42 protein-coding genes and 1 pseudogene (1 of these 43 running past the window's edge) are annotated in these 57,671 nt (G+C 57.7%); 18 read left to right on the forward strand and 25 right to left on the reverse strand.

The window, feature by feature from the left end:
- Positions 1 to 270 precede the first annotated feature (270 nt).
- The 3 genes from MARLIPOL_RS10225 to MARLIPOL_RS10235 form a co-directional block, all read right to left on the reverse strand.
- The gene (locus MARLIPOL_RS10225; protein ID WP_012138007.1) at positions 271 to 732 is read right to left on the reverse strand and encodes a WapI family immunity protein; all 462 of its coding nucleotides are present in this window, start codon (positions 730 to 732) and stop codon (positions 271 to 273) included.
- Between the two features lie 19 nt (positions 733 to 751).
- Positions 752 to 12,544, reverse strand: coding sequence for a putative Ig domain-containing protein (locus MARLIPOL_RS18565; RefSeq protein WP_012138008.1), 11,793 nt, complete (start codon positions 12,542 to 12,544; stop codon positions 752 to 754).
- Positions 12,545 to 12,712: 168 nt separating this feature from the next.
- Positions 12,713 to 14,293 (reverse strand): flavin-containing monooxygenase, encoded by a 1,581-nt coding sequence (locus MARLIPOL_RS10235; protein ID WP_012138009.1) that lies wholly within the window; start codon positions 14,291 to 14,293, stop codon positions 12,713 to 12,715.
- A 321-nt stretch (positions 14,294 to 14,614) separates the two neighbouring features.
- On the opposite strand from MARLIPOL_RS10235, the gene MARLIPOL_RS10240 reads away from it, so the two are divergent.
- The 3 genes from MARLIPOL_RS10240 to pntB all read left to right on the forward strand — a co-directional run bounded on the left by MARLIPOL_RS10240 (position 14,615) and on the right by pntB (position 18,347).
- A complete protein-coding gene (locus tag MARLIPOL_RS10240) occupies positions 14,615 to 15,259 on the forward strand; it encodes a TetR family transcriptional regulator (RefSeq protein WP_012138010.1) in 645 nt (214 codons plus the stop codon).
- A 103-nt stretch (positions 15,260 to 15,362) separates the two neighbouring features.
- Positions 15,363 to 16,940, forward strand: coding sequence for a Re/Si-specific NAD(P)(+) transhydrogenase subunit alpha (locus MARLIPOL_RS10245; protein ID WP_012138011.1), 1,578 nt, complete (start codon positions 15,363 to 15,365; stop codon positions 16,938 to 16,940).
- A 12-nt stretch (positions 16,941 to 16,952) separates the two neighbouring features.
- Entirely contained in the window at positions 16,953 to 18,347 is a 1,395-nt protein-coding gene (gene pntB, locus MARLIPOL_RS10250; RefSeq protein ID WP_012138012.1) for a Re/Si-specific NAD(P)(+) transhydrogenase subunit beta, read from the forward strand.
- Between the two features lie 49 nt (positions 18,348 to 18,396).
- Here the strand turns inward: pntB and MARLIPOL_RS10255 are convergent, their stop codons facing one another.
- From MARLIPOL_RS10255 to MARLIPOL_RS10265, 3 genes are all read right to left on the reverse strand, one after another.
- Positions 18,397 to 18,990 (reverse strand): exopolysaccharide biosynthesis protein, encoded by a 594-nt coding sequence (locus MARLIPOL_RS10255; RefSeq protein ID WP_012138013.1) that lies wholly within the window; start codon positions 18,988 to 18,990, stop codon positions 18,397 to 18,399.
- Between the two features lie 27 nt (positions 18,991 to 19,017).
- The gene (gene bamE / locus MARLIPOL_RS10260; protein ID WP_012138014.1) at positions 19,018 to 19,329 is read right to left on the reverse strand and encodes an outer membrane protein assembly factor BamE domain-containing protein; all 312 of its coding nucleotides are present in this window, start codon (positions 19,327 to 19,329) and stop codon (positions 19,018 to 19,020) included.
- A gap of 129 nt (positions 19,330 to 19,458) precedes the next feature.
- Positions 19,459 to 20,571 (reverse strand): NADH:flavin oxidoreductase, encoded by a 1,113-nt coding sequence (locus MARLIPOL_RS10265; RefSeq protein ID WP_012138015.1) that lies wholly within the window; start codon positions 20,569 to 20,571, stop codon positions 19,459 to 19,461.
- A gap of 90 nt (positions 20,572 to 20,661) precedes the next feature.
- On the opposite strand from MARLIPOL_RS10265, the gene MARLIPOL_RS10270 reads away from it, so the two are divergent.
- A complete protein-coding gene (locus MARLIPOL_RS10270; protein WP_012138016.1) occupies positions 20,662 to 21,141 on the forward strand; it encodes a winged helix-turn-helix transcriptional regulator in 480 nt (159 codons plus the stop codon).
- Between the two features lie 157 nt (positions 21,142 to 21,298).
- Entirely contained in the window at positions 21,299 to 22,036 is a 738-nt protein-coding gene (locus MARLIPOL_RS10275) for an OmpW/AlkL family protein (RefSeq protein ID WP_012138017.1), read from the forward strand.
- A 100-nt stretch (positions 22,037 to 22,136) separates the two neighbouring features.
- Here MARLIPOL_RS10275 and MARLIPOL_RS10280 read toward each other — a convergent pair whose 3' ends face one another.
- Positions 22,137 to 23,462 (reverse strand): DEAD/DEAH box helicase, encoded by a 1,326-nt coding sequence (locus MARLIPOL_RS10280; protein ID WP_012138018.1) that lies wholly within the window; start codon positions 23,460 to 23,462, stop codon positions 22,137 to 22,139.
- A gap of 351 nt (positions 23,463 to 23,813) precedes the next feature.
- Between MARLIPOL_RS10280 and MARLIPOL_RS10285 the strand changes: the two genes are divergently transcribed.
- The gene (locus tag MARLIPOL_RS10285; protein ID WP_012138020.1) at positions 23,814 to 24,659 is read left to right on the forward strand and encodes a TlpA disulfide reductase family protein; all 846 of its coding nucleotides are present in this window, start codon (positions 23,814 to 23,816) and stop codon (positions 24,657 to 24,659) included.
- Here MARLIPOL_RS10285 and MARLIPOL_RS10290 read toward each other — a convergent pair.
- Complete coding sequence (locus MARLIPOL_RS10290; RefSeq protein WP_012138021.1) at positions 24,649 to 25,104, reverse strand: DUF302 domain-containing protein; 456 nt, start codon at positions 25,102 to 25,104, stop codon at positions 24,649 to 24,651. The genes MARLIPOL_RS10285 and MARLIPOL_RS10290 overlap by 11 nt on opposite strands.
- Before the next feature lie 141 nt (positions 25,105 to 25,245).
- Between MARLIPOL_RS10290 and mltF the strand changes: the two genes are divergently transcribed.
- Together mltF and MARLIPOL_RS10300 are read left to right on the forward strand one after the other, a co-directional pair.
- Entirely contained in the window at positions 25,246 to 26,616 is a 1,371-nt protein-coding gene (gene mltF / locus MARLIPOL_RS10295) for a membrane-bound lytic murein transglycosylase MltF (RefSeq protein WP_012138022.1), read from the forward strand.
- Entirely contained in the window at positions 26,613 to 27,707 is a 1,095-nt protein-coding gene (locus MARLIPOL_RS10300) for a transporter substrate-binding domain-containing protein (RefSeq protein WP_228677607.1), read from the forward strand. Before mltF ends, MARLIPOL_RS10300 begins: the two co-directional genes overlap by 4 nt.
- 5 nt (positions 27,708 to 27,712) lie before the next feature.
- Here the strand turns inward: MARLIPOL_RS10300 and MARLIPOL_RS10305 are convergent, their stop codons facing one another.
- The 6 genes and pseudogenes from MARLIPOL_RS10305 to MARLIPOL_RS10330 form a co-directional block, all read right to left on the reverse strand.
- Positions 27,713 to 28,633 carry a lysophospholipid acyltransferase family protein gene (locus tag MARLIPOL_RS10305; RefSeq protein ID WP_012138024.1) on the reverse strand — a complete coding sequence of 307 codons (921 nt, stop codon included), beginning with the start codon at positions 28,631 to 28,633 and terminating at the stop codon, positions 27,713 to 27,715.
- A gap of 105 nt (positions 28,634 to 28,738) precedes the next feature.
- On the reverse strand, positions 28,739 to 30,265 hold the full coding sequence (locus tag MARLIPOL_RS10310) for a flavin-containing monooxygenase (RefSeq protein WP_012138025.1): 1,527 nt from the start codon (positions 30,263 to 30,265) through the stop codon (positions 28,739 to 28,741).
- A gap of 156 nt (positions 30,266 to 30,421) precedes the next feature.
- Positions 30,422 to 30,775 carry a DUF1428 domain-containing protein gene (locus MARLIPOL_RS10315; RefSeq protein WP_012138027.1) on the reverse strand — a complete coding sequence of 118 codons (354 nt, stop codon included), beginning with the start codon at positions 30,773 to 30,775 and terminating at the stop codon, positions 30,422 to 30,424.
- A 36-nt stretch (positions 30,776 to 30,811) separates the two neighbouring features.
- Entirely contained in the window at positions 30,812 to 31,171 is a 360-nt protein-coding gene (locus MARLIPOL_RS10320; protein ID WP_012138028.1) for a YciI family protein, read from the reverse strand.
- Positions 31,172 to 31,238: 67 nt separating this feature from the next.
- The gene (locus MARLIPOL_RS10325; RefSeq protein WP_012138030.1) at positions 31,239 to 32,483 is read right to left on the reverse strand and encodes an RNA polymerase sigma factor; all 1,245 of its coding nucleotides are present in this window, start codon (positions 32,481 to 32,483) and stop codon (positions 31,239 to 31,241) included.
- Positions 32,484 to 32,612: 129 nt separating this feature from the next.
- A pseudogene (locus MARLIPOL_RS10330) lies at positions 32,613 to 33,650 on the reverse strand (NAD(P)H-dependent flavin oxidoreductase).
- A gap of 116 nt (positions 33,651 to 33,766) precedes the next feature.
- Here MARLIPOL_RS10330 and MARLIPOL_RS10335 point away from each other — a divergent pair.
- The gene (locus MARLIPOL_RS10335) at positions 33,767 to 34,798 is read left to right on the forward strand and encodes a histone deacetylase family protein (protein ID WP_012138033.1); all 1,032 of its coding nucleotides are present in this window, start codon (positions 33,767 to 33,769) and stop codon (positions 34,796 to 34,798) included.
- 97 nt (positions 34,799 to 34,895) lie between these two features.
- Complete coding sequence (locus tag MARLIPOL_RS10340) at positions 34,896 to 35,585, forward strand: transglutaminase-like domain-containing protein (RefSeq protein ID WP_012138034.1); 690 nt, start codon at positions 34,896 to 34,898, stop codon at positions 35,583 to 35,585.
- On the opposite strand, the gene MARLIPOL_RS10345 is transcribed toward MARLIPOL_RS10340, so the two are convergent.
- Positions 35,582 to 36,334: a substrate-binding periplasmic protein gene (locus tag MARLIPOL_RS10345; RefSeq protein WP_036191244.1), complete on the reverse strand. Its 753-nt coding sequence runs from the start codon at positions 36,332 to 36,334 to the stop codon at positions 35,582 to 35,584. The genes MARLIPOL_RS10340 and MARLIPOL_RS10345 overlap by 4 nt on opposite strands.
- A gap of 99 nt (positions 36,335 to 36,433) precedes the next feature.
- Positions 36,434 to 38,014, reverse strand: a complete 1,581-nt coding sequence (ahpF, locus tag MARLIPOL_RS10350) for an alkyl hydroperoxide reductase subunit F (protein WP_012138036.1) — start codon at positions 38,012 to 38,014, stop codon at positions 36,434 to 36,436.
- 332 nt (positions 38,015 to 38,346) lie between these two features.
- On the opposite strand from ahpF, the gene MARLIPOL_RS10355 reads away from it, so the two are divergent.
- Complete coding sequence (locus MARLIPOL_RS10355) at positions 38,347 to 39,258, forward strand: metal-dependent hydrolase (protein ID WP_012138037.1); 912 nt, start codon at positions 38,347 to 38,349, stop codon at positions 39,256 to 39,258.
- Positions 39,259 to 39,378: 120 nt separating this feature from the next.
- Positions 39,379 to 40,110 carry a DUF3581 domain-containing protein gene (locus tag MARLIPOL_RS10360; RefSeq protein WP_012138038.1) on the forward strand — a complete coding sequence of 244 codons (732 nt, stop codon included), beginning with the start codon at positions 39,379 to 39,381 and terminating at the stop codon, positions 40,108 to 40,110.
- A 40-nt stretch (positions 40,111 to 40,150) separates the two neighbouring features.
- On the opposite strand, the gene ahpC is transcribed toward MARLIPOL_RS10360, so the two are convergent.
- Positions 40,151 to 40,714, reverse strand: coding sequence for an alkyl hydroperoxide reductase subunit C (gene ahpC / locus MARLIPOL_RS10365; RefSeq protein WP_012138039.1), 564 nt, complete (start codon positions 40,712 to 40,714; stop codon positions 40,151 to 40,153).
- A 241-nt stretch (positions 40,715 to 40,955) separates the two neighbouring features.
- On the opposite strand from ahpC, the gene MARLIPOL_RS10370 reads away from it, so the two are divergent.
- Positions 40,956 to 43,073 (forward strand): PQQ-dependent sugar dehydrogenase, encoded by a 2,118-nt coding sequence (locus tag MARLIPOL_RS10370; RefSeq protein ID WP_012138040.1) that lies wholly within the window; start codon positions 40,956 to 40,958, stop codon positions 43,071 to 43,073.
- A gap of 24 nt (positions 43,074 to 43,097) precedes the next feature.
- Here the strand turns inward: MARLIPOL_RS10370 and MARLIPOL_RS10375 are convergent, their stop codons facing one another.
- From MARLIPOL_RS10375 to MARLIPOL_RS10400, 6 genes are all read right to left on the reverse strand, one after another.
- Positions 43,098 to 44,315, reverse strand: a complete 1,218-nt coding sequence (locus tag MARLIPOL_RS10375; RefSeq protein WP_012138041.1) for a transporter BCCT family protein — start codon at positions 44,313 to 44,315, stop codon at positions 43,098 to 43,100.
- A gap of 105 nt (positions 44,316 to 44,420) precedes the next feature.
- Complete coding sequence (betA, locus tag MARLIPOL_RS10380) at positions 44,421 to 46,106, reverse strand: choline dehydrogenase (protein ID WP_012138042.1); 1,686 nt, start codon at positions 46,104 to 46,106, stop codon at positions 44,421 to 44,423.
- Between the two features lie 27 nt (positions 46,107 to 46,133).
- Positions 46,134 to 47,609, reverse strand: a complete 1,476-nt coding sequence (gene betB / locus MARLIPOL_RS10385; protein WP_012138043.1) for a betaine-aldehyde dehydrogenase — start codon at positions 47,607 to 47,609, stop codon at positions 46,134 to 46,136.
- A gap of 62 nt (positions 47,610 to 47,671) precedes the next feature.
- Positions 47,672 to 48,265, reverse strand: a complete 594-nt coding sequence (betI, locus tag MARLIPOL_RS10390) for a transcriptional regulator BetI (RefSeq protein ID WP_012138044.1) — start codon at positions 48,263 to 48,265, stop codon at positions 47,672 to 47,674.
- Between the two features lie 235 nt (positions 48,266 to 48,500).
- Positions 48,501 to 48,713, reverse strand: coding sequence for a hypothetical protein (locus MARLIPOL_RS10395; protein WP_012138045.1), 213 nt, complete (start codon positions 48,711 to 48,713; stop codon positions 48,501 to 48,503).
- A 56-nt stretch (positions 48,714 to 48,769) separates the two neighbouring features.
- Entirely contained in the window at positions 48,770 to 49,651 is an 882-nt protein-coding gene (locus MARLIPOL_RS10400) for a DMT family transporter (RefSeq protein ID WP_012138046.1), read from the reverse strand.
- Between the two features lie 141 nt (positions 49,652 to 49,792).
- On the opposite strand from MARLIPOL_RS10400, the gene MARLIPOL_RS10405 reads away from it, so the two are divergent.
- Positions 49,793 to 50,677: a helix-turn-helix transcriptional regulator gene (locus tag MARLIPOL_RS10405; RefSeq protein ID WP_012138048.1), complete on the forward strand. Its 885-nt coding sequence runs from the start codon at positions 49,793 to 49,795 to the stop codon at positions 50,675 to 50,677.
- On the opposite strand, the gene MARLIPOL_RS10410 is transcribed toward MARLIPOL_RS10405, so the two are convergent.
- Positions 50,674 to 51,780 (reverse strand): histone deacetylase family protein, encoded by a 1,107-nt coding sequence (locus tag MARLIPOL_RS10410; RefSeq protein ID WP_012138049.1) that lies wholly within the window; start codon positions 51,778 to 51,780, stop codon positions 50,674 to 50,676. The genes MARLIPOL_RS10405 and MARLIPOL_RS10410 overlap by 4 nt on opposite strands.
- Before the next feature lie 315 nt (positions 51,781 to 52,095).
- Here MARLIPOL_RS10410 and MARLIPOL_RS10415 point away from each other — a divergent pair, with 315 nt between their 5' ends.
- Complete coding sequence (locus MARLIPOL_RS10415) at positions 52,096 to 53,034, forward strand: metal-dependent hydrolase (protein ID WP_012138050.1); 939 nt, start codon at positions 52,096 to 52,098, stop codon at positions 53,032 to 53,034.
- A gap of 52 nt (positions 53,035 to 53,086) precedes the next feature.
- Positions 53,087 to 54,652 carry a flavin-containing monooxygenase gene (locus tag MARLIPOL_RS10420; protein WP_012138051.1) on the forward strand — a complete coding sequence of 522 codons (1,566 nt, stop codon included), beginning with the start codon at positions 53,087 to 53,089 and terminating at the stop codon, positions 54,650 to 54,652.
- On the opposite strand, the gene yghU is transcribed toward MARLIPOL_RS10420, so the two are convergent.
- Complete coding sequence (gene yghU / locus MARLIPOL_RS10425; RefSeq protein ID WP_012138052.1) at positions 54,625 to 55,497, reverse strand: glutathione-dependent disulfide-bond oxidoreductase; 873 nt, start codon at positions 55,495 to 55,497, stop codon at positions 54,625 to 54,627. The two genes, MARLIPOL_RS10420 and yghU, sit on opposite strands and share 28 nt — an antisense overlap.
- 176 nt (positions 55,498 to 55,673) lie before the next feature.
- Here yghU and MARLIPOL_RS10430 point away from each other — a divergent pair, with 176 nt between their 5' ends.
- Positions 55,674 to 56,726 (forward strand): TAXI family TRAP transporter solute-binding subunit, encoded by a 1,053-nt coding sequence (locus tag MARLIPOL_RS10430; protein WP_228677608.1) that lies wholly within the window; start codon positions 55,674 to 55,676, stop codon positions 56,724 to 56,726.
- Between the two features lie 14 nt (positions 56,727 to 56,740).
- A protein-coding gene (locus tag MARLIPOL_RS10435) for a TRAP transporter permease (protein WP_012138054.1) crosses the window boundary here: on the forward strand, positions 56,741 to 57,671 show its start. The gene runs 1,235 nt beyond the window's last position; only the first 931 of its 2,166 coding nucleotides appear in the window; the start codon lies at positions 56,741 to 56,743; its stop codon lies beyond the right edge, outside the window.

The following is a 57,671-nucleotide window of genomic DNA, read 5'->3' on the forward strand; positions in this document are numbered from 1 at the left end:
GTTGACCGGATCGGTGATGGTTTCGCCGGTCAGGCGGTACAGCTCGTCGTAGCTGTAGCTGATGGTGCGGCCGTTATGCGCCTCCTGCACTTGGGTGCGGCGGCCGGTGGGGTCCAGGGTGTAGGCGTAGTCCGCCCGGATCTGGTCCGCCGCATCCGTGATGGTGAGGCGGGTTAGCCGGGTCAGGACGTCGTAATCGTACAGGGTAACGTTGCCGCTGGATGACGAGTCTCAGATTCTTGCTATGCAATAACAGGCTTCTAAGGATCCTTACCTCTTCTTGAACTGTTTTAACCGCTCAGGATAACTCTCCAAGAATCGATTAATGGACTCGTAAGCATGCAAATTTCCCTTCTCCATCGGAAAGGAGATTAAATATTTTTTGTCACCCTCATCCCCGTATTTATAGGAATCACCTTTTGGATGAAAATTGAAATTTAATTCAACAACCAGCTCATTATCATTGCTATTGAACCCAAAGGCCAGCTCTCCCTCCAAAAAAGATATATGAGGATCAACTTTCTTACCTTTAGAAATTTTCTCTAACCATTGCTTTAGCTCAATTAATTCGCATGTAAGGAGGCAGCTATCACTAGCTTCCCAAGACTGATCTTTATCAGAAGCCTGAATCTTAATATTCAGCCAGTTCGCATCATCATAATCGATTGCACTTGGGAACTCATAACCAAGAACCTCCATTTCAAAACTTTTGCCTTTGGCCCTTAGAATCATAGCTATCAAGTCCACCCTTTTATAACGGTCGAATTGTCCGTATCTTCATGGTTCCAGGAATGATTATCGCTTTCATCCCATTGTAAATAAAGGCAACATCTCCTCTATCTTCGATTTTTTCACCACGGTTAATAATTTTTGCAATATCGTTAAGAGTATTGAATCCCAAATCTCTTGTTCGAGGATGTTTGATCCTTCCGATAGCGTGACTAGAGATCTTATATCCAGTTTGAGCGAACGCATTAGCAATTTCGCTGCCAGTTAGATCATCAATATTTCTATTCCTAACCAGTCCTCTTATTTTTAGCTCTGGAAAAACTGCCGTTATATTAGGTGAACAGAATATATTAGTATTATGGACAAGGTATCCAGCTTCACCAACGTGAAAGGTATTCACCTCGTCAACTGTAATATTAAATACTTTCTGTTTCCTTAGCTCTTTTTCTACAGAAATGACTATTTCAAAATCATCCCCAGAAAGGCTAGATACTCCTACACCCTCTTCCAAATTTTTGGCATTTATCCACTCTCCATTTGAAAAGAACGGATGATCAGCAGTAGCGGTTATTTTTTCTCCAGAAGCAAATTCGATTAAGTAAAGTTCGTACTCTCTCTCACCTTGAATGAGATAAGTAACTGGCTTCAAAACAGCTTCACCAGTCTCTGGATCCGTTGCCCAAACCAAATCGCCTATAGCTACATCTTCGATAGACTTAATGCCTGACTCAGTATGAACAGGGGTTTCCGCAGTAAAACTATTTCTTGAGCATCCGGCGCGCTTAAAGTCGTCAGCGAACTTTTTACCAAACAAGCCAATAACTTTGCCAGCTGCCCCACCCAGCATATTAAACAAGATCCTGGATCCAACTTGCGTGGCAGTTAACTCCTCTTCGCCCGTTGCAATCTGGAAAATGCTGTAGGCGGAACTAGCAAAATTTGCCGTTGCCAGTACTCCTTGGATATTTATTCCTGCGCCAAGTGATCCCAACGAGAACTTACCAGTCGGGTCCCTGTAGGAGACTGGGTCAGCATTGGCGTACAAATATTTGTGCAAAGTTATCGGATCATGGTTGTTTCCTTGCCACGTATCCATCTGCGTAAACCGACCACTATTCTGGTCGTAATACCGCGCCCGCAGATAGTACTGGTCCAGACTCGGGTCCAACTGCTCCCCGGTATACCGATAGACGTTCTCGGTATCGCCAGTACTGTTCAGCAACACCCCAAACGCATCGTAGTCGTAGCTGTCTGTTAAAGAGCCGCTCGCACTCGCCAGTGCCCGGGTGGAGCCGTGGCCGTCATACAGGTAGTACGAGGCGCTGCCGGCACGGGTCTGTGAGACCACGTCATCGCCGTAAGTGTAGCTCACCTCGGCGGTCCCGCTGGTCACCTCCGCCAGCACCTGGGCGTAGTCCCGGTTGTTGTCCACCACGTAGTGGGTGGTGATGCCGTTCTCGGTCTTGCGGGTGCGGATACCGTCGGCATTGTAGCCGTAGCGGGCGGTCAGGCCCGGTTTTTCCACTTCGATGAGCTTGTCGCGGGCATCGTAGCGGTAGTGGGTTACCTGGCCGTCTTCGGTCTCGGTCAGGGTGTTGCCGTTTGCGTCGTAGCTGTAGCTGACGCCGCCCTGCTGGGTGAGTCGGTCGTTGTTGTCGTAGCTGTAGGCGGTATGCACCCCGTTAATGATGCTGTAGGTGCGGTTGCCCACCTTGTCGAACTGGTATTCGGCGCTGTGGTTGCCATTGACCGGGTCGGCGATGGTTTCGCCAGTCAGGCGGTACAGTTCGTCGTAGCTGTAGCTGGTGGTGCGGCCGCTGTGGGCCTCCTGCACCTGGGTGCGGCGGCCGGTGGCGTCCAGGGTGTAGGCATAGTCCATCAGGATCTGGTCCGCCGCATCCGTGGTGGTGAGGCGGGTCAGCCGGTTCAAGGCGTCGTAGTCGTACAGGGTGACGTTGCCGCTGGGGTAGCTGACGCTCTCGCGGTTGCCCACCGCATCGTAGGTGTAAAGGGTCTGACCCTGGCTGGCCGTCACCACTTCCAGCCGGTTCAGGGCATCGAAGTTGTAGCTGGTGGACGTGGTGCTGCCACCGGCGGAGACGTCCAGTTGGGTCCGGTTGCCAGCAGCGTCGTAGCCGTAGGACAGCACCGAGCCGTCGGGCTGGACCTCTTCAACCAGGCGGTTCTGGGCATCGTAGCTGTACCGCGTGGTGCCTTCCGGGGTGGTGGCGGTCAGGCGGTTGCCGACGGCGTCGTAGGTATAGCTTTCGGTGGTGCCGTCGCCATAGGTGACCTGGCTCAGCCGCTGGTTGAGGTCGTAGCTGTAGGTGGTGGTCTGGCCGTTGAAGTCGGTATGGCTCAGGCGATTGCCAGCCGCGTCGTAGGTGAAGCTTTCGGTCTGGCCCATGGGCAGGGTGCGGCTGAGCACGCGGCCCTGGCTGTCGTAGGTCCACCGTGTGGTGCGGCCTTCGGCATCGGTCTGGGTCAGCTTGTTACCGGCTTCGTCGTATGTGTAGGTGGTTACCCCGTCGAGGGCGTCGGTCACCTTGGTCAGGCGGCCGAGGGCGTCGTACTCGTAATGGGTGGTACGGCCATTCTGGTCGGTGCGAGAGGTGCGACGGCCCAGGGCATCGAAGCTCTCGGTCACCGTGGTGCCGTCGTGGTAGCGGGTCTGGGTCCGCTGGTCGAGGGCATTGTAGGTGTACTCGGTGGTGTGACCCTTGGCGTCGGTCTCGCTGACCAGGTTGCCGTCGGCGTCATAGGCGTAGCTGTGACGGTTACCCAGCGCATCCACCACGGCGGTGCGACGGCCCGCCGCGTCGTATTCGTAGGTGGTGGTGCTGCCGTTGGCGTCGGTTTCACCGGTGACGCGGCCTGCGGCATCGTAGGTGGTCAAGGTATGGCTGCCGTCCGGATAATCGGTACGGACAACCCGGTTCAACCCGTCGTAGGTGTAGCGGGTGGTCCGGCCCAGCGGATCGGTTTCGGTCAGCAGGTTGCCTTCGCCGTCGTAGGTCTTGTACTCGGCGGTGCCATCCGGGTGGTAGGTTTCCGTCAATCGGCCGTAGGCGTCGTAGCTGTATTCGGTGCGCCGCCCCAGGGCATCGACCGTGGCCACCTGGTTACCGGCCACGTCGTACTCCGTGGCGGTGGTGCTGCCGTCCGGATAGCGGGTTTCGATAACGCGGTTATTGGCGTCATAGACGTACCCGGTGGTTTCCTCCACCACGCTGCCGTTCACGGTGCGGGGCCGGGTTTCGGTCAGCACGTTGCCGTTGGCATCGTAGGTGTAGCGGGTGGTCTCGCCGAGGGGGTTGGTCTCGGTGAGCTTGTTGCCGTCCTCATCGTAGGTGTAGGTGGTGGCGTTGCCTGCCACATCCACGGTCTTGGACACCAGCCCCTGGGCGTTGATGTTGTTGCCCGCCACGTTGCCGTCCGGGTCGGTCACGGTCAACAGGTTACCCACGCTGTCGTAGCTGTTCCGGTAGACGTTGCCACGGGCGTCGGCAATGGTCAGTTCCTGGCCACGTCTGTCGTAGCTGAACGCTACCGTATTGCCGAGAGCGTCAGTCTGGGTGAGCTGGTTGTTGCGCTCGTCGAAGCTGGCGGTGGTGACGTTGCCAAGCGGATCCACCTGACCCAGCTGGTTGCCGCGTTCGTCGTAGGTGTAGTTCCAGCTATGGCCGGCCGCATCCACCTTGGTGGTAACGTTGCCCCGGTCATCGTAGTAGTACAGCGTGGTGTTGCCATTGCGGTCGGTGACCACGGACTGACGGCCCTCAATGTCGTGGTTGAAGTCCGTGCGGTTGCCGTCGCTGTCTTCCTGGACAATCAGCCGTCCACTCTCGTCGTAGATGTTGCGGACCAGGGTGCGGCCTAGCGGGTCGATGATGTCCAGCAAGCCGTGGTTACGGTTGTAGGTGTATTCGGTGGCGTTGCCCTGGGCGTCGGCACTGCTGACCAGGTTGTTGTCGCCGTCGTACAGGTAGCTCAATTGGTCACCGTTGGGCGTGGTGATGGCCTTGATGCGGCCGTTGCTGTCCCGCTGGAAGGTCACCGCCTTGCCACTGGAGTGGAAGATTCCGTCGTTGGTGTACCTCAGGGTGTGGCCGTTGGGGTCCACCACCTTCTCGATGCCGAAATCCTGGTTGAGGGTATAGGCGTAGCCGGCCTGGGTGGTCAGCAGGTAACGGGTCGGATCCACCGGGCCGGAGAAGGTGCCGGTTTCCAGCAGGGTGCCGCCCTCATACCTTGCCGAACTGTCGTCCAGGGCCTTCAGGGTGGACTGGGTATCTCCCACCGGCTTGAAGTCCAGAGTGACGTCCTTGATGACCTGGTAAGTGTTGCAGCTCGGCGAAGCGCCCACTTCGAAGCGTTCGACGTCGCCGGTCGGCAGGGTGACGGTTACCACCGGGGCACCGAGGGGCTCGACACAGAAGTCGGTGATCAGGTTCAGCGGCCCGCGCTTGTACTGGTTAACGGTCCAGTAACTGCCCAGCGTACGGGACTCTTCCACCTTGGCGTCCTGGTAGCCGATGCTCCAGCCTTGCCCGAAGTCCAGCGCCTCAAAACGCTGGCGGCTGTCGTAGGTTCGGGTGACCCGGATGGGGATGCCCGCCACCGGAATCGACAGGTCTTCCAGGGTGATGCTGAAATTGCCCACCTTGAGGTCGCCTTCCACCTGCAGGGACATCATGTCGGAACCGGACAGGCCGTTGACGTCCACCGCCAGGATGGCCAGATCGTACTGGCCGTTCATCAGCAGGCTGGGATCAAAGGTAGCCACCGGCGCGGATACCTGGCTGGTTGAGCCTTCCGCGATGGTCTGCCACTCGCTCTCACCCTTCGGGCTGATCAACACTTCATAGATTGCCAGGTTGTCGTCCTGGACGGTGGCGATGATGTCCGTTGGCGCAGTGACTATGGCTCCGCTTTCCGGGCCTTCCAGTGTAACCACTGGCGCCACGGTATCGCTGTCATCACGGATGGTGACGTAAGCCACCTCCGTCACCGTGGTCTCGGCATCGGATACCGTGGCGGTGACGGTATGACGGCCGGTGCCGCTGGCGGTCCAGGTAGCTCGGCCATAGGGGTTGAGGGTCAGGGGCTGGCCATCCACGTCCACGGACTGACTGATCTCCCCTCGACCACCGTCGGTAAAGATATCGATGGTGACCGTGTCGCCGGCGTTCACGCTGTCCGGCGTGACCAGCAGGGTGGCCGACAGCGGCAAGGGCTCTTCCTGAACCTTGATACTGGTGTTCTGCAGCGTCCGGCCCTTGCCATCATCGGCGAAGTAGGACACATCATGGATACCGATCTGGTCCAGGGTCGGTGTCCAGGTGACCAGCCCGGAGGCGTCCACCTCCATACCATCCGGCTGGACCATGGCGCCGTAGGTCAGCTCATCGCCGTCAGCGTCGGTTGCTACCAACTGGTACTGGTAGGTTTCACCGGCCACGGCCTGCGTGTTCGGCCGGCTGGTGATGTCCGGGTAACTGTTATCACTGGCTTCCACCGCATCCAGGGTGAAACTCTGGGTGGCGTAGGCCTTGCCATCGGAGACCCGGATGCGCACGGCATGGGCGGCCACCTGATCGCTTCCCGGGGTCCAGCGAACCTGGCCGGTCGAGTTGAGCGTCATGCCCGATGGGGCAGCTTCCAGTGTGTAGGTCAGCGCATCGCCGTCGGCATCCCGGGCGATCACATCGTACTGGTACTCTTCACCCACAAAGGCCGGGGATGTGGGAATACTGCTGATTTCCGGGGCCTCGTTGGACTCCGCCGGCGCGTTGACTGCAATACCAAAGCTCTGGGTGGATGCCGCTCCACGGGCGTCGGTGACCCGGACAACCACGTCATGAACGCTGCCGGCCTGGGTGTCCGCCGGCGTCCAGTTTACCTGGGAGCCGGTCAGGGTCATGCCGTTGGGCGACTGGTCGAGGCTGAAGGTAAAGGCATCGCCATCGCTGTCGGTGGCTGCGATGGAATAACCATAGGGAGAACCCGCCAATGCCTGGGTTTCCGGCGTGCTGGTGAACTGGGGCGGATGGTTTGCGCTTTCGTTGACCGGCAGTGTGAGCTTCTGCCGCGCTTCGCCGCCACGGCCATCACTGACCAGGATTTCAACGATGGCGGTGTCGCCGATCCATTCAGATCCTGGTAGCCAGGAGAACAGGCCATCGGCGGCGATGGTCATACCGGATTCAGACGTTGCGAGGGAGTAGGTCAGGGTATCCCCATCCGGGTCGTTGGCGGTCACCTGGTAATCGAACAGCTGGCCAGCATAGACGGCGCCACCAGGGGTGCTGGTGATGGTGGGTGGCTGGTTAGCATCATTGGGATTCAGTACTTCTATCAGGAAATACTGCTTTGTAGATGCGCCACGGGTATCCAGCGCCGTCACTTCGGCTGGGAACGTTCCTGACAGATCTATGGACGGCGTCCACGAAATCCGGCCGCTTACGCCATCAATTGTCATTCCAGGTTGGGAGCGACTGAGCAGGTATACGACTTCATCACCATCCGGATCTGTTGCCACAACATTGTACTGGTAGTTCTGGCCAGCGATGACTGAACCCGCTGGCTCAGAATCAATGATCGGTGCCGTATTATCTGGTGGTGTTACCGTGAGTACATAGGTTTGTTCAGCGAGGCTTCCGGACAAGTCTTCAGCTTGAACGGTAAAGGTATGAACGCCTTCGTCAGCGAGCTTTCCGGAAAGCTTCCCAGAGTATGGTGTTATCTCGACACCCGCCGGCGCACCAACAATGCTGTACCTGAAACTGTCACCTATGTCTGGATCGGAAACTTCGATCGGCAGTTCAAAGTCCAATCCTACAAAGGCCTGCCCACTTGCCGCCGACGAAATTTCCGGGTGGTCGTTCACATCCTTTATGGAGACCGCAAACTTTTGATCATCAAAGAGACCTGCCTCATCAAAGGCCTGAACCGTCAAGATAGCCGCCCGGGCACTATTGTTGTTGGAAACGCATTCAACAACTTCTCCAGGAACAGTAAGATCGACTCTCAAGCTGTCCACTATCTCCGCATCATCTACGGCAAGGGTCAGTACTACTTCTTCGCCGTGTCTTAGCGAGGGCACAGTTTGGGCACCTAACTCCGTGCCACCACTCCAGAAGTGCTCATGAGTGAATTTGACATCAAATGGCTGATTAACCGGGGCCAACCCTCTGTTTTTTACAACAACGGATACTTCCTTGCTGTCTTCAGCGTAAGTAATCCCATGAACAGCAAGGTCAGGCAATCCCAATGAGGGACGGTCGGGGAAGGAATTTAAACGGAAAGTGTTATGTGTCAGCCAACTCTTAACCGGGCTCGTTGGCACAGTTAAATCATCATTTATATTGTCGATGTGGTAGTTATATTGATTCCACAAATGCCGAGTCGGTGCCCAAGAATCGTTGGCATCCTCGATTGCCCTTAATCCGAGGGTGCTGCCATTATCCGAGCTGACCAATATTTCGGCGTGACCATCGGAATCGATATCCGCTACCACCGGATACTCGGCTGCCGTGGCAGAATAGTTGACGGTAGAAAACTTAACCGCACCGGTTTTCCCATCATATACACGCAGCTTTCGTTCATCGGCGTAGACAATTTCAGCGTTGCCATCGGCATCAAAGTCAAAGACCGTTGAACCCGTAGTTTTTGAACTGTAGTCGTGCGTGGTCTTCGCCCAGAGGACAGTGCCATCGGTATCGAAAACCAAATAGCTTGAGCGACCGGCAACACCGATCTCTGGCTTACCATCACCATCAACATCAGCGACAGTTGGCGACCCACCGCCTCCACCTGGGATCGCACTTTCCCAAATCAGCGTTCCATCGATTTTTGCTAAGGAAACCACACCGCCGGCCACACCAACAATTTCAGGAGAGTCATCCTCGTCAAAGTTGGCAAGGGCGGTTAGCGCGCTCCTCGATAACGGCTGGCCAAATAATTCCCCATCCTCCTTGAAAATGTACCCGCCAATTATGACTTCCTGGAGTCCATCCATATCCACATCTGCAGCATAGGAAGAGGCCCTATGCCAAGGCGTATCTGACGCGGACCAAAGTAATTGACCTTGCGCATTTAATACCCAGTCCCTGGCGAGAACCTCCGGCTGCCCATCACCATTAAGGTCCGCAACATTAATGGCACCGTAGTTGTACCTGCCTGAGACTCGGCGGTCTTTGTTGACCCAGAGTGTATTTCCCGAATTATCCGCCGCCCTTACATAACCATCAGATGTATAGTGGAGTATTTCCGGAGCGCTATCCCCTTGGATATTTGCAACCGCAATATTCGAGCTTGCTTTGACATTCCTTGAAGATGTCCAGATTACCGCCCCGGTTTTACCATCCAAAGCGACCAATCTGCCTGTAGCACTGTCCACAAAGCCAGAATATGCGTTAGCCACTACAATAGGATCGTCTAACTCGTTATATAAACCGTCTCCATTTGAATCGAAGAGAGGTGCAACTGAAGGCACGCTAAGGACATCCATGGTGTTGTAGTGCCATTTCACGCTTGGCGCTATAGCGCCCTCGCTACTTTCAATTGGATCCGCCATACAGAATAAATTGTCGTCAGCTTTACCCTCGACATATGGTTCCACTGACTCCCATTTCGCAACGCCGTCCTCGATGTCTATTAGCAACCCATCTGGGGCGATTTCATACCCGTAACGCAGGACATCACCCTCGTTGGGATCGGCAGCATCGACGTCATAGCGGTAGCCACTACTCTCATCCCCGACAAGTACCGGTGGCGTAACAATCTCCGGCGGAAGGTTTTCATGGATAACCAGGGTAAAGGTCTGCTCGCTCGTGGCGCCCCGCAAGTCGGTGACCAGGACCACAATCTCATACTCACCCGGCGCAATCCCGCCCGGTGCCGACGTGAAGCGACCCGTACGCTCATCCAGGTATAGGCCTTCCGGTCCGGATACGATTTCGAAGGTATGGGCATCGCCCACATCGGTGTCGGACACCTCAACCTGGTACTCAAAGGACTGGCCGCCCTGCAGTACCGTCTGTGGTTCGCTGTCGATCACCGGCGCTTCGTTCACATCCTCTACATTCAGGGTGTAGAGCTGGGTGTCAGTCAAACCGTCGGGGTCGGACACGTGGTGACGCACGAAGGCGGCACGGGTGACGTTGTTATTGATCTGGCACTCTTCGATGGCCGCGCCGGGGTTAAGCACCACGGAGATGTCGTCGGTCAGCGCATCGTCACTGACCAGGATTTTGGGAGTGGACCTGGTGTCACTGCTCAGGCTGGTTACCTGGGCAGAGCCAAGGAACTGACCATCCTCAGGCTGGCCAGCGTAGAAGGACACATCCAGCGGCATGCGAATATCTGCAAGCCCGAGGTTAGAGAGCTCAACACTCAACTCATGCACACCACTGTCGCCTTCGGCCAGGGAGACATGGCCAAGGCGGACGTCCGGATTGCCCAGGTGGTCCAGGGCAACGGGAAGGTAAGCCATGACCAGACTGGTGGTCGCCAGTTTGGTGCTGAACAGACCACTGGTCGTGTCCCAGGTACCACCGGCCTGTTGGCTTTCCAGCAGGTATTCGATATTCCCCAGAACCACCGGGTCGGTCAGCGCCGGGTCCTGATAGTCAAGGGCCAGCCCCACCCAGGCCGACGTCAGCGGATCACTCTGGCTGCCGGAGTGGTAGCGTGACCAGCCACCGTCTTCACGCTGACGTTCGCGGAGTTGCTGATCGAGCAGAACAATGGCAGCGGAGATTCGGGACCGTAGGTCGTCACCGTCAATAAAAGGTTCAATTTCAGCCAGGCCCACAAGGCGGAATACCCGTCGCAAGCTGTCGTTTTCACTCGAGTTCAAACCTGCCAGCAGGTGTTCCGCCAACGCCGGCATCAACATTCGGTAGGTATCGGCGACTTCAAGCTGACCCGATGATTGATTGTCCAATTCAGCGAGATCATTGATGAATCCCGCTGCCGCCTGACTGACCAGGGCGGTGATTCCAAGGGATTCCCTTAGCCACCCGCTGTTATGGTCTGTTGTCCAGTACGCCCTGTTACCACTGACCGTGACGCGATCAGCGAAAAAATCCAATCCTTTCTGGCGAACCAGGAAGGTCCGATCCCGCTCGGGTACCGCGTTAAGTGCCCACAGTGCAAACGCCGTCTGGTTCTTCGCATAATTGGGATGCGACCGGCGAATGGAGCCATCACTCAACTGACTGGAGAGAATTTCAGTCAGCAGATATTCCGCGGCCTCTTCATCCACATCGGCCTTGGCTTTCGAGGACTGCATTCCCAGCAGGCTTTGGGTCTGGATGTGGCAGCCCAGGCATCGGTTCCTTTTGTGCCAGGCCACCGACTGGGGCGCCACATAGCTGCCAGCATCCGCAACCGCGGTCTTCACACGGTGGAACAGTGGCGCGATATAACTCACCCCTGAGGCATCATCACCCTCTTCATAGACTTTCACGCTTCCGCTTGGCACCACATAGCACTGCTGGTTGAAGGTCGGTACCGATTGCGTGAATTCCGCCTGGGGCAGCCAATGAATCACCCCGGAAGCCGGGTCGATGGTCATTCCTTCCGGCCCACGATCCAGGGTATGGGTCAGTTCGTCTTCGTTAGGATCTTCCGCGGCTACGGGATAGCTGTAGTTCGCGTTCTCCGGCGTAGTGACCACCGGTGGGCTGGTGATTACCGGCGGCAGATTCGGCTGAATAACATTGATGGTGATGGTTGCCGTGGCCTGAAGCTCGCCGTCAGAAACCTCGTAAGTCAGTACTTCCAAACCCTCGAAGCGGGGATCCGGGGTATACACCAACCCCGGGGCATCCCCGGTGAACTGACCATGGGCGGGCTCTTCAAGCAGCCGGTACGCAAGAGGCTCGCTGTCGATGTCTTCCCCCACAAGGGTGACTGATACGGCGTTCCCACCTTCGGTTTCGGCAAAGACATCCTGAGCCGTTGGCGCATCGTTGACGGGCAGCACCTCGAGGCTGACGGTAGCGGTACCGGAAAGCTGCTCGCCGTCGTGTACCCGGAACTGCAGGCTGTCGTTTCCATAAAAATTGGCGTCGGGTGTATAGGTAACCCGGGAGCCCGACTGTGCGATTTTCCCGTGCTGGGGCTGCACGAGTATTTCGTATGTCAGCGCATCACTGTCCGCATCCTGAGCCTGCAGTTCGAATTCAACCGGCGTGTCTTCCGGCGTGGTGATGTGGCTGTCGAGGGATTCGGGGCGATGATTGTAGCAGCGTGTATATCGCTCAAAGGTAAAGCTGATATAACCCTTTCCACTGAGGGCATAGTCGTTCAGTCGAATGACAGCAAAGCGCACAGTCTCGTAGTTAAAGCGAGCGCCCTGACCGTCCACGTCCCCCCAAACCGGCACGATAATGTTGTAGTCCAGAAGTGCGTCAAGGTTCGAGCGGATGGCCTTGCTGTTCTTGACGCCAGGACCACCTTCCACCCAGTCACCAACATTCAGTTGTGTGTCGGAGGCGTTGAGCGGGTTACGGTAGTTGTTGCTGGTACCAGGAGGAACGAGGGCATCGGCCAGGGTATTGGCGTTGTTGCTTCCCTGCCAGGACAGCCAACTGAAGTTGCCGGGGCCCGTGCCTGTTGGAATGTTCTGGAAGGTTTGGCCCATTGTTGCCGAGGCCAGCACTGAATCGGAAACGGCGATGGGATAGAGGGAGCAGAAGTCAGGGCTGATGACTATATCGTCCGTCTCCCGGAACGACTCTGCATTCACAGTACCTAAAGACGTAACTACCCAAGCGAACGCCAGCCCCAAGACGTACTTATACATCACAACTTCCTTGTCCCGTTGTATGCACAGCGCGTGCATAACTACCAATTTAGGGGAGGCAGTATAGGAAGTGCGTGTCAGTTCTCTATGATTTGGTTAATGTTTTTTAATTATTTTACGATGTTTTACATTCAGGGAGGCCAACCAATGGCCTCCCTGATTTTATTCCTAGGCAGTTACAGCGGCCGCTTCGTCGACCACCGGAGCACCCTCAACACACACATACTGCCCCGCATCAAACCGCTTCGTCTGCTGGCGGAACTGCCAGGTGAAGCCCGGCCACAGGGTTGTGTTCTTGCCGTTTTCATTCACGTACCAGCTCTTACAGCCGGTCTGCCAGACGGAGTCGCCAAGCTTGGCGTGAATGGAGGCGTTGTATTGGCTCAGGGCGTCTTCCTTCACTTCCACGCTCTTCCAGCCGTGCTTGTCCATCTTCTTCAGTGCATCCAGCACGTACTGGATCTGGCTCTCGATCATGTAGACCATGGAGCTGTGGCCGAGGCCGGTGTTGGGGCCCATCAGCATAAAGAAGTTGGGGAAGCCGTTGATGGTGCTGCCCTTGTAGGCTTCCGCGCCGTCTTTCCAGGCGTCCAGCAGGTCCTGGCCGTTACGACCGGAGACCATGCCGGCAGGAACCGGGTCCTGGGCCTTGAAGCCGGTGCCGTAGATGATGCAGTCCACTTCCCGCTCGTTGCCGTTATTGTCGACGATGACATTACCGCGCACTTCACGGATGCCGTCGGTGAGCACGTCCACGTTGTCCTGGGCCAGTGCCGGGTAGTAGTTGTTGGAGATCAGTACCCGCTTGCAGCCGAAGTGGAAATCCGGGGTCACTTTCTTGCGCAGTTCCTTGTCCTTGATCTGGCTGCGGATGTGGCGACGGGCCTGCAGCTCACCGATCTTGAGGATGCGCGGGTTGCCCACAAAGCCCAGTACCCGAGCTTCCAGGGTCCAGTAGATACTCTGGCGGAAGGCGTTCAGGGTCTGCGGGAACTTGCGGAACATCAGCTTTTCCAGCGGACGGATCTCGCGGTCCGGCTTGGGTACAATCCACGGCGGCGTACGCTGGTACAGATCCAGATGACCGGCATCTTTGGCCACTTCCGGTACAAACTGGATGGCGGAGGCGCCGGTACCAATCACCGCCACACGCTTGCCTTTGAAGTCGTAGCTGTGGTCCCAGTCCTGGGAGTGGAAGCTCTTGCCGGTAAAGGTTTCGATACCCTTGATGTTCGGGTAGGCCGGGGTGCTCAGACCGCCCATGCCGGACACGACGACGTCGGCTTTCAGGGTGCTGAATGCCGGCAGATCCTCGTCGGAACGGTCCAGCTTATCACCGGGGTTGAGACCTTTTTCCTGCATGTAGGCCCACAGTTTGGGGCTGTCGCAGGTTTCGACGGTCCAGCTCTGGGTCTTCTCATCAAATTTGGCGCCCGCCACGTGGGTGTTCAGACGCACGTGCTTCATCAGGTCGTACTTTTCAGCACACTGGCGCAGGTAAGCCTGGATTTCTTTCTGCTGCGCGAACATGCGGCTCCAGTTCGGGTTCTGTTCGAACGAGAAGGAGTAAAGCGCAGACTGCACGTCACAGGCGCAACCCGGGTAGTGGTTTTCGTGCCAGGTGCCACCGACATCGTCGCTTTGCTCGAGAATCACGAAGTTGTCATAACCGGCTTCTTTGAGCTTGATGCCCATGCCCAGGCCGGAGAATCCGGTGCCGATAATGGCAATTTGTGCTGACTGACTCATAACTCTACCTCGTTGTTCGCTGGCCATCTGGCCTTGCCTGTTGTTGTCTGTTTCGCCATGATGTTTGACGGTATACACATGTATACACAAGGAAGTAGACAGCTGTATACTCCGTTTCATCGGAAAATGGTCCATTGGCCTTACGTGACAACTGATTGTCCCGTCTTCCGGACTTCGCGGGAGGGTCTGGTTGGGCGGGCAGGGCTTCCGAAAACCGCTGCAAGTACGTCCGTGTACGCTTGCTCTTCGCCATCCCTGGCTACGAGCATTTTCGGCAGCCCTGCCCGCCCAACCAGACCAATAACTTTGGGTGGAAATCGCATGAACGTTTTGACCGGGGGAAAGCTGAAGCTGGTACAAGCCGGCCTTCGGCTGATTACCGAAAGTCGCAGCCTGACATCGCTGGGGCTGCGGGAGCTGGCTCGTGAAGCCGGACTGAACCCGAATACCTTTTACCGCCACTTCAAGAACCTGGACGAGTTCGGGCTACAGGTATTGGGGTACATCGCTGCCGACATGAAGTCCGGCGTGCGGGAACTCCGGCAAATGGCAGAATCCTCGGAGCAGGCTTCCCGCGATACCGTGACTTACGTGTATCACTACTTCCTCGCGAACCCCGCCGCAACAACTGTCGCGGTGCGGGAACTTCATGGTCCCTCTCCGCTGTTACGCAAGGCCCTGGAAGCCCAGCTCAATGCCAGTGCCCGGGAAATGGCGGAGGACATTATCGAACGGCAACTGGTCAATGCCGTGCCGCCGGAGACCATCCATGAAATTTCCCGCATGACCATTCGTTACATTCTGTTCCGGGCCATGGATTACATTGAAAAGCCGGAGCAGCGAGAGACCATTCAGCGGGAAACCGAGCGCTTTATTAACCGGCAGTTCCGAGGCGCAATGCTGGATAATCTGTCCCAGGGTGACATTGAAACCCTTGTGAAAAAGCCCTCCTCACGAGTGGGGTAACCTGCCGTTTTTTTGGAGTATTCCGGGCAATTTCGCCAGCTTGAACTAGTATGTGGATATCCAGACAACTGGTTCATCGGGCAATCCGGAGGACATCCCAACCATGCAAATCGGTATCCCCAGGGAAATTTTCGAGAATGAACGACGGGTAGCGGCCACGCCGCCCTCCGTGCACAAGTTGATTGGGCTCGGCTATGACGTGGTCGTTGAGGCTGGTGCCGGCGAGGCCGCGAATTATTCCGACGATGCCTACGAGAAGGTAGGCGCGGCCATAGCGACCGATACTTCTTCGCTGTGGCAGGAAGTGGACTTCATCCTCAAGGTTCGCGCCCCCATGGAGAATCCCGCGCTGGGCAAGCACGAAGTCGACCTGATGAAGGAAGGGGCGTTTCTGGTCAGTTATATCTGGCCGGCGCAAAACCCGGAGCTGCTGGAGAAACTGGCCGCCAGAAAGATTACCTCATTTGCCATCGACAGCCTGCCCCGCATCAGTCGTGCCCAGAAGATGGATGCCCTCAGCGCCATGGCCAATATTGCCGGCTATCGGGCGGTGATTGAGGCGGCTAATAATTTCGGGCGTTTTTTTACCGGACAGGTGACCGCAGCGGGCAAGGTCCCACCGGCGAAGATCATGGTGATCGGTGCCGGTGTGGCTGGCCTTGCGGCAATTGGCGCCGCCAACAGCATGGGCGCTATCGTGCGGGCGTTTGATACACGGCTGGAGGTGAAGGAACAGGTCGAAAGCATGGGCGCCGAATTCCTGGAGTTGGATTTCGGGGACGAGGAAGGCAGCGGCAGTGGCGGCTACGCCAAGCAAATGAGCGACGAGTTCATCAAGGCGGAGATGGCGCTGTTCGCAGAGCAGGCTAAAGAGGTGGATATCATCATCACCACCGCTCTGATTCCCGGCAAGCCTGCGCCGAAACTGATCACCGCCGACATGGTGAAAACCATGAAGCCGGGCAGCGTGATTGTCGATCTGGCGTCGGAACGCGGCGGCAACTGCGAACTGACGGAACCCGGCAAGGTCGCCCATCAGCACGGCGTAACACTGATCGGCTACACCGACCTGCCGAGCCGTATGGCCAAGGTGGCCAGCGATCTCTACGCCACCAACCTGGTGCATCTGCTCACCGAACTGACTCCGGAGAAGGACGGCCAGCCCCAGGTCAATATGGACGACGATGTCATCCGCGGTCTCACCGTTGTGCGAGAACACGACATTACCTGGCCGCCCCCCCAACCGGAGGCTCCGGTCAGTCCCGCACCGCCGCCGGGCACAGAGGAACCGTCGGCTGCTGACATGGCGGCGGCCAAAAAAGACGCCGACCGTCGCAGCCTGATTGGCAAAGGAGCCCTGCTGATCGTGACGGTCCTGGCGCTTTACGGGGTGGGCGCCCACGCGCCGGAAAGCTTCCTGCAACACTTTACGGTGTTCGTACTGGCCTGCTTTATCGGCTGGCAGGTGATCTGGAACGTGACTCCGTCCCTGCACACTCCCCTGATGAGTGTGACCAACGCCATCAGTGGCATCATTGTCATCGGTGCCATTCTGCATCTGGCCCAGGCGGCGAACATTGCTGTCGGCATCATGGCCTTTATCGCGGTGCTGATTGCCAGCATCAACGTAGGGGGCGGCTTCCGGGTCACCCATCGCATGCTCAAAATGTTCCGTAAGTAGGAGACGCCCGATATGAGCACAGGATTGGTGAGCGTGGCCTACGTGGTCGCAAGTATCTGTTTTATCCTCAGCCTGGGTGGCCTCAGCCACCAGGAATCGGCACGGCGCGGTAATCTCTACGGCGTTGCCGGCATCATCATCGCGGTGGGAGCCACCCTTGCCAGCGTGGGTGATGGCGGCATCATCGCCATTGTGATTGCGGTGCTGATAGGCGCCGGCATTGGTATCCCCATCGCCAACAAGGTGGAAATGACCCAGATGCCGCAACTGGTTGCCCTGCTCCACAGTTTTGTGGGCCTTGCGGCAGTGCTGGTTGGCTTCTCCGGCTATATCGAGCCACTGATCGCCACGACGGGCGCGGAACACACCATCAAGCTGGTGGAAGTGTTCGTCGGTATCTTCATCGGTGCGGTGACCTTCACCGGGTCTCTTGTGGCCTGCGGCAAGCTGGACGGGCGCATTGACAGCAAGGCCCTCACCCTGCCCGGCCGCCACCTGATGAACCTGGTGGCGGTTATCGTCTGCGTGTTGCTGGGGGCCTGGTTCCTCGGAACGGACAGCATGGCACTGGGGCTGATCTCTCTGGTGCTGATGACCGCTATTGCCTCGGTACTCGGCGTTCACCTGATCATGGCCATCGGCGGTGCTGACATGCCAGTGGTGGTGTCCATGCTCAACAGTTATTCCGGGTGGGCCGCCGCCTCCATCGGATTCATGCTGGGCAACGACCTGCTGATCGTCACCGGTGCGCTGGTGGGTAGCAGCGGTGCCATCCTCAGCTACATCATGTGCAAGGCCATGAACCGGTCGTTCATCAGTGTCATCCTGGGTGGATTTGGCCAGACCACCAGCAGTGCCAGCGCGGCGGACCCCGACCAGACGGTTCATGAATCCAGTGTCGATGAAGTCTGCGAGGAGCTGCGTAATGCCGAATCGGTCATTATCGTGCCCGGTTACGGCATGGCGGTGGCCCAGGCCCAGAATGGGGTCAGTGATATGACCCGGATTTTGCGGGATCGAGGTGTGAACGTGCGCTTCGGCATCCACCCGGTGGCCGGTCGTCTGCCCGGACACATGAACGTGTTGCTGGCGGAAGCCCACGTGCCCTATGACATCGTGCTGGAAATGGACGAGATCAACGCCGATTTCCCCGACACCGACATGGTGCTGGTGATCGGTGCCAACGACACCGTGAATCCGGCCGCCGCCGAAGATCCCGGCAGCCCCATTGCCGGCATGCCGGTGCTGGAGGTGTGGAAAGCCCGGCAGGTGGTCGTCCTCAAGCGCGGCATGGCCACGGGCTATTCCGGTGTGGAGAACCCGCTGTTCTTCAAGGACAACACGCTCATGCTGTTCGGCGACGCCAAGGACAGCATCGATAAGCTGGTGGGGGGATTACGCACCTGACAGCCCAGGCCAATATGCAATGTGTCCGTCAGCCCGATCACGCAGGATCTCAGCCACCCAGGTTGCGAACCAGCATGATCGGGCCGGTCAATGAAATCCCCCAGGCGAACAGGGCCAGCAGGCCGTCCCTGGAGATCATCGTCAGGCCAAAGAACACAAGGGCAACACCGGCAATACTTGAGCTGAACGGTACAATTTCGGTCGCAGGCATCACCACGGCTATCACCATACAACCCAGTGCCATCATATAAAGCCCTGGTCCCTTGACCAACACGGTTAGCCGTGGGCGGATCAGGCGGTCAATCTTTCCGGCGGCTGGACGCAACAGTTTCAGGCCCTGCAGAAGCTTCCGGTGCGACACCTTCCGCTTCACCAGCCAGCCCGGCAACCAGAATCGTTTGCGTCCGATCAGAACCTGACCCAGGGTCAGCAGGGTGAGCAAGCCCATCAGCGTCGGTATTCCTGGCACACCACTGAGGGGGGTCACCAGGATAAGCCCCACCAGAAGCACCACCGGCCCGAACGTCCTGCGCCCGATCGCATCCATCATTTCACCGATGGACACGTGGGAACGATTGGCCGCCACAGCCTCCAGCCGGTCCAGTAACTGCACTATATTAGCCGGGTCACTCTGGTCATCCATAAGCCCAGCCTCCGGAGTCCCTGGCACTTATTCGGTAGTGTTGTATACGTAGGAAGAAACCGTTCCGTCCGGATTGAAACGCACCACCAGGTCTGTTGTTTCCGCGTCACCAAAGGCGGACCAGCGATATTTGCCGTATGTCCAGGTTCGCTTGCCATCTTCAATGCCGGTGCGCCAGGGTTCGCCAAACAGCTCCTGGATTTCTGTCCGGGTGGTTTCCCCGATCTCTATCTGGTCGACGTTATGGGTAGGAAAGTCTTGGCCGACGGTGGCACAGCCAGCAACAATTAACGACAAGGCAACCAGAACAATGGCAGGAAAAGAGGTGACTCTCCCCATGGTGTATCCCTTCTGTTGATGATCGAAACATCAATCATACGGGTTTTAAGATCAGCTTAAATTACAGCAAGGACAGACGCAAAAAAGCCCCGGGGATTAGCCGGGGCCGATCGTCAACGCATCGAAGACTCAGTAAAGCTTTGCCAGCGACTTCTTCGCAAAAGCTTCCACTTCATTCAATCGACCTTCCTTCACTTTCACCAGCCATTCCGGGTCCTGCAGCAGGGCGCGGCCAACGGCGATCAGTTCGAACTCGTGGTTGTTCATGCGTTCCACCAGTTCATCGATGCCGGCCTGCTCCACCGCTTCCTTCTTGCTGGCGAAGGTACCGCTAATGAAATCTTCGGTCAGACCCACGCTACCCACGGACATGGTCGGCTTTCCGGACAGCTTCTGGGTCCATCCGGCCAGGTTGAGGTCGGAGCCTTCAAACTCCGGCTCCCAGAACCGACGGGTAGAGGCATGAAAAATATCCACACCGGCGTCCACCAGCGGATTGAGGAATTGCTCCAGTTCCTCCGGCGTATTAACCAGCTTCGCCTCGTAATCCTGCTGCTTCCATTGAGAGAAACGCAGCATGATCGGGAAATCCGGCCCCACACGGAAGCGAACGGCTTCAACAATCTCGACCACGAAACGCAAGCGGTTTTCCAGGCTGCCACCGTATTCATCGTCGCGCTGGTTGGTGCCTTCCCACAGGAACTGGTCAAGCAGGTAACCATGGGCGCCGTGGATCTCGACACCGTCAAAACCCAGGGCTTTCGCATCCTGGGCGGCATCGGCAAATGCCGTGATCACATCGTCGATATCACCCTTGCTCATGGTCTTGCCATTGGGCTTGCCCGGCGCAAACAATCCGGAAGGACTGAAACCGGGTACTGAGGGATCCGGTTCTACGCCTTCCTTACGGACCGCGCCCACGTGCCACAGCTGCGGGAAGATGGCACCGCCGGCGTCATGAACCGCATCGACAACATCCTTCCAGCCGGCAAGGGCTTTATCGCCGTGGAAAAACGGCACGTTCGGGTAACCGTTGGCGCCGGGGTGGTTCACGGTAGTGCCTTCGGTGATCAACAGCCCCACGCCACCTTCGGCGCGACGACGATAATAGTCCACGACCTCCTGGCTCGGCGCATTACCTGGCGAGAAATTGCGGGTCATCGGGGCCATGGCAACGCGGTTGCGCAGCTTCAGGTTGTGGGTCTCAAAAGGGTTGAACAGGGGGCCAAGATTCATGCTCATAGTAGATCGCAACCTCATTAATCTGGTTTCTTTAAGCAACCTTATTTAATCTGGTTTTAAAATGCAACCCTATTAGGTAGACTTCCCACTATGGCCAGAAAACGTTTTGATGACTCCAGTTGCTCCGTCGCCCGTGCCCTGAATGAAGTGGGGGACTGGTGGTCCCTGCTTGTGGTGCTGCACGCCATGTATGGCACCCGTCGTTTTGTGGACTTCCAGCAGGAACTGGGCATCGCCCGCAACATCCTCTGTGACCGTCTGGCCCGACTGGTGGATAACGAAGTCCTGAAAAAGGTGGATGTAGGCGAACACGGCTCCCGCTTCGAGTACCGTCTGACCGAAAAAGGCCGGGATCTGTTTCCGATCGTGATTGCCCTGCGCCAGTGGGGAGACAAGTGGAATCCGGCCCCCGACCAGCCAGCTCTGGACTTGCGGGACCGTGCCTCCGGTCGTCCCATCCGGCCAGTCACCGTTCAGAATGCTGACGGAGACTCACTTACCGTTCGGGACGTGTTCGTTCGGGATGACAGCGAAGCCACCCTGCGCAAGGACAAAAAGCAGACTGGCTGACAACCTGTCATCTTATGTTAGTCCCCTTTTCTTGAGCCAGATCAATCCGGTGGCCAACACCATCCCCGCCCCCCGGCATTCTTGCGCTATATCAAGTTTTCAATCTCCGAGGACATTACCCTGACGTCAATCACACTTCAGGTCCAAGGAGATTTTCATGTCCCGTATTTACCAATTCGGTGTTGTTGCTGTCGGGCTATTGGCTGCCGCTCCGGCCACCCAGGCTTACGAAGCGGGCGATTTCATGCTGCGCGCCGGGGCCGCCCACGTAGCTCCGGATGATTCCAGTTCTGATCTGAATCTGGAAGGTGTGGGCACCCTGCCAAACGCTAGGGTCAGCGTGGATTCCAACACCCAGCTCGGTATTACCGCCACCTACATGGTGACATCGCATATCGGTATCGGCGTGCTGGGCGCAACTCCTTTCAAACACAACATTGAAGGTGCCGGCGCACTGAACGGCATCGGCAAGCTTGCCGAAACCAAGCACCTGCCACCGACACTGACCCTGCAGTATTTCCCGTTGGACAGCGGCTCTATGATTCAGCCCTACGCGGGTATTGGCGTGAACTACACCCATTTCTTTGAGGAAAAAACCACAACCACTCTGACAAGCGCTGTCGATGGCGTTGCGCAGAGCGTTCTGGGCACCGCGCCGGGCACCATCAACGGTACCGAACTGGAGTTGGACGAGAGTGTGGGTGTGGCGCTGGAGTTAGGTGTTGACTGGATGCTGGACGAGCACTTCGGGCTGAATGCGGCGCTCTGGTGGGCGGACATCAGTACCGACGCCACAATCACCGCCCTGGCGGATGGTGCGGAAGCAGGAAAAATCACCACCGAGGTCGATATTGACCCGATGGTTTACATGGTTGGTTTCACTTACAAGTTTTGATCCCCGTGCCCGCCGGAAACCTCAAGGTCTGTGAGATTCCGGTAGGGTGCGTTCTCCTGTGCGGGGCCCTCGGGCCCCGCTTTTTTTGGAGAGCGCTGGATCAGGCGCTTTCGCGCTGCGGGGAACGTCTCGCCTGACCACCGTTTCCACCCTGACTACGGCCACCGCTGCGACCACCCGGCTTACCACCGAAGCTACGAGAATTACCGCCCGGTTTGCCGTTGCCACCACCGTTACCATTCCGGTTACGAGCACGGCTCGGATCGGCCTTGGCTTTCGGTTTCAGGGGCAGGTTGTTCGTCGGCTCAAACCCTTCCACGCTCTTGCGCGGCAGCTGTTTCTTGATCAACCTTTCGATACCCGCCAGCATTTTGCCTTCATCAGCACTTACCAGAGACAGCGCATGGCCACTTTCGCCCGCACGACCGGTACGGCCGATGCGATGCACATAATCTTCCGGCACGTTGGGCAGCTCGAAGTTCACCACCTGAGGCAACTGCTTGATATCGAGACCACGAGCCGCAATATCCGTAGCCACCAGTACGCGCACATCACCCTGCTTGAAATCGGCCAGGGCACGGGTACGGGCACCCTGTGACTTGTTGCCGTGGATGGCGGCAGCGGTAATGCCATCCCGCTCCAGTTTCTGCGTCAAGCGGTTGGCGCCGTGCTTGGTACGGGTAAAGACCAGCACCTGTTCCCAGCCGTTGTCCCGAACCAACTTACTCAATAGTGCGGTCTTCTGGCTCTGGTCCACTGGATAGATGGATTGTTTCACCTTTTCCGCTGTGGTGTTGCGCGCAGCCACTTCTACCTGAACCGGGTTATCCAGCAGGCCCTGGGCAAGGGTGCGGATCTCGTTGGAGAAGGTCGCAGAGAACAACAGGTTCTGGCGCTTGGCCGGCAACAGCGCAAGAATCTTGCGGATGTCACGGATGAAGCCCATATCCAGCATACGGTCGGCTTCGTCCAGCACCAGGATTTCAACTTCGTCAAAACGCACGGCGTTCTGCTGGTACAGATCCATCAGCCGGCCCGGTGTGGCCACCAGCACGTCCAGACCCTTGCGCAGCTTCATCATCTGCGGATTGATTTTTACACCACCGAAGACCACGGCAGCCTTGGTGGGAATGTATTTACTGTACAGATTCACGCTGTCGTGAACCTGTGCGGCCAGTTCACGGGTCGGAGCCAGAATCAGGGCGCGAGGGCCTTTACCCGTGCGCGGGTTTTCAGCCAGGCGCTGCAACAGCGGCAAGGTGAAACCGGCGGTCTTGCCGGTACCGGTCTGAGCCGCAGCCATCACGTCCTTGCCGGACAAAACCGCAGGAATCGCCTGGGCCTGGATGGGGGACGGGGTTTCATAACCCTGATCGGAAGTGGCACGAACCAGCTGCTCGGACAAACCGAGTGAAGAAAAACTCATATTGGATCAACTCTTGATTATTCTGCCTCCACGAACACCGTTCGCGGCGAATGCGGGCAGATGCCATGAAAATTCATGGAATATAAAGACGACTACAGTCACGCGCCGTTAACGGGGTGACGTCCTCTGACAGGTCGTATCGGATGGGTCGCAAAGCGGCATTAAGCCGGAAACTGCGGAAATCCTTAGAGGCAGGATGCAGGCACGGTAACAGAGGCCCCGATAAATAGCTATAGGTGCTTTTCAGTAGCAGGCTTTTTATTATTCGGCTAAAAGACGGAACTCCCGTATACATCACTGGTCACTATCCGCCGTGCTGCGATGTAAAATCACCCTGATCACGGAGAAGTCATGCTCAGTGTAGGCGTTGGCCCCTTCAGCCTCTCTTCCGGACATCTGTTGCTGATTCTGGCTTTTATTGTTGCCTTGATTGCAGGAGCGTTAGCAGGCCGTAAGGAAAAACTGCCGGTATCCGGCACCCTCGCCGATATTTTTCTCACTGCCGTGATAGGTGCACGAGTCGGCTTTGTGGTCCGTTACTTTGAACACTATCAAGGCGATTGGCTGGGCATTATCGACATTCGTGACGGCGGTTTCGACCCGTTCTCCGGCCTGATGGCCGCATCTGTTTTCATTGCCTACCTGCTATGGCGGCGTACCCAAATACGTCGTCCACTGGGGATCGCCCTGGCCTCGGGCCTGATGGTCTGGGGCTTCACCACTGGCACGATCGCCTTGATCAACAACCAGACCCGGGGATTACCCGACGTTGAATTGACCGACCTGGACGAGCAACCGATCAGACTCGATTTGCTTACCCGGGGGAAGCCCACGGTGGTAAATCTCTGGGCCACCTGGTGCCCGCCCTGCATTCGCGAAATGCCGGTACTGGAGGAAGCACAGAGCCGCTATCCGGGCGTCAACTTTGTCTTTGCCAACCAGGGCGAACATCCCGAGACTATCCGCCGGTTTCTCAACGAACAAAGCCTGAATCTTGAGTACGTGCTGAGTGACCGCCGGGGTGGTTTTGGTCGCGCCACAGGCAGTCAGGGCCTGCCTACGACCCTGTTCTACAGCGCCGAGGGAAACCTGGTAGACAGCCACATGGGCGAACTGTCCCGCGCCAGCCTGGCCCGGGGCCTTGAACGATTCGATATCGACCATCCTGATCAGCCGGTCGATAACACTACTCAGTAGCTGCATTGGCAAAGCCTGCCAACGCGCCCTTCACTTTTTCGATGACTGCATCACAGCCTTCAATACCGTGGCGGGATTTCAGGTATTCCGGGTCGTTGTAGCCCAACCAGGTGTTGCCACTGCTATCTTCCCAGATCAGTGCTTTCTGGGGCAGATCAATGGCCACGCTCCGGGCACACTGCATCAGTGGGGTACCGACTTTGGGATTGCCGAATATCACCACTTCCGTGGGCGGCAGCTCAAGCCCCGCCTTTTCTGCGCCTTGCTGATGGTTGATACGGGCCATGACTGTCATGCCCTTATCCTTCAGCACTGACTCGAGCTTGTCTGCCGTTGCATGCACACCATGCCTGCTTTTGACTTTGACCATGCCATCGGCGGCCTGCACCGATACGGATAAGCCCAGTAGTACCACGGCGAACACTCGTCCAAGTACAAAACGCATCGTCATCCCCTCTAATCAGGCCAAACATGGACCAAGCATAGGTTATCCATCCACACCTTGCCCGCTTCAAGGAAATCAGAGTGATACAGTTGGGTTACGGATTCGTAACACGACAAACAATGCACAATAAAGAGGCCTTCGATGAATCCAACGCTAAAATACGCCTTGTCTGCCTGCATCCTTACCACCCTCGCAGGCTGTGGTCAGAGCGACAGCAACGACGCAAAGCCAGCGAAACAGCTGGCACCACCAGAAGAAACCGGCGTGCTTGAAGTCGCCACCCGCAATGGTTCTACCACCTATTATCTGGATCGCCACGAAAATCCCATCGGCCCCGAACACAGTCTGATCACCCGCTTTGCCGGGAGCAAAGGCTGGCAGGTGCAATGGACCATGCATGATTCCACCGCTGAGGTGCTCAAGGCCCTGGAATCCGGAGCCACACATATTGCCGCAGCGGGCCTGACACACCTGCCCTCACGAACAGAACGTTTTACCCAAGGGCCCGCCCACACAGAAATCACTGAACAGCTGGTGTGTCACCGGGAGATGCGCCCGCTTCCCCGCAAACCCGAGGCGTTGACTGGCGTCGGCATTACGGTGACGGCGGATTCAAGCTACGTGGAAACTCTGAACAGCCTTGCTGCAAAACATGAGGGCATCAAATTCAACGAAGATGACGGTCGAACCACCGAAATATTGCTGTCCGCAGTAGCCGAGCAATCCCTCGACTGCACCGTGGCCGACTCCAATATCGTTCAGGTGATGCGCCGGCACTTCCCGCACCTGGAAGTCGCCATGAACCTGACTTCCGGCAAGAATCTGGGATGGTATCTTCCAGCCGGAGCCGAGGATCTGGCGGGCCAGGCCCGTGAGTGGATGAACAGCACCGCCGGCGACGAGGCGATTGGTTATATGGAAAACCAGTACTACGCCTACATTGGCGAATTTGATTTCGTCGACCTGAGAGCACTGAACCGCCGCCTTGAAGAGCGGCTCCCGAAATTCGTTAAACACTTCTCCGAAGCGGAAGCCACCACCGGAATGCCCGCTGACCTGCTGGCGGCGCTGTCGTACCAGGAATCTCACTGGGATCCCACCGCTGTGTCTCCTACCGGGGTCCGTGGCATCATGATGCTGACTCAGAACACCGCGCAATCCCTGGGCGTCACCGACCGCCTTGATCCGGTGGCAGCCATTGATGGCGGTGCCCGTTACCTGGCTGATCGTCACCGCCGATTGCCGGATACCATTCCCGAACCTGACCGCACCTTCCTGGCCCTCGCCAGCTACAATATCGGTCGCGGCCATCTGCTGGACGCCCGCCAACTGGCGCGGGATCTGGGCAAAAATCCGGACTCCTGGGACGACATGAAAGAAGTTCTGCCGCTGAAAGCGGACAAGCGATATTACCCTCAGACCCGATACGGGTATGCCCGTGGATATGAACCCGTGCACTATGTGCAAAGAATCCGTAACTACCGCGATGTCATCAGCTCGAAGTTCGAATGACACGCAATCGACTGGAGAGTTTGATGAATACCTGGAATCGCCTTTTTGCCCTCGTTGTGCTGATGCTGGCCGCTACCCAGCTTTCAGCACAAACAGAACCGCTAAAGGTTGGGCTCACGCCGGTCCCACCGTTCGTGGTCGAGGCAGAAAACGGTGAATGGGAAGGCATCAGTGTTGATCTGTGGCGACAGGTGGCAGAGGGTATAGGCCGCGAATTCACGCTGGTACCACTGTCCTTCCAAGAGATGCTCGCCAACGTGGAGAGTGGCGACATTGACGTCGCCATTGGCGCCCTGACCATGACCGCCGAACGGGAGGCTAAATTCGATTTTACCCACCCGTTCTTCCAGACAGGCTTGTCGATCGCAGTGCCGCCAGCTCCTGAACAAGGATTATGGGCGAGCCTTCGGGCCTTGGTGAGCTGGCAATTTGTCAGCGTCATCATTGCCCTTGGCGCCCTGCTTCTGGGTGTGGGGTTTGTATTGTGGCTGTTCGAACGGAAGCGAAATCCGGAGCAGTTTGGCGGTGATGCGATTAAAGGTATCGGCGCAAGCTTCTGGTGGGCCGCGGTGACCATGACTACGGTTGGCTATGGCGACAAGGCGCCGGTTTCCTTCGCCGGACGTGCAATCGCATTGGCGTGGATGTTTGCCGGACTGATCATGGTGGCGAGCTTTACCGCAGCCATCACGTCGTCACTGACAGTCAGCAACCTTCAGCATCAGATACAGGGACCGGAAGACCTCGTCAGTGCCAATGTGGCAACGATCGCAGGCACCGCCAGCGAAGCCTTCCTGCGTGACGAACGCATAAGGCACCAACTGTATCCCGATCTGACAACGGCAATGATGTCAGTCGCGGAAGGTGAAACTGACGCCGTCGTTTATGACCGTGCTCTGCTGCAATACCGCAATCTGCAACTGGGCAAAAAGAGACTGACACTTCTCCCGGATATTTTCCAGCAACAGCTATACGGCTTTGCCCTGCCATCCGGCAGCCCAATACGGGGACAAGTGTCGGAACAAATGCTGGCGGTTACCGAAGCTGCAAACTGGCAGGACACACTGCGGCGTTACCTGGGCCGGAAATAGGCGCTCTAATATATCCTCGGGGCACCCTCTGGCCGGCTCTTGAACCGTTTGTGCAACCAAAGGTACTGATCCGGAAACTCTCGAATCGTGGATTCTATAAAGCGGTTCCAGGTTTCGGCATCGCGGACCTTATCCTGGCCAAAGTCTTCCTGAATGGGTGAAAACTCCACGCGGTAACGGCCATCGGCCAGTCGCAAGTGACTGACGCAGATTACAGCGGCACCGGATTCCCGTGCAATATAACTGGGGGAGGTGATACAACCGGCATCCACACCAAAGAATGGAACAAACAGTTCGGTCTTGCGGCCGAAATCCTGGTCACAGGCAAACCACACCTGGCCGCCTTCTTTCAGGAACTGCATCATCCGCGGCAGCTGGCGCTTGGAAAACGGGCGAATATTGAAGTGACGGCGCCGGCCTTTTTCGATCATGCGATCGATGACGGGGTTGTTGTTGGGGCGGTACATGTACCCGGGCTTGTCCAGTTTGCAGGCAATCAGCGGCAGGGCGAAGTCAAAAATGCTGTAGTGGGCGCCAATCAGCAGCACACCCCGATTTTTCGCCTTTGCTTCCTCCAGATGCTCCAACCCGACCACTTCGGTCGTATCGTAGTAATCGGACATATCCCGCCACCAGGCGTGGGTACTTTCCAGGAAGCCTCGGGTACAGGCGATAAAATTATCCTGCACCAGTTGTTCCCGATCATTTTCGGCCAACTCGGGCAGGCAGGCGGCGAGGTTGGTGTGTGCCACCCTGGAGCGGGATTTCAGCTTGCGCTCCAGAAAACACCCCAGCCGACGGCCAACACGTTGTTTGGCCGACATTGGCAGAAGCGACAGCAGGTACAGGGTGAAGACAATCAGCCAGGAGGGCCAGTAAACCGGATGCCACAGAGGGGTGTTTTTCTTTCTGGCCGATTTCGACATACATCATTAGCCTTTACTGCAAGTAACAAGGCCAGAGAGCCTGACATATTCTTGCACGCACTAATAGATGTATTAGGTAACCGGGCCCGCGGGCCCGGTGGACCTTTATGAGCCGAACAGCGCCGAACGCAGCGGCTTGAGGAACCCGGCAGAACCCTCTGCCGCCTCACGGGAACGCTTGCCATCGAACTCCAGGTAACCGTCCTCAATGGGCTCGAAACGCAGGATCTTTACGTCCTCCAGATAATTCTGTGACCCCTTCCATGGGCCATGAGTACCCTGCTTCGGCAAGCGGTCCTCTGCACGCTTGATGTAGCCGGAACTGAGTGCCCCCAGAATGGTATCTTCACCCAGGCTGTTCTCGGTATCCCGCGGAACCACCACGCGACTGCCCTTCTTGTCCATGTGGTTGATCAGGCGGCACAGGTATTCGCTGGCAATGTCCGCCTTCAGGGTCCAGGAGATGTTGGTGTAGCCAAAGATCATGGCGGCGTTGGGTACGCCTTCCACCAGTACGTTCTTGTAGATGATCTTGTCCTTCATCACCACCTGCTCGCCGTCCACCGCCGGCTCAATACCACCCAGCATCTGAATGTCCAGGCCCGTGGCCGGAATGATGATGTCGGCTTCAAGCTCTTCGCCGGATTTCAGGCGGATGCCGGTTTCGGTGAAACGCTCGATGTGGTCGGTGGCGATGGAGGCCTTGCCCGACTTCAGCGATTTGAACAGATCGCCATCCTTGACCACACACAGACGCTGGTCCCACGGGTTGTAGTCCGGGGTGAAGTGGCGCATATCCGCCTTACCGTTGACCTGCTGTTTGATGATGCTCAGGAACAGCCGGCGCATGGCCTTCGGGCTCTTGCGTGAACGCTCGTACAGCAGGCGCGCAATGGAGATATTGCGGGCGCGGGTAATTTTGTAGGCAAGCTTGGCGGGCAGCACTTTCTGCAGGCCCAGGGTGACCTTATCTGTGGACGGCAATGGCATCAGGTAGGTAGGCGAGCGCTGCAGCATGGTGACGTGCGCAGCCTTCTCAGCCATAGTCGGAACCAGGGTAATGGCGGTAGCACCGCTACCGATCACCACGACTTTCTTGCCGGCATAGTCCAGGTTCTCGGGCCAGTGCTGGGGATGAACCACCTGCCCTTTGAAATCTTCCTCGCCAGGGAAATCGGGTTTATAGCCCTTGTCGTAATTGTAATAACCGGTACAACCCACCAGGAAACTGGCCGTAAACGTTTCGATCTCACCGCCCTCTTCCCGCTGAGCGGTCACGGTCCAACACTTGTCGGCACTGGACCAGTCTGCGGTTTTCACCGCCAGGCCGTACTGAATGTGCTTGTCGACGCCGTTTTCCTCAGCGGTCTCTTTGACATAATTCTTGATGGAGGCGCCATCCGCCAGCACCTTGCCGCCCGTCCACGGGCGAAAGTTGTAGCCGAAGGTAAACATGTCGGAGTCGGAGCGGATGCCCGGGTAGCGGAACAAATCCCAGGTACCGCCAAGAGATTGCCGGCGCTCCAGGATGGCGAAAGACTTGCCCGGGCATTCGCGCTTGAGGTGGCATGCCATACCAATGCCGGAAACGCCGGCGCCGATAATCAGTACATCAAAATGTTGTTGGCTCATGGTAGCGGTCTCGCTCCTGGTAAATTCTTTCTGGCCCTCTCCTTTGAACTATGGGTTCGGGCCAACCATGATCCAACGTTAGCGGCTTACGGCAACCGGGGAATTGGCCAATCTCCCGGTTGCCGAGTGTTCAGCGGGCCAGTCAGGGGCCCGTGCTTACTCGTCCACCTCCATCTGGAAGCCACCGTAAATCAGCCGCTTGCCGTCGAAAGGCATGGGGTTGACGTCGGCCTGCAGGCGCGGATCTTCCATCACCTTTGGCATCGCAGTATTACGCAACGCCTTCGACGGCCAGGTGATCCAGGAAAACACCACCGTCTCATCAGGCTGACACTTCACGGCCATGGGAAAGGACGTAACCTTGCCCTCGGGTACATCATCGCCCCAGCACTCCACCAGGCTCAGGGCCCCATGTTCCTTGAACACCACGGCGGCGTCCCGGGCGTGCTGGATGTATTTCTCCTTGTTGGCGGTTGGCACTGCGGCCAAAAAACCATCCACGTACGTCATATTCAATCCTCCTGCCTGATTGTCTACTGGCGCCATTCAGTCCTTGGGCGGCAGATCCCGCACCGGGCGGACCTCAACACTGCCCAGGCGCGCTGGCGGAATATGGCTCGCCAGCTGCAGCGCCTCGTTCAGATCCCGGGCTTCCAACAGATAGAACCCCGCCAGCTGCTCTTTGGTTTCAGCGAAGGGACCATCCGACATCAGAACCTCGCCATCCCTGACTCTCAGCGTGGTGGCACTGTCCACCGGCTGGAGTGCCTGGCCGGCCAGGAACTTGCCCTTGTCAGCCAGATTCTCCACACAACGAATACACTCCTGATTCAGGTCATGCCATTGCTGCTCAGTCATGTCATTGATGGTTTGTTCCCGGTAGTAAACCAATGCCACGTATTTCATCGGTACTCTCCTTTATCGTGTCCCGTATCCTTGTCGTTCATCGATCAGTCATTTCGACATCGAATGGCTATCTTTTTCGTCCGTCGCTCTGGGCCAACCGGGCCAACTGCTTCTCGAGAAAACGCTTTTCCTGGGCCTGGCTCGCCAATGACAGTGCACGCTCATAGGCAACCCGGGCTTGTTCCCGGCGCCCGGAGCGTCGGTGTAGATCAGCCAGGGCGGCATGAAACAGGTGATAGTTCTGAATGGCTTTGTGAGAAGACTGCCCCTCCAGCAGAGCCACGCCGGCATCCGGCCCCTCGAGCATTGCCACCGCCACAGCCCGGTTCAGGGCAACGACCGGTGTAGGTGAACGTTGATAGAGCAAATCATAGAGACCCGCGATGTCGTGCCAGTCCGTCTCCTCAAAAGACGGTGCATCCGCGTGGGCAGCGGCAATCGCGGCCTGAAGCGTGTACGCGCCGGCCGGTGCCTGCCCCAGTGCCCGCATCAGCCACGCCTTGCCCACGTGGATTTCTTCCCTGTTCCACAGCGTCCGGTCCTGGTCTTCCAGGGTCACCAACTCACCGTCCTCATCCACCCGGGCTTCCTTGCGGGCGTCCTGCAAGCGCATCAGGGCAATCAACCCTGATACATCGCCGTCCGGAAGCAATGTTGCAAGCAACTCCGCAAGGCGAATGGCCTCAGCAGTGAGGCTGGCGTCAATCAACCCCTCCCCCTCGGTGCGGGCATAGCCTTCATTAAACATCAGATAGATGACGTGCAGAACGGCCCCGAGACGCTCCGCAAGGAGCTTGTCGTCGGGGACTTCGTAGGGAATGCCCGCCTCGCGGATCTTGCGCTTGGCGCGGACAATTTTCTGGGCCAGCGTGGTGGGTTTCTGCAGCAGTGCCCGCGCCACCTGCTCCGTGGTGAGTCCGCACACCTCCCGGAGCGTCAGCGCCAATTGCGATTCCGTTGCCAGCGCAGGGTGACAACAGGTAAAGATCAGCCGCAACTGGTCATCCTGCAGGGAGGATTCCGCCAGGTCCGGGGTGTCGGACACGTCTGCGGCGCGGGCCAGCTCATCGGCGTGAAAACGCACGGTCTGTCGCCGTCGAATCTGGTCGATGCCCCGGTTCTGGCCACAACGAATCAACCAGGCCAGAGGATTATCCGGCGCTCCCTGGTCCGGCCACTGTTGGGCGGCGGCTGCAAAGGCGTCCTGCAGCGCCTCCTCTGCCAGGTCAAACTCCCCCAGCAAACGGATCAGTGTCGCCAGCACCTGCCTGGAGTGCTGACGGTAAACAGTTTCCAGATCCAGAGCATCCATCTCATTGATCCAATAGCTGACGATAAAATTATCGAATAGTGTCGTACATCTTTTGGCAGACTGTCGTGCGTTGATTCATTAAATCGACATTACGAACTGTGGTCAGGGACATGTCGGCAACGAGCCCGGTCATAATCCCTCAGTCAGTTGGCGAACCAGATCGGCGGCTGGCACTTCCCGGCAACCCGAGGCATTTTGCCCGGACCACAAAGGAGAAAAATCACCGGAGCCATTTGCCTCCGCCTTTGCTCGCAAGGGCGCAATAGCTCATGTTGCCAGGGGAAACTCAGGAGCATCCCCGGACATCGGGCCAAGCTCTCGCATCACCCGGTTCATGATGCCCCGAGCGGGCCCGCCAGAGAACAGATTGGTCAGTGCGGTGTGACGGGCTTGCGGGCTTTTCAGTGCGGCCCGGTGAATCGACCGCGTGGTGGCTTCAGGGCACAACAGGAACGCCGTGCCCAACTGGACACCGGCGGCCCCCAGATCCATCGCCGCGCGGATGCCTTTGGCATCAACAATCCCGCCGGCAGCAATAACCGGGCAGCGAACCGCCTGGATAACCTGGGGCAGCAGCGCAAACGTACCCATCTGGGTGGACAAGTCCCGGGTCAGGAAGATCCCCCGATGACCGCCAGCCTCCAGCCCCTGGGCAATAATCGAATCCACCCCACGTTCATCCAGCCAGACCGCTTCTTCAACCGTGGTTGCGGTGGAAATGACTTTGGCGCCGGTGGCTTTTACCCGGTTCAGCAAGGTGTCATCCGGTAACCCGAAATGAAAGCTGACCACCGCCGGGGTATAAGCCTCCACCAGCTCGGCCGCGTCTTCGTTAAACGGCGTGCGGCCACCGCCCGCGGGAATACTCTCCGCATCGATACCGTATTCCAGATAGTATGGCGCAAGAGCTTCCCGCCAGGCCCGTTCCCGGGCATGGTCCGGCCCGGGCGGCTGGTGGGCGAAAAAGTTCACATTGAAGGGTTTGTTGGTGCCTGATGCCAGCGTTTCCAGCTCGGCTCGCAAGTCATCGGCACCCAGCATGGCGGAGGGCAGCGAACCCAGGCCACCGGCATTGGACACCGCCAGGGCCAGCTCCGCGCCCTGAACCCCCGCCATCGGCGCTTGAATGATGGGTAACTCAATTCCCAGAAGTGTTGTCAGTGTCATATCCCTTATTTCCCTCTCCCTGAAACTTTCCCAGACTGCCACAATGTCCGAAATTGAGCCACGGCATTGCTTGTGTCAAAGTGACCTGAGTTCATTAGCGCGGAAACTGCCCAGCCATGAAAACCGTGTTCTCTCCCCTCCATGCCCGCCGTACTGTCAAAACCGAATTGGATGGCGGCCTGCTGATCGAACCCCATGAGAAACCCTCACGGGCGGAAACCATCCTGGCGCGGGTCAGGAATCAGGCGCTGGGGGAGGTTCTGGAACCGGAAGAGTTTGGCCTTGAGCCCATCAAAAGGGTACACACGGCTGATTACGTGTCCTTTCTGGAAACCTGCTGGGACGAGTGGGTCGCCGCCGGCAAACCCGGCGAAGCCATTCCCGCCGTGTGGGCCGGTCGCGGCATGCGCCACCGTCTGCCCAAGGACATCGATGGCCGCCTGGGCTATTACAGCTTCGCGGCGGAAACCTCCATTACCGAGGGCACCTGGGACGCCGCCCGAGCCTCCGCCAATGTGGCCCTGACCGCCCAGAAACTGGTGGCCGGAGGCGAGCGCGCGGTTTTCGCCCTCTGCCGCCCACCGGGTCATCACGCTCACGCGGACCTGTTCGGTGGCTACTGCTTTTTCAACAACGCAGCCATTACAGCGCAAGCCTTCCGGGACCAGGGCTACCAGCGGGTCGCCATCCTTGATGTGGATTTCCATCACGGCAACGGCACCCAAGCCATCTTCTACAACCGCAGTGACGTGCTGACCATCAGCCTGCATGGCGACCCGGACCTGGTATTTCCCCACTTCCTCGGCTTTGAGGACGAGATCGGCGAGGGCGACGGGGAAGGCTACAACCTGAACCTTGTCTACCCGCCCAATACTCCTTACAGCACCTGGAGCCAGGGCCTGGAAACCGCCTGCCGGCAGATCGAAGCTTTCCGGCCAACGGCTCTGGTGGTTGCCCTGGGCGTGGACACCTTCGAGGAAGACCCGATCTCCTTCTTCAAGCTCACCTCGGGTGACTACCTCACTCTCGGCAAACGCATCGAGCAACTGGGCCTGCCAACGGTGTTTACCATGGAAGGCGGTTACGATGTGGAAGCTATCGGAGTGAACGCGGTGAATGTAATGCAGGGTTTCGAAGGCAAGGAATGATAGAAAAAGGCAATGTCATTGTCGGAAAAGGCCATTGTCAGTAGCTTGCTAATTAGAGACGATCAGGTCTTAATACCCCAAAATCGGATGGATCATTATGGAACGCTATCTCCAGCCTACCGCTTTCTTCAATTATGACCAGCCTGAGCTGAAGGCCTGGATCGCGGATCAGCTAGAGGGTGTGCCGGATGATCCCGTCGAACAGGCAAAGACACTTTATCTCGCGGTACGGGACTCCGTGAGCTACAACCCTTACGTGTTCCAGACGAACCCGAAGACTTTCAGTGCCAGTTACGCCCTTGAAAGCGGTGAGACCTACTGTATTCCCAAGGCAGTGCTGCTGGGCGCGGCGGCCCGTTCCGTTGGTATTCCCAGCCGACTGGGGCTGGCGGATGTGCGTAATCATCTATCCAGCCAGAAGCTGATCGATTACCTGCAGTCGGATATTTTTCGCATGCACGGTTTCATCGAGCTCTACTTGAACGGGAAGTGGGTAAAGGCAACTCCGGCATTCAATGCCAGGCTGTGCGAGCTGATGAGCGTGGAACCACTGGAATTCGATGGCGTCCACGATTCCATCTTCCAGGAGTACACCGAATCCGGCGACGCCCACATGGAATACGTCAACGATCACGGGGTGTTCGATGACGTCCCCCACGAATTTATCGTCGATGGCATCAAGGCAGCCTACGGTCATCTCTTTTCAGCGAATGACGTTGAGAAGAGTTTCCAGGGCAGCCTCGAGACAGATGTCAGTTCGACAACGTCCGCAACCGGAGCTGACTAGGAATCAGGGTCGACACCCGGCTCATCGTCATCAAACTCCACATACAGGGGCCCGGCAATGTCCTGGTAAACACCGTCGCGCTTGAGCTTCTTCAATTCCCGCGACAGTTGGGTTAAAAAAGACCGATTGCGCTCGGTGTTGTGGCAAGTCAGGCGATCAAAGCTTTCCAGAAGGGGGTGATCCGGCGAATAACTGAGCCTGTCCAGATAAGGCCTGATATCCGGAATCGCACCGATAACCGCCTCAAAACGCCCGTACTCCAGCATTGACACATTCAGGGCATCGTTTCTGGACCAGACAACATCCAAATGATGATTCTCAAGAAAAGGGTGAAGGAAGTGTTCCTGGCCGCTGACCACTCCAACCCGTTTATTTTCAAGGGCACTCACGCTTACCATCGGGGGACTGTTCTTGAGGGTAAACAGAAAGAAACTGAATTTCCCTAGAGGGAAGCTAAAGATAAGCTCATCCTGCCCGAATGTTTGCGCTAACGCTTCGGTTGAAGAATAAATACAGTCCACCTCTCCCTGCTCAAAAACGAGTAGCGCCCGCCTGATTGGATAGAAAGATTCGTTCACTTCGACATCCTGGTTCTCAAGGGCCCGGGCGATAATTTTCTGGTATACCCCGTCACCGGCTTCGGTCGTCAGGTGAGAGAGGCCAGGGACGGCTATACGAATACGGTCCCCTTCCGAAGCACCAGCACTAGCGCAAAACACCCACAATATCGGGAGTAGAAAAACCCTCATGGAACTGCCTCTGATCAAAACCGGTTTCCCATAACGATAACAGGCATCGGGTGACTCCGATGCCTGTTTTGTTCAAACCAGAAGATCAGACCATTGAGCTTAGGCAGCCTGATCGTCCTCAGCCGAGTTACGGATCAGGAAGTCAAAGGCACTCAGTGCCGCCTTGGAGCCTTCACCCATCGAAATCACGATCTGCTTATAAGGTACCGTGGTGGCATCGCCAGCCGCAAACACACCGGGAATGGACGTTTCGTTGCGGTCGTTGATGATGAGTTCCCCGTGCTGGCTCAACTCGATATCGCCTTTCAGCCACTCGGTGTTGGGCACCAGGCCGATCTGCACGAACACGCCTTCCAGCGACACGTGATGACTCTCACCAGTGTTGCGGTCGGTGTACTGCAGACCGTTAACCTTGCCGTTCTCACCGGTGATTTCGGTGGTCTGGCCAGAGGTGATGATTTCCACATTCTTCAGGCTGCGCAGTTTCTTCTGCAGCACCTCGTCCGCCCGCATTTCGGCGCCAAACTCGATCAGCGTGACGTGACCGACAATGCCCGCCAGGTCGATGGCCGCTTCCACGCCGGAGTTACCGCCACCAATGACTGCCACGCGCTTGCCCTTGAACAGCGGGCCGTCGCAGTGCGGACAGTAAGCCACGCCCTTGTTGCGATACTCTTCCTCACCCGGGACACCCAGTTGGCGCCAGCGGGCACCGGTGGACAGAATCACTGTGCGGGATTTCAGCGAAGCGCCATTGGCCAGGCGCACCTCATGCAGACCACCTCGCTGGCTGGCCGGAATCAGCTTCTCGGCGCGCTGCATGTTCATGATGTCCACGTCGTATTCGGTGACGTGCTGCTCCATGGCGCTGACCAGTTTCGGGCCTTCGGTATAAGGCACGGAAATCAGGTTCTCAATGCCCATGGTATCGGCAACCTGGCCACCAAAACGCTCGGCGGCAATGCCAGTGGCAATGCCCTTGCGGGCAGCGTAGATAGCTGCAGCCGAACCGGCCGGGCCACCACCGATGATCAGTACTTCAAAGGCGTCTTTGCTGTTAATCTTTTCCGCTTCACGGGCGTCGGAGTTGGTGTCCAGTTTGGCCACGATCTCTTCCAGCGTCATCCGGCCCTGGCCAAAGGTTTCGCCATTCAGGTAAACGCTCGGTACCGCCATGACTTCGCGCTTCTCGACTTCCTCCTGGAACAGCGCACCATCGATGGACGTGTGCTTGATCTTCGGGTTCAGCACACTCATCAGGTTGATCGCCTGCACCACATCCGGGCAATTCTGACAGGACAGGGAAAAATAGGTCTCGAACTCAAACTCGCCGTCCAGGGCCTGAATCTGCTCGATCACGTCCTGAGACGCCTTGGACGGATGGCCGCCCACCTGGAGCAGTGCCAGCACCAGCGAGGTGAACTCATGTCCCATGGGAATGCCGGCGAAACGAACACCAATATCCGTACCTACACGATTGATGGCAAATGAAGGGCGACGCACATCCGGATCTTCCTCAGTGCGCAGGCTGATCTTCTCAGACATCGGCTCCAGCTCTTCGAGGAGCTCACGCAGCTCCTGGGACTTGGGGCCGTCGTCGTAGGCAGCAACCAACTCAATCGGCTGCTGCAGTTTGTCCATGTAGGCTTTCAACTGTTCCTTGATATTGGCATCCAACATGTAACGCGTCCTCTTTATAAACTTCGTGAGACTGAATGTACGAACTCGGAATGAAGTACGAATCGAATATGTGAGAAAGATACGGATTGAGCATATAAAGCTCAAATTAATTGATCCAAACCTTTCAATAGGACGGACCTATATACAATCTCAGGATTGCTGTCCGCCGGCCATAAAACCTGCCCATCAGGTCTTGATCCTGTCCCTATCAGGCAACTCACCGTCCTGTTGTCCCCCTGCCAACCTCGCTTTCGGCTTGCTACTTTAAAAGGCTGAATACAGAGAGGTTTGCCCGCCGGTTTATCTCCCGATCCCGTAGCCGGAGAACACAAATGAAGGCCAAATCACGTCATAACATACAGCCACGACACGTTCAGTTTGATTTCAGTGACACGCCCTTGTATTGGCTCAGGGATGATGCGTTTTCCACCCACATGATCAACGGTATTCATTTATTACTGCCAGAGGGTGAGCTCTGGTTCTGCCGCGTCTACAACAAGGCTTTACCACTGGTCACGGATGACAACCTCCGAGCCGACGTGCAAGGATTTATTCGCCAGGAGGCGATCCATTCCCGCGCCCACAGCAAAGCCCAGGACTACCTGAGAGAACACGGGTTAAGCTTTGACGAATACCACCGACGGGTAAGCTGGCTATTCCAGTCCCTGCTGGGCGAACAACCCCTCGGTCTCAAGAGCCTGGACCGCAAGAAATGGCGCAAACAATGGCTGGTCCTGCGGGTTGGTCTCATCGCCGCTATCGAGCATTTCACCGGTGTGCTCGGCCAATGGGCGATGGACAATACCAGTTGGGAACAAAGCGGCGATCCCGCCATGGTGGACCTGTTCAAGTGGCATCTCGCTGAGGAAGTGGAGCATCGAACGGTGGCCTTCGACCTGTTTGAGCACCTCTGCAAGACGCAGCTGGGCTTTTACATCAGCCGACAGGCGTTAATGGCCTTGGTGTTTCCACTCTTCCTGTATTTCATAGCCGAAGGTGGGCGCACACTGTACCGCCAGGATCCATCCCCCAAAGTAAAACGCTTTGGTCGTATGGGCATGCTCAATATTTTCAGAGAGCTTGAGCGCGTCGGGAAGGATACCGGCAATGTGCCCACGTTCTCGTTTCTGGTCAGGGCCACGTTCCGCTGGCTTGCACCTGATTTCCACCCCGTTCATGAAGGGGATACCCAGCAGGCACTGGATTACCTTGCCCGCTCCCCGGCAGCAAATCACGTCAGCTGAAAGGTAAACCCCCGGAAAACCGGGGCTTGACCAATAGCGAATACCCAACGGCAGCTTGTCAGCGTATCGTGTACCAAGGACACCGAATAACCACTCTCTGGTACTCAGAATAGGCAACGCATGTTTCTAGATCGTTTCCACTCCGTCCGAGACGGGCACGTACATATCTCCGCCCTGCAGGCCAGTCAGTTCGCCAAAGAGATCGCGGGAGATTTCAACCCCATTCATGATCCGGATGCCCGCCGCTTCTGCGTTCCCGGGGACCTGCTCTTCGCCATCATTCTGGCCCGTTTCGGGCTCTCGGAAAACATGACGTTCAGATTTCGTAGTCTGCTGGGTGCAGACGTGCCATTAGGGTTTGTGGAGACCGAGAGCGGCATTAACGTTTGCGATGACGCCGGCAAGGTCTATATCGAAGTGACTCGCAGTGGCGCCCGCACCGAGGACCAGCAGCTGATCGAGGATATTACCCGCGCCTACGTGGCCGCCTCCGGCAAGAACTTCCCCCATACCCTGAAACCGTTGATGGAATCGAACGGGGTAATGTTCAATCCCGATCGCCCGATGGTCATGTACGAGAGCATGAGCCTGGCCCTGAACAACCTGGATCTGCCGTCGCCGGACCTCGAACTGAGTAACGCAACGCTGGATGCGGCCGGAAAGCGTGGCAACGTTCTGCTGGAGTACCAGCTGACCGCAGACGGCAAGGCCGTGGGCGAAGTTACCAAGCATCTTATACTGAGCGGCCTGCGGCCTTACTGCCCGGATGCCATGGCCGGCGTCATCGAGGAGTTCTATCGCCTCAAGGCCCGTGGCACTGCGGTTCCCCCAGACACAAAAAACCCCGGATAATCCGGGGTTTTCTGCTCTTTAGCTACTCTCGGGGAGGAGCTTAGATCTTGCCAACCAGGTCCAGGGAAGGAGCCAGAGTCGCTTCACCTTCTTTCCACTTGGCTGGGCAAACTTCGCCCGGGTTGTTGCGAACGTACTGGGCAGCTTTTACCTTGCGCAGCAGGTCGTCGGCGTCACGGCCAATACCTTCAGCAGTGATTTCCACCGCCTGGATAATGCCATCCGGATCGATCAGGAAGGTAGCGCGATCCGCCAGGCCCTGACCTTCACGCATTACACCGAAGTTGTTGGTGATGGTGCCAGTCTGGTCGCCAACCATGAAGTAGTTGATCTTACCGATGGTCTCGGAAGCGTCGTGCCATGCCTTATGGGTGAAGTGGGTGTCAGTAGACACAGAGAACACTTCCACGCCCAGCTTCTGCAGCTCTTCGTACTTGTCTGCGACGTCACCCAGTTCGGTCGGGCAAACAAAAGTGAAGTCAGCCGGATAGAAGAAAAAGACAGACCACTTACCTTTTACATCAGCTTCGGAGATTTCAACAAACTCGCCCTGTTTGAAGGCGGTGGCGTTGAACGGTTTGATCTCGCTGTTAACAATACCCATATAAACTCACTCCCGATTGTTTGATTCAAGGATTGATGAATGAAAGGCGCCTAGACTAATGAATTCAGGCGCCAAGGCAAAATTGATAATTTCCAAACCAGAGATAGGCTGTACCTATTTATCATGGAGGAGAGGCGAAGCCTTCGTCCACCGCTCTTTATGGAGACGGAACTGGGAAATTCAATCGTTCAGAGCTCCACGGATGGACTATTATTAGGGGTCTGAAGGGAGGACAGGGCTCATGCAACGATGTCTTCTGCTACTCATATGCCTGATAGTTACCGCCTGCGGTGGGGGCTCGGGAAACAGCTCCGGCGGAGAGACCCTCGGTCTAGCCGAACGCCCCAGCAACACTGAATGCCTGGCCTTTGAGGGCTCAGGCGAGGTTCAACTGACTCCGATAGCAACGTCCTTCAGCTTCAATTCGCCGTTGCTGATGCTCCCCCATCCCAGCCAGAGCGGAATTTTCTACGTGGTTGAGCAGGGCGGAGTCATCTATCGCCTTGACCTGACCACCGACAACCGGACCCAGCTGGCAGACCTGTCCGAAACCTACTCACTCAGCACCTGCGGCGAGTGTGGGCTGCTGGGCATGGCGTTTGATCCGGCCTTTTCCACCAACGGTTTTCTGTATCTGTCATTCACTGAAGACACCAATACCGGCATGACCTCATTCGTCGCCCGCTTCGAGTCCGCCGACAATGGCCAGAGCCTGCGCCAGGATACCAACGGTGCCCTGCTTCGCAACAATCTGCTGGAGCAGCCACAGCCCTTCAGTAACCACAATGGCGGCCATATCACCTTCGGCCCTGACGGCCTGCTGTATGTTGGGCTCGGCGACGGTGGCAGCGCCAACGACCCCGGCAACCGGGCCCAGAACCTGTCCACCCGGCTGGGCAAGATCCTCAGGCTCAACCCCGATGGCAGTCCAGCCAGCAACGGTATTTCAGGCGCGCTACCGGAGATCTATGCCTACGGTCTGCGCAACCCCTGGCGATACAGCTTCGATCGCTTAACGGGGGATCTGTGGGCCGGCGATGTCGGCCAGAACCGGTTCGAAGAAATCAGCCGGATCACCCTCGGCGGCAACTATGGCTGGCGCTGCTACGAAGGCTTTGAACGCACCAGCAACAGCTGCGGGGACTCCCCCTCTGGCCCGTTCATCGATCCGATAGCGGCCTATGGCCATAATGAAGGCGTTTCCGTCACCGGTGGCTATGTCTACCGCGGCAACAACATGCCTGCCATGCAGGGTGACTACCTGTTCTCCGATTTCGGATCAGGCACCCTCTGGGCACTGACCGAACAGCCAGACGGCAGCTTCAAGCGTCGCACCCTGCTGGAGACCGGTCGCAACGTCGCTTCCTTCGCGGAGGATACCGCCGGCGAACTGTACCTGGTGACTTTCTCCGGCCTGTTCCGCATTGATCCGGTGGCTGTCGAGACCGAACTGCCACAGCAGTTGTCCGACACCGGCTGCGTCCAGGCCAACGCGCCCTGGCAGCCGGCAGACGGGCTGATTCCCTACACCGTTATTGAGCCGTTCTGGTCCGACGGTGCCGATAAAACCCGCTACCTGGCACTGCCGAACGGCACGAATATTACGGTCGATGACAGTGGGGATCTCAACCTGCCCAGGGGCTCCGTACTGGTGAAAAACTTCCTGCTGGGCCAGAACCTGATTGAAACCCGGTTGTTCCTGCATAACGCCGATGGCAGCTGGTCCGGGTACAGCTACCAATGGGACGACGCCGGGTCCGACGCCGAGCTGGTCGACGGCAGTCAGGAGGTGGATGTCGGTGGCCAGACCTGGCACTACCCTTCGGCCGGCGAATGCAGTCTTTGCCACACCGCCGCTGCGGGCTTCAGTCTCGGCCTGGAAACTTCGCAACTGAACAGGGACTTCACCTACCCGCAAACCGGCATCACCGCCAATCAGCTGGCAACCCTGGCCGGCATCGGGGTATTGAGTGAACCACCAACACCAGCCCAAAGGGATCAGCGCCTGAGCCGGAGCACCGACGACAGCGAATCCATCACCAGCCGCGCGCGCAGCTACCTGCACAGTAACTGCAGCCATTGCCACCGTCCGGGCGGCACCACCCAGAGCTCCATGGATCTCAGGTTCACAACAGCTCTGGCAGACACCGGCACTTGCGGAACGCCCCCAGCTAACACCGATTTGGGAAGGCCGGGCGCACAATTGCTGACACCCGGGGATGCAGACAACTCACTGCTGTACCTGAGAATGACCGCAGAGCAAGAATTCCGCATGCCACCGATCAGCATCCTTCAGCCGGACACCGAAGGTGCCCAGCTGATCGCTGACTGGATCAATGAGCTGGCCAGCTGCAATTGATCCACACCCGCCCCGCAGACCGGGTTAACTGGCTAGTTCAATCTTGCGGAAGTCGAGAATGTTCTCTTTCGGTGATGCTTCAATCGCCATTACATCCGCCCGCTTCTTCGCCAGGATGTAGGCAAAGCAGGCGAAATACAGCGCAATGACCAGAGCTCCCACCCACTGAATCCTCAGGAAATCCAGCTGGAACAACATGGTCAGGCCCACCATCGCCAGGAAGTTGAACACCACATAGTTCGCCCTGCCGAGGCGCCGGGCGGTCATGTTCAGGTTATCGGTGTAGAGTCGGATCAACGAATCCAGCGAGTTCACCACCATCAGCACACCCACGGTAATCATCGCCAGGTTGGTGAACGCCGCAATCTGCAGGCCCTCGGCGTGATAATGGTAAAGAACCGAGAACCACACACCGATGGCGATGGACGGCACCACCAGCATGGCAATCAACAGCTGCCAGGTACGAATTCCGCTGACGAAACGGGCGGTGAACTGGCCGATCATGATGCTCCAGGCGAACCACCAGAACAGGTAAAACTCGTGGTAGTCATTGATCGGCAAGACAAACTGGTGGATGTTGGCGAAGTACTCACCCAGCATCCCGGCTGTGCCGAGGAAATCCGCAGGGGAGCCCGCACCCAGCACAAACGCCCGGAACCACATACCGCAAATCAGGGCAATGAATAAAAGACTGGAGCCCAGGCTGAGAATACGCACGTACTTGATCTTCGAGCTGGAATAGACCGCCAGGCCGATCGCGGCAAACACAATAAAGTAGAACGCCGGCACCACGGACTCACCGTCCCCGAGCTGGGGCAGGTACCACGGCAGGTTTACCAGCAGCAGGTAGGCGGTGAAGGCACAGGTGCCAATGATCACCACGTTGTTGACGACCTTGACCAGCGGGATCTCGAAAAACTGCACCCGCGGTTCAATGATCGCGAAATAGAAGCAGGTCAGGAAATAGAAGCCCCAGATCAGGAAGGCCCAGAAGCCAAATTCAATCGCCAGCGGATTGGCGAAGCCGTACTCCGGACTCGCCGAGAGATCGCCATAGCCGCCGAATTCGGTCAGCGGGAACATGATCAGCCCCACATCCAGCCCGGAGGTAAACAGGATGGCGATAAAGGTGAACGTGCGAACCGGCGTGACGCCGATGCACTTGATATCCCACCACTTGTACAGAATCAGGGCTATGGCGGCGAAAGTGAAAAGCAGCCCCGCAGATAACCAGAGTGTCATGCGTTACACCTCCGGTTGTTATTCAATTTTTTAGTGAACAGCATGAATGTTCCTCCTCTACTTTGAAGCTGTTGCTCGTTCGAATCGGATACAGAAAAGGTGGGGTCAGATCAGCGCCCGCTTAGCCTCTCCCGGTCGCTGCCGCCCCTGCCACTGGTCATCCATCACCACAGGCGCGTCAGAAGGTTGCAGGGGCTCCTTGCCCCGGATCAGATCGGCTGCCCGCTCGGCCACCATGATGGTGGGCGCGTTCAGATTGCCGTTGGGTATGGTCGGGAAGATGGAAGAATCCACCACCCGCAGGTTGTTTATGCCGCGAACCCGGGTGTGCGGGTCCACCACCGCCAGTTCGTCGGTGCCCATCTTGCAGGAGCATGACGGGTGATAGGCGCTTTCCACGGCCTGACGGACAAAGGCGTCGATCTGCTCATCGCTCTGCACATCGATTCCGGGTTGGATCTCGGCGCCGCGGTATTCGTCCATCGCCGGCTGGCTAATGATTTCCCGGGTCAGGCGCACGCAGTCACGGAAGCCTTCACGGTCAGCTTCATGTTCCAGATAATTAAAGCGAATGGTCGGTGCCTGCTTTGGATCCGCCGACTGCACACGCACATAGCCACGACTTTTCGGTTTGTTGTGGCCGATATGGAGCTGAAAGCCGTCACCATCAAACGCTTCTTTACCGTCGTAGCGCATGGCCGCCGGCAGGAAATGGTATTGCAGGTCCGGCCACTCGACCCCCGCCTTGGAACGGATAAAGCCGCAGGATTCAAAGTGATTGGTAGCGCCCAGACCGTCCTTGCGCAGAATCCAGCGCACACCGATCTTCAGCTTGTTCCACCAGTCCAGTTTGCCGTTGAGGGAGACCGGCTTTTTGCAGCGGAACTGAAAATAAAATTCCAGATGATCCTGAAGATTCTCGCCCACGCCCGGCAGTTCGTGCTGCACCTCGATGCCTGCGCTTTCCAGCACTTCGCGCTTGCCGATACCAGAGAGCTGCAGCAAATGGGGCGAGCCGATGGAGCCGGCGGACAGAATCACTTCCTCGGCGGCTTTCGCTTCATGGATCTTGCCGCCCTGCTCATAACGCACGCCGGTAGCGGTTTTGCCCTCCAGCAATACCTTGTGCACCAGCGCATGGGTCACCACCGTCAGGTTCGGGCGCTCCATGGCCGGACGCAGATAAGCATTGGCGGTGGACCAGCGACGGCCGTTCTTCACGGTCATGTGCATGGCGCCGAACCCTTCCTGCTGGGCGCCGTTGTAATCCCCGGTCTCGAAATAGCCGGCATCCGAGCCTGCCTTGATGAAAGCCTCATAGAGCGGGTTCTGCATGTTGTTGCCGTTATTCACGCCCAGCGGGCCCTTGTCGCCCCGGTAGTCATTACTACCGAACGCCCAGGTTTCCGCTTTCTTGAAGTAAGGCAGTACCTGCCGGTAATTCCAGCCTTCCGCGCCCTCGGATTCCCACTCATCGAAATCCCGCGCGTGGCCACGGACATAAACCATGCCGTTGATGGAAGACGAACCGCCCAGCACCTTACCCCGCGGGCAGTGCATGCGGCGATTATCCAGGAACGACTCCGGCTCGGACTCAAACTGCCAGGCGTACTTTTTGGTGTTCATGGGAATGGACAGGGCCGTGGGCATCTGGATAAAGATGCTCTTGTCGCTGCCGCCGGTTTCCAGCAGCAGCACCCTGTGGCGCGCGTCCTCGGTAAGCCGGTTGGCCAGTACGCAACCGGCGGAACCCGCGCCCACAATGATGCAGTCGTATCGGTTTTCTGTCATATGCGTTCTCCTCTGTGGCCTGCGGGCTTAAAACGGCGCGTCGATGTCTTCCATCCCCACATACACCGACTTGATCTGGGTGTAGTGAGAAATGGTCTCGCGCCCATTTTCGCGGCCGATGCCGGAGAGTTTGTAGCCACCGACCGGCATTTCCGCCGGGGAAGCTCCGTAGCTGTTGATCCAGCAGATACCGGCCTGGATCTGGTGAATCACCCGGTGAGCGCGGCGGATGTCGTTGGTGAACACGCCAGCGGCCAGACCGGTATCGGTGTTGTTGGCCCGGGCAATCACTTCGTCTTCCGCAGAGAAAGTGAGTACTGACATCACCGGCCCGAAGATCTCTTCTTTCACAATAGTCATGTCATCGGTGCATTCGGTGAAGATGGTCGGCTCCACGAAATAGCCGCCTTTGGAATCCTCTGGATCAAACGCGCGGCCGCCGTGGCTCAGGGTGGCGCCTTCGGCAAGCCCTGTGGCGATGTAACCCAGTACCAGATCCCGGTGTTTGGCGGAGATCAGGGCACCGAAGTTGGTGTCGGGGTTCATTGGATCACCGGCTTTGATGTTCTTGCGGGTGCGTTCCAGCAGTCGCTCCATAAAGCGTGGGTAGATATCTTCATGGACAAATACCCGGGTACCGTTGGTGCAAATCTCGCCCTGGGTGTAGAAGTTACCCACCATCGCGGCCGAGACGGCGTTCTCCAGATCCGCGTCGTCAAAGATGATCAACGGGGACTTTCCGCCCAGTTCCATGGTCACGTCCTTGAGGGACGATGCCGCAGCCGCCATCACCTTCTTGCCGGTCCCCACTTCGCCCGTGAACGACACCTTGGCGATCTCGGGATGATGGGTCAGCCACTGGCCGACGTCCGCCGCACCCTGTACGACATTGAACACGCCGGCCGGCACACCCGCTTCGATAAAGATTTCCGCCAGCTTGACCGCGCCCATCGGAGTTTCCTCCGACGGTTTGAAGATCATCGCGTTACCGCAAGCCAGCGCGGGTGCGGATTTCCAGCAGGCAATCTGGATTGGGTAGTTCCAGGCACCGATACCGGCACAGATACCCAACGGCTCGCGGCGGGTGTAATAGAAGTCACCGCCCAGATCCTGCTGGTTGCCCTCGATGGAGGGCGCCAGCCCGGCAAAGAATTCGATGGCGTCGGTGCCGGTGACCACATCCACTGCTTCTGCTTCCTGCCAGGGCTTGCCGGTGTCCTTCACTTCCACAGCCGCCAGCTCGTCGTTGCGCTCACGGAGCAGCGCCACGGCCTTCAGCAGAATCCGGCTGCGCTCAATGGCCGTCATCGCGGACCACTCGGAAAAACCCGCACGGGAACTTTCGATGGCAGCCTGCTGAACCGACTCATCGGCCACTTCCACCTCATAAATCACCTGGCCGGAAGCCGGGTTCACGACTGGAAAGGTTTCTCCGGTGCTGTTGGCCAGGAAACGCCCATGCACGAAATTTTGGACAGCGGGAACAGATGCGGATGCAGACATATCAGTGGGTAACCTCAGTTCAGTGTCTTCAGGCCTTGTGGGCCGTTGGAATAAAGTGACGCTCAGGTCTGTGCCTGAGCCAATGTCTCGTGGACAAATTTTTTACAGAGCCTCTCGCCGGCTTCAAAGCTCTCGATCGGGTCCAGACTCAGGGCGCTGCGCAGCCAGAAGCCGTCGATCAGCGCCGCCGTTTGCCGCGCGGCTTCTGTCGCCGCTTCGGGCGTAAGCACCTGCGCAAAGGTATGGCGCAGGTTGCTGTACAGCCGCGCGTTGTTGATCTGCTGCAAGCGCTGCAGGCCGGGCTCATGCATCGAGCGCGCCCAGAAGCTGAGCCAGGTTTTGGCCGCCAGCGCCGAGCGCTGGAACTCGGAAAAATTCGATTCGATGATGCAGTTCAGCCGCTGCTCTGGAGAGCCATCGGTCTTTGCCATGCGCTCCCGCAATTCCTTACCCAGCTGATCCAGCAGATACCGCAGGGCGGCTTCGATCAAACCCTGCTTGCCACCGAAATAATGGCTGATGATGCCCGAGGACATCCCCGCCCGTTTGCTGATACTCACAATGGTGGTGTTCTGCATCCCCAGCTCGGCGATGGACTCCATGGTGGCGTCGATCAACTGCTGCTTTCGTGTGTCTTTAACTCCAACAATCGGCATGGCGACTTCGCTGTTTTCCGGTCCAAGTTTTATTAATTGAACATTCAATTAAAATAAAGGCTACAGAAAAGATGAGGGGGTTTCAACTTCTGTTGGTTGGAAATTGAACAGGCGGTGTCGGATTACGGCTTCGCCTAATCCGACCTACGGGGGTATAAAATTATCTGGGAGGGGACCTTCCACGCGCTGACATGAACGTAGGTCGGATTAGCAAAGCGTAATCCGACACACCGTCTCACTTCTTCAATCGATAATTCGGATCCGTCCAGCACTTGGGCAAGCCTTCACCGGAAGGAAACCCCAGTTCCGACTTTTCATAGAACTCCGGATCCTGGGCTTCCTCGCCGTATTGCATACTGCCCTTGATGCGGGTTTTATGGGGGTCGAACAGGGCCTGGGTATCCAGCACTTCGATTAAATGGCCGGTGTATTTTTCTGCCACAAACATAGCGCCCTCCTGTCTCTACCAAGAGCTTAGCCCCTAAACCGCAAATACGACAGTGATTACGCCAGCCTCGCTGTTGCCCTGGGTTTTCGGAACAGCACGTAGTTTCCAAGGATCGCCAGGCAAGCCCCCGCAAGCGCGGTACCGCTCCAGACAAACCCTTCCAGCCAGGTCGACACACTCAATGCCACGACCGGGAACAGGACGGTGGCGTAGCCCGCTTTGTCGGCTCCCAGCTCTCGGATCACCGTGATGTAGCTGAAAAACGCCACAATCGAGCCGGGAATAGCGAGGAACAGCGTTGCTCCCCAGAACGTTGCCCCCTGCGGTATCACCCATTCAACGCCATTCACCAGGCACCAGATACCCAGCGCAATAGCGCCGTAGAACATGGCCCAGGCATTGCCTGCAAGCAGGGGAATATTTTCCTCGCGGACCTTCAGGCTCAGCAGGTTGCCCAGGGAAAACCAGAAAGTGCCTGCGGCGGCAAACATCAGCGCCGGAAGGGTGGCATTGCCAATCTGCAGATCGTGCCAGAACAGCAGGGCAACACCGGAGATGCCAAGTGTCACCGCTGGGTAGATCCGGGGATTGGGACGAATACCCATGAACAGCCGACCATTGAAGGCGTTGAAAAGCGCTGCCAGGGAAAACACCACCGCCAGCAGGCCGCTGGTCATGTTTTCTGCCGCGCGATAGATCAGCAGGAAGTTGATGCTGTAGAGGGTTAGCCCCTGCAAAACCAGCCAACCATGCTGTCTGAGCGTAAATTTCGGCAACCGTCGCAGCAACGCCAGCCCGCCGAGGGCCACCGTAGCGGCCAGGACAAAGCGGTAGAACACCGAATTATCCACAGCAGCGGATTCAACCTGCAGTCGAATGGCTGTCCAGGTGAGCCCCCAGATCAGAACAGTCAAGGCATAATGAGCACTGATGGGCATGGCGAGACTCTCCTCAATTCAGTCGGGACTCCGGAGAATAGCCCGGTCAGCAACCCGCTGACTTGTCAGATACGGGCAAAGGGTGGAAGATTCTTGCGGTAGTAAGGGATAAAGGTGAGTAAAAATCAGGAGCCGAACGGAATGGCCACAAGCCGAAACGAACCCAGAGACATAGTGCATGCGCTGACTGCTGCCGGCGCAGCGCCTCGCCGTGTGCTGGAACTGAACGACGGTCGCGCCCTGGCTCACTGGCACAATCACCACGGGGAAGCCCGTTATGAGCGCCCCCGTCACCATGCCCTCAGCATCTACACCCGGGGCGGCGAACACACTACCCGGCAGGTGAACGGCCAGGCTGTCAGCCACGGCTTCCCGGGCGCGGTTTGTTTATTCCCTGCCGGCAGCCAGTCGCTCTGGCGCATCAACGGCCCGTTTGAATTCCTTCATTTTTACTTTACCGACCAGGACCTGCACCGCTGCGTCGAGAGTACCTGGGACCGGGAACCTGCGGCCCTGCAGCTTGGGGAGCGGTACCAGATCGAGGATGACATCATTGCCCAGACCGGGCGCCTGCTGGAGATGAGTGAATGGGAAGCCGCCAGCCAGTCGCTGGCCATGGATCACCTTGCTCACTGGCTGATTGTCCAGATAGCCGGTCGTTATGGCGCCCGCGATATCCCGGAACCAGCGGTCAGCGGCCGGTTTTCCCAATTACAGCAGCGCCAACTTGCCAACCGGATTGACGAAGCCCTGGGCTATCCCCTGGACCTGGCAACCATGGCCGGATGGCTCAACCTCAGTCCCTACCATTTCGCCCGCCTGTTCCGCGCCAGCTTCGGGCTTGCGCCCTATCAGTACGTTCAGGAGCAGCGGTTGCTCCGGGCAAGACGATTGCTGCAACAGCCATCCGCGAAAGTGATTGCGGTCGCCCTTGAGTGCGGCTTCGGCGATGCCAGCCAGTTCTCCCGGGCATTCCGGAGAAGGTTTGGCCAGTCGCCGTCGGAGTATCGGGGCGAGCAGACCTAACCCGTATCTTCGTCGGTAAAGGCCCCACGATGAAACTCTGCGGCCCGGTCTACCTCCTCCATGCCACAAACCTTCGGATCCGGCACCGAGCCACCTGCCAGTACCTTCAGCACTGAATGGACTCCGTGGGACAGGGATTCCGTGTTGTATCCCCCTTCCAGAACGCACACCAGCCGGCCATCACAATGCCGCCGGGCCAGGGACTGCATCACACTGGCCATGGCTGCAAAGCCTTCATAACTGACGTTCATCGCCAGATCGAACCAGTGTGCATCAAAGCCCGCCGACACCAGAATCAGATCCGGGTTGAAGTACTCCGTAGCCGGCACAACGATTTCCTGCATGGCGTGGAAATAGGCCATATCGCCGGCCCCACCGGGCAAAGGCACATTCACAGTGGTACCTTCCCCACGACCGGCACCGATGTCATCCAAGGCGCCCGTGCCCGGGTAGAACGGTGCCGCCCGGTGCAGATCAATGAACATCACGTCGGGATCGGCCCAGAAAATGTCCTGGGTGCCGTTGCCATGATGAACATCCCAGTCCAGGATCAAAACCCGCTTGCAGCCCAGCACGGCCTTGGCATGGGCCGCCGCGACCGCAACGTTGTTGAACAGGCAGAACCCCCTCGCCCGGGCCGGTTCGGCATGATGTCCCGGCGGACGCACCAACGCGAACGCACTTTCGGTCTGGCCCGCCATCACCGCCTCCACCGCGGCGATCGCCGTACCCGCAGCGACTTCTGCCGCTTCAACACTGCCTGGCGACACTGCGGTGGTGTCAACATCCAGCCAGGCACTGTCATCTCTGAGGGAAAAAATATCGTCCAGGAAAGACATGGTGTGAACGCGGGCCAGTTGCTCGCGAGTTGCGGCCTGCCCGGGCGCAAAAGCCACATCCGGAATGGGCTCCCGATTGAGGAGCTCCATGACGGCTTGCAGGCGCCCGGGATGTTCCGGGTACTTCCATTGCACGGCGAGGCCAGACAGGATGGTACGAATGCGCTTGTCCAGTCGCCCAGGCAGAAACGCGGTATTCACATCGGGGAAGTGCTTGAGAACCCGCTCATCATAAAACACGGTGACCACCTTCCGATCCGTCACAAGGCCCTCCGTATTTCCGGTTCATGGGATAGCCCTGAAACCAGTGCAGGGCCTTGTACAAAGCATAGTCACAAAGCCCGAAAACACACACCACCAATCGCAGCCGCTTCATACCGGGTCGCCAAAATCCGAACAAGCATTCGTATTACTGTCCTCTCTGGCCGGTTACCGCGGGAAAGCTGCCGCCATCACCGTCTCCCGTGCCTCGCCGGGTTCCGAATTGAACCCGAACAATTAGTCGCCTTAGTATTTTAACCTGACAAATGCTTTAGCCACGCGGTTCACAACGTGATCCCGGCCCCCAAGGAAACCATCATGACCACAGCAACCGCCGAAAAACTCGACTCCGTGGCGATACCACCGGAAGCGCCAAAGGCTGATGTACCCATCCGGCACATGAAGTTCGATTTCAACGCCAGGGATGCCGACCCCAACTTTTATATGAACACCGAACTGGCATCCGCCTACTTCGAAGCCCTGTCGATCTTTCTGACCTACGGCGAAGATCTGGTTATCGAGACCGCCCGCCACCATCGCGAATTCCTCAAGGATCCGGTACTGAAACAGCGGGTAACCTCGCTGATCGGCCAGGAGGCGTTGCATTCCAAAGTGCACGAGGAATGGAACGAAGTGCTGAAGGAACACCGCTTTCCGGTGACCTTCTACCGCTTCCTCGCCGAGAACGTCTTCAACTACGGGTTCCGACGGTTTCCGCAACCGCTGCAGCTCTCGCTGATGGCCGGCATCGAGCATTTCACCGCCGTACTGGCAGAATTCATGATGAAGCACGAAGACAACTTCTTTCACAGTGAGGATGAGAAGCAGCGTGGCCTGTGGATGTGGCACATGCTGGAGGAGTCCGAGCACAAAGACATCGCCTACGATGTCTTCCAGGAGCTTTCAGGCAACTATGCGCTACGCGTCAGCGGGTTTGCGCTGGCCCTGATCACCATCTGGTTCCTGGTCCCGCTGGGGGGTGTACTGATTCCGTTCATCCGACGGCCTCGCAACCTGATCAGCCTCCGTTTCTGGAAGGACGCCAAGCGCAGCCTGGATCTGCTGATCGGTCGCGGGGACGGTGTCTATGGCAGCACCCTTGGCCATGTATTCGATTACCTGCGCCCGGGCTTCCACCCCAACGATCACGATACCTCCGAGTATCTCGCCTACTACAAAGAGCGCCTGCTCAACCCGGAGACCGGTCTTTTGGCGCCCTACCTGCTCAAGGAAATCGTCCCGCCGGTGCGGGCGTAAATCCGGACGGGCAGCTGCTTCAAACAACGGAATTCAACAACGGTCACAACACATGGCACATTCAAACATCAACTCCTCCGCCGCAGACACTGTCTACGATACCTTTATTGTCGGCGCGGGTATTTCCGGGCTGGCCACGGCGATCAAGCTCAAGAAAACCGGCTATCACAACTTCAAGATCATCGAGAAAGCCAGCCGGGTCGGTGGCACCTGGCGGGAAAACACCTACCCGGGCTGTGGCTGCGATGTGCCGTCATCGCTCTATTCCTACTCCTTTGCCCCGAGCAGCAAGTGGAGCAACCTGTTTGCCAAGCAGCCGGAAATTCTGGATTACCTGGAGAACGTCAGCGATGACTTCGGCATCACCCCGCTGATCGAGTTCAACAACGAATTGCACCGCGCCGCCTGGGATGAGGAGCGCCATCTCTGGCAACTGGATACCGCTGACGGCCGATACCTGTCGAAAACCGTGGTCTTTGCCACCGGCCCGATCACCGAATCCAAGATTCCATCGATTCCGGGTCTGGATTCCTTCAAGGGCGAAATGTTCCACTCCGCCCGCTGGAATCACAATTACGACCTGACCGGCAAGCGTATTGCCGTCATCGGCACCGGCGCGTCGGCCATCCAGTTTGTGCCCCGTATCCAGCCGCAGGCGGCGGAACTCCATGTCTTCCAACGCACGGCGCCCTGGGTACTACCCAAGCCCGACATGCAGCTGGGCGATACCAGCAAGCAGGTGGTTGACCGCTTCCCGGCGATCCAGAGCACCTGGCGCAAGGCCGTTGCCGGCTCGCTGAATGTGATCAATTTCGGTCTGCGCAACCCGACTTTCCTGAAGCCCGTCAACGTCGCCGCCCGACAACTGCTGAAGCTTCAGATTCAGGACCCGGAACTGCGCAAGGCGGTGACCCCGAACTTCGACATCGGCTGCAAGCGCATTCTGTTTGCCAACGATTACTACGCCGCCCTGCAGGCGGACAACACTTCGCTGATTCCCAGTGGGCTGGTGAAAGTGGAAGGCAATACGGTCATTGCCGCCAACGGCGAACGCCGTGAAGTGGACGTGATTATCTGGGGTACCGGGTTCGACGTCTCCCACCCGCCCATCGGTAACAAGGTGTTCAACGCTAACGGTCAGTGCTGGGCCGACCTGTGGAAGCACAGTTCACCGGAGGCGTACCTGGGCACCACCCTGGAAAATTCCCCGAACGCGTTCCTGATCCTCGGGCCCAACGTACTGGTGTATGACTCGTTTATCCGGCTGGCGGAGGCACAGCTCGACTACATCATTGACGGTCTGTGGAAGATCAAGGAAAAGCGCATCAGCAAACTGAGCATCAAACGCTCGGTGCTGAAGCAGCACAACCAACGGGTGCAGAAGAACCTGCAGACCACCGTCTTCAACGCCGGCGGCTGCAGCAGCTACTACCTGGACCAGAACGGCCGCAACTTCGCTGCCTGGCCCTGGTCACTGAGCGCACTGAAGCGCCGGCTGGACGTGTTCAAGCTGGAAGATTACGACGCCGAATTTGCCGGCAAAGGCATAGTCCACACCCTATCTGACCAGCCAGTGACACAGGCAGTCGTTCAGGAAGAAGTCTCCAACTTGTCCTGAGTGCGGAGCTCGAAATCGCTGGCGTCGTGCCGCTCATGGAGCTGGCTCGACGGCTCGCCCCAGGCCCGGTTGACCATGCGGCCACGCTGCACAGCCGGGCGCTTGGCGATCTCATCCGTCCAGCGGATCACGTTGGTGTAGGTGTGGGCTTCGAGGAATTCAGCCGCCTCGTAGACCTTATTCTTCACCAGCGCCCCGTACCAGGGCCAGATCGCCATATCGGCAATGGTGTATTCGTCACCGGCAATGTACGGACGATCCGCCAGCTGGCGATCCAGCACATCCAGTTGGCGCTTGACCTCCATGGTGTAGCGGTTGATCGGGTATTCGTACTTCTCAGGGGCGTAGGCATAGAAGTGACCAAAACCGCCACCCAGCATCGGCGCGCTGCCCATTTGCCAGAACAACCAGTTCATGCACTCGGCACGACCGGCAACGTCTTCGGGTACGAAGGCACCAAACTTCTCGGCGAGATACAGCAGAATCGAGCCTGATTCAAACAACCGCACCGGCGGATTGGTACTGTAGTCCATCATCGCCGGAATCTTGGAATTCGGGTTCACTCCGACAAACCCGCTGCCGAATTGCTCCCCTTCGGTAATGCGGATCAGGTAGGCATCGTATTCCGCCCCTTCAAAACCCAGAGCCAGCAGCTCTTCCAGCATCACCGTCACTTTCACGCCGTTGGGCGTCGCCAGTGAATACAGCTGCAACGGATGCTTGCCCACCGGCAGCTCTTTCTCATGGGTAGGGCCGGCAATGGGGCGATTGATGTTGGCAAAGGCGCCGCCGCTGGCGGAGTCCCATGTCCAGACTTTCGGCGGGGTGTAGGTGTTATCGGTCATACATCGGCCTCTTCTCGAGATGTGGATGAATAACGCTCACTGTACCGGAAAACACGACGGTGTCACGGTGGCCACAGTCCAGCCCTGTGGAATCAGCCAACTCATCTACGCCTAATGGCTAAATCGATACGGTGGCTGATTGTGTCGGCCTGGTCTAGATTGATCGGGATAAAACAATGCCAAAAGTTCACTCGTTCCGACCAATCAGTAAGGACACCGTCATGAACAAGCGCCAGTTCCTGAAATCCGCCACGGCGATGCTTGCCGCCGCGACCCTCGGGGTTTCCCTCAATGCCCAGGCCGAGGGCAAATACATCATGGGAACCGCAACAACCGGTGGCACCTATTACCCGGTAGGGGTCGCGATCTCCACCCTGATCAAGGTCAAACTTGAACCCACTCAGAATATCTCCGTGTCTGCCATCAGCTCAGCCGGCTCCGGCGAGAACCTGAAGCTGATGGACGAGGACCAGATCCAGTTTGGCATTCTCCAGGGCCTCTACGGCGCCTGGGCGTGGGGCGGCAGTGGGCCGGTGCCCAAGGCTTACAAGAACCTGCGGTCCGTGTCCATGCTGTGGCAGAACGTGGAACACTTTGTGGTTCGCAGCGAACTGGCTGACAGCGGCACCATTGCCGATATGGAAAACCTCTATGGTGAGAGCTTCTCTATCGGCGCCCGCAATTCCGGCACCGAAGGCTCCGGCCGTTTCATTCTCGGCAAACTGGGCGTCGACCTGGAAGCCATGGATATGGCTTACCTGGGGTATGGTCCCAGTGCCGATGCCCTGCAGAACGGCAACATTGACGGCATGAACATTCCAGCTGGAGTGCCGGCTTCCGCAGTCACCCGGGCCTACGCCAACATGGGCAGTGACATCACCACCCTGGATTTCACCGCCGAGCAACTGGCCCAGGTGAACAGCGAGTTCGAGCTCTGGTCCCCCTATGAAATTCCGGCGGGCACCTATCCCAATCAGGACAAGGCGATCAATACCATTGCCCAGCCCAACATACTGGCGGTGCGGAACGATGTCTCGGAAGAGGATGTCTACCAGATCACCAAGACCATCTACGAGAACCTGCCATTCCTGAACAACATCCACGCGGCCACCAAGGCCATGGCGCTGGAAAAGGCCATAGTCGGCCTGCCCATGCCATTGCATCCCGGGGCAGCGCGTTTCTATTTGGAACAGGGCATCGAGATTCCGGACCGCCTGATCGCGGAATAGGGGCAAGTACCTGAGTGAGTAACGCTGCCCCCGACCATGACCCGGGACTGGACACCCGGCTGGAGAAGATTCGCGAGGAAAGCCCAACGGAGGCGCCCGAGCGGTTGGATCACCCGGTCATTGGCCGGGTGATTTTTGTGCTGGCCATTGGCATTGCCCTCAGCCATCTCTGGTTCAATACCTTCTCCACGCTGTCGGAGCTGTGGACGTCCGCCCTGCATTTCGGTCTGTTTGGCCTGTTGTGTGCCCTGGCCATGCCCATGGTGCGCAGCGAGCGCCCCGGTACCCGGCGGTTGGTGTTCACGGTAGACCTTGTGCTCGGCATGCTCGCCCTGGGGTGCGCCCTCTACCTGATCGGGTTCGAGGATGCCCTTTACGACCGGGGGGTGGTGTTCTCGACTGCTGACTGGGTGATGTCCATTCTCGCAGTGCTCCTGGTGCTGGAGTTTGCCCGCCGTACCACCGGCTGGTTCATCCCCTGCCTCTGCATCGTCGCGCTCACCTACGTGGCCTGGTGGGGTCAGTACGTGGATGGCATATTCAATTTCCCGGGGCTCACCTGGGAAACGGTGCTGTTTCGCTCCTACATCGGGGGTCAGGGTATGCTCGGCCCCATTGCCCGTATCTCCTGGACCTACGTGTTCATGTTCATCCTCTTCGGCGCGTTCCTGGTGAAATCCGGCGCCGGTGACTTCATCATTGACCTGGCCCGCTGTGCTGCTGGCCGCTTTGTCGGCGGTCCAGGATTTGTGGCGGTGTTTTCGTCAGGCCTGATGGGGTCGGTGTCCGGCTCCAGTGTAGCGAATACCGTATCTACCGGGGTGATCACCATTCCGTTGATGCGCAAGGCCGGATTTCCGGCCCGGTTTGCCGGTGGCGTCGAGGCCGCGGCGTCCACCGGGGGCCAGCTGATGCCCCCGGTCATGGGGGCCGGGGCTTTTATCA

Source organism: Marinobacter lipolyticus SM19, from assembly GCF_000397065.2.
GTDB lineage: Bacteria > Pseudomonadota > Gammaproteobacteria > Pseudomonadales > Oleiphilaceae > Marinobacter > Marinobacter lipolyticus.

Bases quoted from the DNA above. Each gene is read 5' to 3' on its own strand.
- MARLIPOL_RS10405 (WP_012138048.1), top strand. From the start codon at position 49,793: ATGGCCACAAGCCGAAACGAACCCAGAGACATAGTGCATGCGCTGACT.
- MARLIPOL_RS10240 (WP_012138010.1), top strand. From the start codon at position 14,615: ATGAACGTTTTGACCGGGGGAAAGCTGAAGCTGGTACAAGCCGGCCTT.
- MARLIPOL_RS10225 (WP_012138007.1), bottom strand. From the start codon at position 732: ATGATTCTAAGGGCCAAAGGCAAAAGTTTTGAAATGGAGGTTCTTGGT.
- MARLIPOL_RS10300 (WP_228677607.1), top strand. From the start codon at position 26,613: ATGACACGCAATCGACTGGAGAGTTTGATGAATACCTGGAATCGCCTT.
- MARLIPOL_RS10275 (WP_012138017.1), top strand. From the start codon at position 21,299: ATGTCCCGTATTTACCAATTCGGTGTTGTTGCTGTCGGGCTATTGGCT.
- MARLIPOL_RS10290 (WP_012138021.1), bottom strand. From the start codon at position 25,104: ATGCGTTTTGTACTTGGACGAGTGTTCGCCGTGGTACTACTGGGCTTA.
- betB (WP_012138043.1), bottom strand. From the start codon at position 47,609: ATGTCTGCATCCGCATCTGTTCCCGCTGTCCAAAATTTCGTGCATGGG.
- ahpF (WP_012138036.1), bottom strand. From the start codon at position 38,014: ATGTTGGATGCCAATATCAAGGAACAGTTGAAAGCCTACATGGACAAA.
- MARLIPOL_RS10375 (WP_012138041.1), bottom strand. From the start codon at position 44,315: ATGACACTCTGGTTATCTGCGGGGCTGCTTTTCACTTTCGCCGCCATA.
- MARLIPOL_RS10315 (WP_012138027.1), bottom strand. From the start codon at position 30,775: ATGACGTACGTGGATGGTTTTTTGGCCGCAGTGCCAACCGCCAACAAG.
- MARLIPOL_RS10415 (WP_012138050.1), top strand. From the start codon at position 52,096: ATGACCACAGCAACCGCCGAAAAACTCGACTCCGTGGCGATACCACCG.
- betA (WP_012138042.1), bottom strand. From the start codon at position 46,106: ATGACAGAAAACCGATACGACTGCATCATTGTGGGCGCGGGTTCCGCC.
- MARLIPOL_RS18565 (WP_012138008.1), bottom strand. From the start codon at position 12,544: ATGTATAAGTACGTCTTGGGGCTGGCGTTCGCTTGGGTAGTTACGTCT.
- MARLIPOL_RS10325 (WP_012138030.1), bottom strand. From the start codon at position 32,483: ATGGATGCTCTGGATCTGGAAACTGTTTACCGTCAGCACTCCAGGCAG.
- MARLIPOL_RS10370 (WP_012138040.1), top strand. From the start codon at position 40,956: ATGCAACGATGTCTTCTGCTACTCATATGCCTGATAGTTACCGCCTGC.
- MARLIPOL_RS10340 (WP_012138034.1), top strand. From the start codon at position 34,896: ATGGAACGCTATCTCCAGCCTACCGCTTTCTTCAATTATGACCAGCCT.
- MARLIPOL_RS10420 (WP_012138051.1), top strand. From the start codon at position 53,087: ATGGCACATTCAAACATCAACTCCTCCGCCGCAGACACTGTCTACGAT.
- MARLIPOL_RS10265 (WP_012138015.1), bottom strand. From the start codon at position 20,571: ATGAGCATGAATCTTGGCCCCCTGTTCAACCCTTTTGAGACCCACAAC.
- ahpC (WP_012138039.1), bottom strand. From the start codon at position 40,714: ATGGGTATTGTTAACAGCGAGATCAAACCGTTCAACGCCACCGCCTTC.
- bamE (WP_012138014.1), bottom strand. From the start codon at position 19,329: ATGGGGAGAGTCACCTCTTTTCCTGCCATTGTTCTGGTTGCCTTGTCG.
- MARLIPOL_RS10430 (WP_228677608.1), top strand. From the start codon at position 55,674: ATGCCAAAAGTTCACTCGTTCCGACCAATCAGTAAGGACACCGTCATG.
- MARLIPOL_RS10245 (WP_012138011.1), top strand. From the start codon at position 15,363: ATGCAAATCGGTATCCCCAGGGAAATTTTCGAGAATGAACGACGGGTA.
- MARLIPOL_RS10280 (WP_012138018.1), bottom strand. From the start codon at position 23,462: ATGAGTTTTTCTTCACTCGGTTTGTCCGAGCAGCTGGTTCGTGCCACT.
- MARLIPOL_RS10235 (WP_012138009.1), bottom strand. From the start codon at position 14,293: ATGAGTCAGTCAGCACAAATTGCCATTATCGGCACCGGATTCTCCGGC.
- MARLIPOL_RS10355 (WP_012138037.1), top strand. From the start codon at position 38,347: ATGAAGGCCAAATCACGTCATAACATACAGCCACGACACGTTCAGTTT.
- MARLIPOL_RS10305 (WP_012138024.1), bottom strand. From the start codon at position 28,633: ATGTCGAAATCGGCCAGAAAGAAAAACACCCCTCTGTGGCATCCGGTT.
- yghU (WP_012138052.1), bottom strand. From the start codon at position 55,497: ATGACCGATAACACCTACACCCCGCCGAAAGTCTGGACATGGGACTCC.
- MARLIPOL_RS10270 (WP_012138016.1), top strand. From the start codon at position 20,662: ATGGCCAGAAAACGTTTTGATGACTCCAGTTGCTCCGTCGCCCGTGCC.
- MARLIPOL_RS10360 (WP_012138038.1), top strand. From the start codon at position 39,379: ATGTTTCTAGATCGTTTCCACTCCGTCCGAGACGGGCACGTACATATC.
- MARLIPOL_RS10285 (WP_012138020.1), top strand. From the start codon at position 23,814: ATGCTCAGTGTAGGCGTTGGCCCCTTCAGCCTCTCTTCCGGACATCTG.
- MARLIPOL_RS10400 (WP_012138046.1), bottom strand. From the start codon at position 49,651: ATGCCCATCAGTGCTCATTATGCCTTGACTGTTCTGATCTGGGGGCTC.
- pntB (WP_012138012.1), top strand. From the start codon at position 16,953: ATGAGCACAGGATTGGTGAGCGTGGCCTACGTGGTCGCAAGTATCTGT.
- betI (WP_012138044.1), bottom strand. From the start codon at position 48,265: ATGCCGATTGTTGGAGTTAAAGACACACGAAAGCAGCAGTTGATCGAC.
- MARLIPOL_RS10310 (WP_012138025.1), bottom strand. From the start codon at position 30,265: ATGAGCCAACAACATTTTGATGTACTGATTATCGGCGCCGGCGTTTCC.
- MARLIPOL_RS10255 (WP_012138013.1), bottom strand. From the start codon at position 18,990: ATGGATGACCAGAGTGACCCGGCTAATATAGTGCAGTTACTGGACCGG.
- MARLIPOL_RS10395 (WP_012138045.1), bottom strand. From the start codon at position 48,713: ATGTTTGTGGCAGAAAAATACACCGGCCATTTAATCGAAGTGCTGGAT.
- MARLIPOL_RS10320 (WP_012138028.1), bottom strand. From the start codon at position 31,171: ATGAAATACGTGGCATTGGTTTACTACCGGGAACAAACCATCAATGAC.
- MARLIPOL_RS10345 (WP_036191244.1), bottom strand. From the start codon at position 36,334: ATGAGGGTTTTTCTACTCCCGATATTGTGGGTGTTTTGCGCTAGTGCT.
- MARLIPOL_RS10335 (WP_012138033.1), top strand. From the start codon at position 33,767: ATGAAAACCGTGTTCTCTCCCCTCCATGCCCGCCGTACTGTCAAAACC.
- mltF (WP_012138022.1), top strand. From the start codon at position 25,246: ATGAATCCAACGCTAAAATACGCCTTGTCTGCCTGCATCCTTACCACC.